Below are 57,671 nucleotides of genomic sequence, written 5' to 3' on the forward strand. Positions count from 1 at the left end.
TGATCATCTATTTAATCGGGTTGGCATTAGATTAAGGCGGTAACAGGAAATCCTACCCATGTTGGCCAAACTGCATCGTTATCTTGCCGGCATTCTTGCCATTCCCCTGCTGCTGGTGATCTTCTCCGGCTTACTGCTGGCCGTTGTGCCGCTATTAACTCCCACCAATCCGTCGGCGTTTACCCCAGCGCAGATGCAACACACCATGGAGCGATTAGAGCAAGATGGGATGGTGAAATTTGCCTATGCCCTTCCTGACCACAATCTGATTATGGTGGCCTTTGAGGGCCTGCGCGGTCGACAGTTCCGCGATCTGTATACGGGCGAGCGAGGAGAGAAAACCTGGCAGATGAAACTCTCTGGTTTTGCCAAGGGGATGCACAAAGGCCTGCTTGTGGATGCCGGCTGGCTGGTGGAGATCTCCACTTGGGCGATGCTTATCATCACCATTGTCGGCTTTGTTCTATCGCGGCCGCGCTGGTCAAACACCAATATGGGGTGGCACAACAGCGTTGGCTGGGTAAGCGGTCCCTTAAGCTTGCTGGTAACCATCACAGCCTTAATGATGCTATACCAAGGCCATGGGCCGCGAGCAGGCAAGCAGGAAGCTCAGCCCAGTATGACTCTGGAACAGAGTTTTGGTCAGCTGCAAAACTATACTGTCGCCAATATGCAGATGGTAAAAACCACTCCCAATGGCTATGAACTATCGTGGAAAGACAATCAGGGTCAAGCGTGGTCATGGCAACCGGACAGCCAGGCTACACCGCAAGAAAAGCCGGTTCGATGGGCACGAGTGCTTCACGATGGTACCTTCTTTGGTAATGTCGGATTGGTGGTTTATAGCTTGCTGTCGATGATGCTGCTGGCCATTCTGTTTACTGGTTACGCCAACTGGATCGCCCGCCTGCGCCGTGATCGCAAAGGCGCTAATGCGCTGGCCGCCGATCATCTCGTTACCTACGTGAGCCAGAGCGGTCAATCGGCCAAGCTGGCACAGCAGATTGCCACCGAACTCACCGAGAAAGGCGACAGCGTTCAATTGACTTCCGCAGCCAACATTAGCGCCAAAGATCTTGCCAGCTACGGCAAGGTACATCTGCTGGTTGCCACCTGTGGTGAAGGGGAAGTGCCGGACTCAGGCAAGGCTTTGCTGGCATCCTTAGGGAGCGTTGATCTCAATGGTATTGAAGTGTCGCTATTGGGATTGGGTGATCGTCGTTTCAACCACTTCTGCGAAGCCGCTAACCAGTTCCACACCGCCCTAACCAATGCTGGAGCTACGCTACGCCATCCTCCGGTCTTGGTGGATGGCAAACCGAAAGAGCAGTGGCGAGAGTGGCTTCAAGCGAGCTTAAGCTAAGACAGCAAAAAGAAAACGCCCCAAACTCTGGGGCGTTTTTTTATACCAATTCAATTCAGGAGATGATCAACTTAGTGCGCCGAGCAAATTGTCTCAATCTAGATACTCAGTGCCATTGCTAGTGATCCTAACAGCACATTGAGCAACGAAGTGTGGCGCAATTTAAACAAGCTGTAATGACTGGATCTTTAGCTGAATAGGTACTACTGCTTCGGCCTCAATTGTCTCGCCCAGATGGCAAAGGCACGGTGCCAATCGGGAGCCGCATAAAGGTGCGCTTGATGCCAAGCAATCACCTCGATTCTCCGATCCCAAGGGGCCAAATCCACCCAGTCATAGCCCACCGCCGCCTGCTCAAACTTATCGGAGATGCCGCTGCCATCAACGCCGTAACTGAACATCGCAGGGCCGTGATACAGCTTTTCTGTTAAGGCTCTCGCCATGCACTCAAGTTCAGGGGTTAAGTCCAGCAGTTGCCTTTGATGAGCGAGCAGCACGAACCCCACATCCAGATGACCATGATTGAGGTCTTCCGGCTTTTCATAGCTTGGGCCCTTGGGCTCAAAGGCGTAGCTCCAGCTGCAATGGCCCTGCTCATGATGCTGTAAATTCTCAATAAAGAACTGCAATAACTCTGTGGCTTTCTGCTTCAGATCCTGAGCACTGGCATCATGGCGCTCCGCCAGCAGCATCGCCGTTGCCATCACCAAATTGTGGTTAAAGGGTAAGGGTTTGGTAAATAGGCCATTGTCACCAATGACGTCGTTCTTGTAGTTCACATAGTGGTAGGAACCGGCAATCGCAGCATTTTTGGTATTAGAGTAGGAGCTGTCATGACTACGTAGAATCACCAAGCTTTGCTGGAGATAGCTTTGAGCCCGCTGCTGATATTCACTCTTACCGGCAGTGAATATGTAGTCCACCACCATTAAGATACCTGAGACGATCATGCCATCATTCAATGGCTCTGAGCGCCAACCTTTGTAGCTACGGCGCCACCCTGGCACCGGAGAGCCTGGCTGATTTAAGTAGGGTTTGGGTGCCAACTGATAGGGCTGAGCCTCAATATCCAGCTCGCCCCGAGCCACACGAGCTTTATCGGTGTAGGCCAGCATGTGGTCGATAAGCTCTATCGCATAATCTAAGTAAGCATCGTCATCAAAGTTACGAGCCATCTCAACATAGGCTCGTAGCCAGTAATGCCCCTCCCAGGCAAAACGGTTGTCATCATTACCGTTAGTCACCTCTAGCAGCGGCCTTTGAATCGGATACATGCCCATAAACGCCGCATCCCACTCCAGCTTGTTGGCCAGTTGCGCCTTAGGCAGAGCAATATTGCCTCTCACCTCTAGCCAATCCGATGGCGCCACATTAACCAGCGATAAATCGGCAGCCTCTTCAGAAAGCGTCACCACCTGCCCACCTTGGAATCGGTAGTTACGTGAATTGGCTTTGTTATAGCCATCGAACAAGGTGATGCCCTGCAGGGCCCCGTCGCTGTATTGCTGCTGGTAGCGGTAGAGGCGATTCCATTGATGAGTTTTCGGCTCAATAACCTCAGCCAACCACTCAACCTGATGTAGACCGTCGGAGGCCAGCACTCGCCAAGGCTCCACTTTGATGTCCAATAACTGGGTTTGATTGAAGTCAAAACCCGTCAGTTCAAAACTCTGCCCATCCAATCGACCGCTAACACTGGTATGACTGAACCCTAAGTAATCGCTGTGACCATCATGACTAAGGAGATAGCTTATCTCTTGTGGCTGAGTCGGTAACTGATGCAACCAAGCCGTGATTCGATAACCACCGTCAGGAGCCCAGTTTTCCAACTCTCCAAAAGCATCTATGCCGTTAAAGCGAACCGCATTGGCTCCAATGCCCAATAACAGGTTACTTACCGGTTCAGGTTCGGGTTCGGGTTCGGGTTCGGGTTCGGGTTCGGGTTCGGGTTCGGGTTCGGGTTCGGGTTCGGGTTCGGGTTCGGGTTCGGGTTCGGGTTCGGGTTCGGGTTCGGGTTCGGGTTCGGGTTCGGGCAGTGTGCTGGAGCCAAAGTCTGCCTGCCAAGCTAAGATATCAAACTGCTGGGGAGATGGGTTATCTGGGCGAGCGTCTGCCGCAACAAACGCCGGCTCAGCCATGCCAAAGAGTTGCCCCTCATACCCCGACTGCCAGCGCCATATTCCCTGCGGTTCGAAACTGTAAACCCGCGAGTTATTGGCGTTGGTTTCATCAATCAACGCCAGCAGCTGAATGGCCGCTTGAGAGAAATCACTATAACCACGGCGAAATAGCCAATCGTAGCGAACCTTAAGCGGATCGATATGACTGGATGCTACCTGGTGACTCACCACTCCGTCGCTCGCTTCCAGAAGCCCTAAGGAAATTCGTAAACTTAAGAAGCCAGATTGCTCAAAATCAAACTTGCCATAGATTCCAGGGTACTTGCCGCCCCAACGCCCCTGAATCGTATCGTGAGTAAAACTTAGAAATTCGGAACTGCTGGATGAGCTCAGCAAGATAGTGCGCTCACTGGGCTTATCCGCCAGCTGAGTCAGGTAAGCCACCACTTTAAAGCTACCTGTCGGCTGCCAAGGGGGAATCTGCCCATATTGGCTAACGCCATCGAAACGGAGTGCCTGCAATGCCAATACCGATGGCGATTCTGGTGCAGGCGTTGGCTCTGGCTCTGGCTCTGGCTCTGGCTCTGGCTCTGGCTCTGGCTCTGGCTCTGGCTCTGGCTCTGGCTCTGGCTCTGGCTCTGGCTCTGGCTCTGGCAAAGTATCCTCCCCAAACCAAGCTTGCCAATCCGTTTCATTAAAGTGAGACGTATCTGGGTTGGTTGGCTGAGTCTGGGTCGGCCGCCACTGAAAACCACGAAACGAAGTTGGGGTACCGCCAAGCTCCACCATGCCAAGCTCATCATCAAAGCCGTAGGCGCGGGAGTTGTTTGGCGCGCCGAGATCCATCAATAAAACGGCAACGATCACCCCTTCGGCGTAATCGTTGTAGCCGCGACGGAACAGCCAGTCATAGGAGATAGAAAGGGGGTCGATGGCACTGTCAAACACGCTGGCGCGACGCTCACCATCGGATGCCGACAATATGCCATCGGCAACATGCAGCTCAACAAAGCCAGTCTGGTCAAAATGAAACTTACCATAGATGCCAGGGTAGCGACCGCCCCAGCGCCCTTGAACACTGGTGTGGGTATAGGATAGGAACTCATTGCTACCAGAAGCATTCAATATCACCGTGCGATCATTGGCATCGGCAGCGATACCATCAAACCACACCAATACTTTAAATTCGCCACTAGGTTGCCACGAAGGGATCTCAGCATACGCAGAACGACCATCAAGCATGACGGCATCGAAAGCATGGACTTCGGCAACGCAGAGCCAAAGGCTCACGACAAACTGGCTACACCACAACACCATCGATTTAAGCATCTACGACAGCCCTACTCTCAGGTTTAGGCGTCCTGCCGTGACAATTCCTTTATCCCAAAATGAATACCACAAAGAGTAAAAAGTGTAGAAGGGGCTGATACCACCGCCAGCCTGAGGCGAAAAAAAGCCAAAAAAAATCCCCTGACCAGCAGGGGATTGTTCAAAACCGTTTTCGATTACAGCGAGTTGGCCACTTCAACCACGTTCTTAGTGGTGAAGCCAAACATCTCAAACAGCTGATCTGCAGGGGCAGACTCACCGAAGGTGGTCATGCCAACGATCTTGCCGTTCAGGCCAACGTACTTGTACCAGTAGTCAGCAATACCCGCTTCGATAGCGACGCGCTTAGTCACAGCGGCTGGCAATACCGACTCTTTGTACTCTGCGCTTTGGGCTTCGAATACATCAGTAGCAGGCATGGAAACCACGCGAACCGCTTTGCCCTGTGCTTCCAACTCAGCCGCAGCGCCCATTGCCAGCTCAACTTCGGAGCCAGTGGCGATCAGAACCAGCTCTGGAGTACCTGCGCTGTCTTTCAGTACATAACCGCCTTTGGCAACGTTAGCCAACTGCTCCGCATCACGAGCCATTGGCGCTAGGCCTTGGCGAGAGAAGATCAGAGAAGTTGGGCCATCTTTACGCTCAACCGCGTGCTTCCACGCGTAGGCAGACTCAACGGAGTCACATGGACGCCAAGTGCTCATGTTTGGCGTCATACGCAAAGATGCAATCTGCTCAACCGGCTGGTGAGTCGGGCCATCTTCACCCAGACCGATAGAGTCGTGAGTATAAACAAAGATAGAAGGCTGCTTCATCAGCGATGCCATGCGTACGGCATTGCGGGCGTATTCCATGAACATCAGGAAGGTCGCGCCGTATGGCTTAAAGCCGCCGTGCAGAGTCACGCCATTCATGATAGCGCTCATACCAAACTCACGCACACCGTAGTGAACGTAGTTGCCAGAAGCATCTTCTGGAGTAATGGACTTAGAGCCACTCCAGATGGTCAGGTTAGATGGCGCCAAATCAGCAGAGCCACCTAGGAATTCTGGCAGCATCGGGCCGAACGTGTTCAGGCAGTTCTGAGACGCTTTACGAGTCGCAACCTTGGTGGAGTTCGCTTGCAGATCAGCAATGTACTCAGTCACCTTAGCGTCCCAGTCTGCAGGCATGTCGCCAGCCAGACGACGCTTCAGCTCTGCAGCCAGCTCTGGGTGAGCAGCGGCGTAGGCGTCAAAACGGGTGTTCCAGTCTGCTTCTTTGGCAGCGCCAGCTTCGTTACCGTCCCACGCTTGCTTAACGTCAGCTGGGATCTCAAACGGCGCGTGTGGCCAACCCAGGAATTCACGGGCAGCAGCAATTTCATCGTGACCAAGAGGGGCACCGTGGCAGTCGTGAGAGCCAGATTTGTTTGGAGAACCAAAACCAATTACGGTGCGGGTACACAGCAGAGTAGGCTTGTCGCTTTCCGCTTTTGCCGCTTCAATGGCTGCTTTGATGGCGTCAGCATCGTGACCGTCGATGTCACGGATAACGTGCCAACCGTAAGACTCAAAACGAGCTGGGGTGTCATCGCTAAACCAACCTTCCACTTCACCGTCGATGGAGATGCCGTTGTCATCCCAGAACGCGATCAGTTTGCCCAGCTTCAAAGTGCCCGCCAGAGAGCAAGCTTCGTGAGAGATGCCTTCCATCAAGCAGCCGTCACCCATAAATACATAGGTGTGGTGATCAACGATGTCGTGGCCATCACGGTTAAACTGAGACGCCAGCACTTTTTCAGCCAGTGCCATACCTACGCCATTGGTGATGCCCTGACCCAAAGGACCAGTGGTGGTTTCAACACCAGGGGCGTAACCATATTCTGGGTGACCCGGAGTGCGAGAGTGCAGCTGACGGAAATTTTTCAGATCGTCGATAGACAGATCATAACCGCTAAGATGCAGCAGAGAATACAACAGCATGGAGCCGTGGCCGTTAGACAGAATAAAGCGGTCACGGTCAGCCCATTCTGGGTTGCCAGGGTTGTGCTTTAGGAAATCACGCCACAGGACTTCGGCGATGTCGGCCATCCCCATTGGGGCACCAGGGTGGCCAGAATTGGCCTGTTGAACAGCATCCATGGATAGGGCACGGATAGCGTTGGCAAGCTCTTTGCGAGAAGACATTTTGGCTCCAGCTTATCTCTAGTGGTTATAGTCTAAATAAGAGGGTGCATATTTTCGCCGTTTGCACCGCCCGACGCAAATCATTACCGGAAAAAAACCTAACTCACAGAAAATTAGTTCGATTTTAGAGCGAAGTTCTGTCGCTCTATCAGTTTGGATGCCCAAAAACACCGAGATTGGTGGTGATTCGCTAACGCTTAAATGGGCTTTCTAGCCTAAATTAGGGCTAACCAATTCGGCTTACAGCAAAAAATATGCTCTGCTTCACTGGATTTTGCATCGCAAATACATAAAATAGCCGTCTAGATGTAGATGCGTCTACTTGTTAACAACTGCAAGTAGTCACCCTATTCCCAAATTTAATGTGAGAGTTGATTGCCATGGCACGTCACCTATTTACCTCAGAGTCTGTCTCTGAAGGCCATCCGGATAAAATCGCGGATCAGATCTCTGATGCCGTATTGGATGCCATTCTGGCTCAAGATGCCAAAGCTCGCGTAGCCTGCGAAACCTATGTTAAAACCGGCATGGTCATGGTGGGTGGCGAGATCACCACTTCCGCTTGGGTTGATATCGAAGAAGTAACCCGTCAAACCATCCGTGATATCGGTTACACCCACTCTGACATGGGTTTTGACGCCAACTCCTGTGCGGTTCTGTCTGCCATCGGTAAGCAGTCTCCAGACATCAACCAAGGTGTAGATAAAGCTGACCCTCGCGAGCAAGGTGCTGGTGACCAAGGTCTGATGTTTGGCTACGCCAGCAACGAAACTGACGTACTGATGCCTGCGCCTATCACCTACTCTCACCGTTTGGTAAAGCGTCAAGCAGAAGTTCGTAAGAACGGCACTCTGCCTTGGCTGCGCCCAGATGCCAAGTCTCAGGTAACCTTCGCCTACAATGCCGATGGCACCGTTGCCGGCATCGATGCGGTAGTACTGTCTACTCAGCACTGCGACAGCGTTTCCACTGCGGATCTGCGTGACGGCGTGATGGACACCATCATCAAGCCGGTACTGCCTACCGAGTGGATCACTAAAGACACCAAGTTCCACATCAACCCTACCGGTCGTTTCGTTATCGGTGGCCCAATGGGTGACTGTGGCCTGACTGGTCGTAAGATCATCGTTGATACCTACGGCGGCATGGCACGTCACGGTGGCGGTGCTTTCTCCGGTAAAGATCCATCGAAAGTAGACCGTTCTGCAGCCTACGCCACTCGCTACGTTGCCAAGAACATCGTTGCCGCTGGCCTAGCCGATCGCTGCGAAATTCAGGTTTCCTACGCCATCGGTGTCGCAGAGCCAACCTCCATCAGCATCGAAACCTTCGGCACCGGCAAACTGCCAGAAGAGAAGCTGATCGAACTGGTACGTCGTCACTTCGACCTGCGCCCATACGGCCTGATCGAAATGCTGAAGCTGGAGCGTCCAATCTACGCGCCGACTGCAGCGTACGGTCACTTCGGTCGCGTTGAATTCCCTTGGGAGCAAACCGACAAAGCCGAAGCGCTGCGCGCCGACGCTGGCCTATAAGGTCTGACAGAATCGAAACTAAGCCCTGGCTCACGCCGGGGCTTTTTCGTTTTAGACTCTGTTCGAAATAAACCACAGCGTCCAATCTACGCAACATCACCCAACAGCGCAGCGTACAGTCACTTTAGCCGCGCCCCGTTCCCTTGGGAGCAAACCGACAAAGCCGAAGCGCTGCGCGCCGACGCTGGCCTATAAGGTCTGACAGAATCGAGACAAAGCCCTGGCTCACGCCGGGGCTTTTTCGTTTTAGAGCAATCCGTTAAGCTTGAGGCCATAACAACAGTCAAAAATCATAACTTTGGAGATCCCATGCGGTTGTCGCCTCTCGTTAGCCTATTCGTTGGCCTTATCACACTGTCCTGCACTAGCCTTGGCAACGCTCAACCTCGTCAGGCTTTGGGTCTTGATGCCGAAGAACTCCGAGTTCCTCAAATTAAGCAGCAGTTGCCCCACCTGTTGCATCCGTTTACCACCGAACGCATTGATGCCCTCTCCGCCATCAACTCCAGCATGAATGAACAGGCGTATTTGGCTCACGCAGACGCCGAAGGCAATCGCCTATGGAAAGAGGCTGTGACTTGGGTCCAGCAGCAACACTGGGACGACCGCCCTCTTTATTGGAGCCGTCTCGCCCTTCGTGGTGAACTAAAGCAGCAATCGCCTCAATTTAGAGCTTCGCCGATACAAAGACGCATGGCGCTAAACGCCTTTGAACTGAGCTCTCGAGGCATCAGCGATCTGGCCTTTACGCAACACACCGATTTTAAGATTTTGCTCACCGGCTTTGACCCCTTCCTGCTCGACCGACACATCGACCAATCCAACCCTTCAGGACTGGCTGCATTGGCACTGGATGGCAAAGTGATCGAGCTCAACGGCAAGACCGCTGAAATTCAGACGGTGATGATTCCGGTACGATTCGAGGATTTCGACGATGGTCTTATCGAGTCCATATTAAGCCCTTATCTCAGTACCAATTCGGTGGACCTTATCACCACCGTATCCATGGGACGCAGCGATTTCGACCTTGAGCGCTTTCCTGGACTAAACCGCAGTGCCACCGCCCCAGGAAACCGTAATATCCTCACCGGCGCCAATGCCCAAAACCCAATCACGCCACAACTGGAAAGCAAGCCACTGCAAGGGCCTGAGTTTGTGGAGTTTTCATTGCCTGTGGAGGCGATGCAGCGCGTCATTGGCCGCTGGGAGATCAATGATAACCATCAGGTACAAACGCTAGAACAAGGCAAATTTGCCGCCAATAACCTATTGGAACTGCAAGGGCAGACCTCCGTACAGGGCTCAGGCGGCGGCTACCTCTCCAACGAAATTAGCTACCGCAGTATTCGCTTGGCCAATCTGCTGGGCTCAACGGTGCCTCTGGGCCACATCCACACCCCTCGCATCGCCCAGTATGAAGCGGACACCGCTAGAGATATTGTGGCCCAAATTGAAGCCATGCTGGCTCAAGCCATCACCGCCCTTTGAGTTTGAAACGAGACTAAGCCCATGCAATACAACAGCGTAAAAGAGTGGATTTTTGACGTTATTTTCGGCACTGACACGCCAAACGGTAAACGATTTGATCTGCTCCTGCTTGGGCTTATTGTCATCAGCGTCATCGTAGTAATGCTGGACTCCATCGAGCCTTTGAAGGCGGACTATGGCGATATCTTCTTCGCCATTGAGTGGGGCTTTACCATACTGTTCAGCATCGAATATCTGGTAAGGCTTTGGGTTTCACCAAAACCACTGCACTACGCCAAAAGCTTCTATGGCATCGTCGACCTGCTGGCCATTTTGCCCACCTACTTAGCCCTACTGATTCCCGGCAGCCAATATCTGCTGGCGCTCAGATTGGTGCGCGTAATGCGGGTATTTCGGATCGTTAAGGCGATGCGCTACTTGGCGGAAGCCAACATGTTATGGCGCTCCATCAAAGGCTCACTGCGCAAGATCACCGTGTTCTTTGTGTTTGTACTGCTGCTGGCCTGCATCATGGGCTCCATCATGTACGCCATCGAAGGGCCGAAAAACGGCTTTACCAGCATCCCAACCGGCATCTATTGGGCCATTGTCACCATCACTACCGTGGGTTATGGTGACATCAGTCCCCATACCGTTTTAGGGCAATTCGTAGCGGCATTCACCATGATCATCGGTTATTCGGTTATTGCGGTGCCAACCGGTATTTTTACCGCGCAAATTCACCAGGAAATGAACTTGCGCCGCGACCTCCGACGCTGCGAAAATTGCGATCGAACCGGGCACGACCACGACGCCCACTTCTGTAATCATTGCGGTACCGAATTAGAACACCTCGTATGACCCAAACCCAAGTCCAGCGGAAAGTCGAAGCCTGTTATCAGCTGGCAGAATCGCAACTACAACGCGCCTTTCCACGGCCAGAGATTAGCTTTGCTCTTCGGGGACAAAGCGCTGGCGCCGCGCACCTGCAACAAAACAAGCTGCGTTTTAATCCGGTACTGCTAGAGCAAAACCTTGAGGCGTTCATCAACGAAGTGGTTCCCCACGAAGTGGCTCACCTGCTGACTTGGCAGCTTTATGGTCGCGTTCGCCCCCATGGCCGCGAGTGGCAGGGGATCATGTGGCAGATCTTTCAGGTCGAGCCCAAAACCAAACACCAGTTTGACGTCAGCTCAGTGCAGCAGCGCCAGTTTGCCTATCGCTGTGGCTGTCAATCTCACAATTTGAGCATTCGCCGCCACAACAAGGTGCGACGAGGCCAAGTTCAGTATCAATGTCGACGCTGCGGTGACACCCTGATGGCCGTTGCCGACTAACACCACACATTCTAAAAAATCGCTATAACAACAACCGAGAACACCATGAAACTTTGGGTTTGGCTAGTTAGCCTGTCATTGAGTGCTGCCGCAGTGGCAACACCAATCTCCTTCAATAACGCCAAAAAGCAGTTGCGCGAGATCTACAAAGAGTTGCCGCAGACCAGCTTCTATTGCGGCTGTGATTTTACCTATTCCGGTAAAAAGTTGATTCCGGATCTCAATAGCTGTGGCTATGAAGTTCGAAAGCAGCCAAAGCGGGCTCAGCGCATCGAGTGGGAGCACGTCGTGCCCGCTTGGAATTTTGGCCACCAACTGCAATGTTGGCAGCAGGGTGGTCGCAAGAACTGCCGCAAGGATCCACAATTTAAAAAGATGGAATCGGACATGCACAATCTGGTGCCCGCCATCGGTGAGGTCAATGGCGACCGCAGCAACTTCCGTTTTACCGACATTGGACTGAAGCCATTCCAGTATGGTCAATGCCAGATGCTGGTGGACTTTAAAGGCCGCCAAGTACAGCCTCCGCAAGCCAGTCGGGGCCAAATAGCCCGCACCTACCTCTATATGCAGCAGCAATATCAGGTTAAGCTATCTGGATCTCAATTAAAGCTGATGCAAAGTTGGAATCGGCTCTATCCCGCTACCGAGCAGGAGTGTCAAAGACACAAGCTGGTTGAAAAACGGCAAGGATGGCCCAATCCTTTTGTAGCCTCACAGTGTTAATAAGCGGAGCCTCATGCGAGTCCCTAGAATTTATCAGCCCGGCGACCTGATCGTCGGCAGCCAACGACTTCTCGATGAAGACGGCGCTAACCACGTTGGCCGAGTACTGCGTATGCAGGAGGGTCAAGCGCTGGAGTTGTTCAACGGCGACGGCAATCAATACCCCGCCGAGATCATCAGTGCCAGCAAAAAACAGGTCGAAGTCAAAGTGCTAGACCAACAACGCGTCGACAACGAATCGCCGCTGGATCTGCACCTAGGTCAGGTGATCTCCCGCGGTGATAAGATGGAATTCACCATCCAAAAATCGGTGGAGCTTGGGGTTAATACCATCACCCCACTGTGGTCTGAGCGCTGTGGCGTCAAACTGCAGGGTGATCGCTTGGATAAAAAACTGGCTCAGTGGCAGAAGATTGCCATCGCCGCCTGTGAACAGTGCGGCCGCAATCGAGTCCCACTGATCCGCCCGGTGATGAAACTTCAGCAGTGGATGACAGAAGCAACCGACGCCACCAAGTTGAATCTGCACCCAAGGGCGCACTACAGCATCCAAACTCTGCCTGAACCCATGACCAAAGCTCGGCTACTCATCGGTCCCGAGGGTGGACTAAGCCCGGAAGAGATTCAAGCAGGCCGTGACGCAGAGTTCGTCGACATATTATTAGGCCCTCGAGTACTGCGTACCGAGACCGCCTCCCTGACCGCCATTACGGCCCTACAGACCCGCTTTGGCGATCTGGGCTAAAGGAGAACCGAGATGATCAAACTTGGCATAGTGATGGACCCCATTGCGGACATCAACATCAAGAAAGACAGCAGTTTTGCCATGCTGATGGCGGCTCAAAGCCGTGGATACGAACTGTATTATATGGAGATGAACGATCTCTATATGGAACAGGGACAAGCCAAGGCTCGCATGCAGAGCCTGAGCGTGCAAAACGAGTTGGGCAACCACTATCAATTAAGTGACAAAAAGGAACGCCCACTGGCGGATCTTGACGTCATTCTGATGCGCAAAGATCCACCGTTCGACACCGAGTTCATCTACGCCACCTACATGCTGGAGCGCGCAGAAGAGCAAGGAACGCTGATCGTCAACAAGCCTCAAAGCCTGCGTGATTGCAACGAGAAGCTGTTTACCGCTTGGTTCAGCGATTACACCGCCGATACGCTGGTGACTCGTCGTAGCGATAAGATTCGAGAGTTTCACGACAAGCACGGCGACATCATCATCAAGCCTCTTGATGGCATGGGCGGCGCCTCCATCTTTCGCGTTAAACCGGAAGGAGATAACCTCGGCGTTATTATTGAAACCCTGACCAACCTCGGCACTCAATACACCATGGTGCAGAACTACCTGCCTGCAATCAAAGATGGCGACAAGCGCATTTTGATCATCGATGGTGAACCGGTTCCTTACTGCCTAGCCCGAATTCCTCAAGGAAAAGAGACTCGCGGCAACCTGGCCGCCGGTGGTCGTGGTGAAGCCCGCCCACTGACTGACAGCGACTGGGCCATCGCCCGCGCCATCGGCCCTGAGCTGAAACGTCGCGGCCTGATTTTTGTAGGTCTGGATGTGATCGGCGATCGCGTTACCGAGATCAACGTCACCAGCCCAACCTGCATCCGCGAAATTGAAGCGGCCTTCGATGTGGACATCACCAAGATGCTGTTCGACGCCGTGGAAGCCCGCCTGAAAGGCTAATCACGCCTTTAAGTTCATAAAAAAGCCGCCACTGATTGCGAAACCAGTGGCGGCTTTCTATTTGGACCGGCTTTAGCTGCGGTTGCCACTTAAAGGGTGAAAGATAGACTGGATCGATTCAATGCGAGCCCAGTTGAGATCGGGGCCAAGTTGCCTAATCAATTCAACCGCCTGCTGCTCATCCAATGCCGGCGAATACACATAGCCCTGGGCATAATCACAGCCGGCTTTCAGCAGATACTGCAATTGATCATGGCTCTCTACCCCTTCGGCGATGACACTACGATTGAGGTTATGAGCCAGATCGATCACCGAATTCACGATATTGCGGTCAACATCAGAGCTGTCTAAATCACGCACAAAACTGCGGTCAATCTTCAGAATGTCGAAGGGCAGCTGCTTGAGATAACTCAACGAAGAGTAGCCGGTGCCAAAATCATCAATGGCCACTTTTACGCCCATGCCTTTTAAACGCTCCATGGTCGACAGCGCCTGATCCAGATTCTTAATCAGGCTCTCTTCAGTTAACTCCAGCAACAATCGGCTGGGAGGGACTTGCAGATCATTCAATAAAGATTCAATGCGTTCCCCAAGCCCACTGTGCAGATACTGATGGGGAGATAGGTTCACCGCCACATAGAAATCCTGAGTGCCGGAGATCTTAGTCAGCTTCTGCATCAAATTCAGACTCTTCTTGAGCACCCAATCACTTAGAGTCAGCAGCTCATTGCTCCCCTCGAGGTCACGAATGAACTCCGTTGGCATCAGCAAACCACGGCTCGGATGATACCAACGCACCAAAGACTCAAAGCCAACCACTTTTTGATCTTTGATGGAAACAATGGGCTGCAGACTCACGGATATTTGGCCCTCCTCCAGTGCCACCCGCAGATCCGCTTCTAACATCAACTTTCTGCTGGCCAGCTCCAACATCTGCTCATCGAACACCCGATAATTAGAACGGCCCGCCTGCTTGGCTTGATACATAGCCAAATCCGCTCGCTTCAGCAGCTCCTCCGGACGCAGCATTGGGTTATCACAGAACACCACTCCGATGCTGGTGGTAACAATCAGAGTGTGGCGGCCAAGCTGAACCGGCTGCTGCAGCGAAACAAAGATCTGATGGATGATTCGATGGATATTCGAGCCTTCCCCAAGGCCACGAACAATCACGGTAAATTCATCCCCGCCCAAGCGGCACACGGTATCCATGGAGCGCACGCTTTTCTTAAGGCGATTGGCCACGGTTTTCAGCAGCTCATCCCCTACATCGTGGCCTAGAGTGTCGTTAATGCGCTTAAACTCATCCAGGTCAAGAAACAGCAACGCGATCTTCTCATCAGTTCGCCCAAGGCTACTCAGAGACTTACTCAACTCATGATGCATCATGGTGCGATTTGGCAACCCGGTCAGAGTGTCCATCATCGCCAACCGCTCCAGCTCATGGGTATAGCGGTCCACCTCTTCATGGAGTTTTTGCAGCTGCTTCACCGTACTCTCAGTCGCCCATTCCAGCTTATCAACCTCGTCCACAAAGCCCCATCGAGGCTTGTGAATCTTGTCGATGATCTGCCCATACTCACCCCGAGCCATCAATGGCAACAGTTTTTGCAGTTGCTGCACCCGAGCCAGTGGCGGCCAAAACAGCAAACTGAAAATGAAGGTGGTGCCGAGCACACTGACCAAGGTAAACAACACCAGATCATTGAAATAGACCCGCTGGTTTTCTTCCATGCCGCTGCTGTCGAAAAACAGCAGCAGCTGATGAAAGTCATCCAAAGGCCAACTGAAAAAACTCCAGTTGTTCGTCCCAAGCGCCAGTTGAGCCGGCGATTCGGAGAACTGTTCGAAACTGGAGTTACGGGATGCGGCAATCAAGGTGCGGTAGTTGGTATCACGGTTGGTAAGGCTCAGTATGGTGCGCCCCCAAGGATTCAGAGTGCTTGGATGAGCCTGTCCCAGCACCGCCAGCTCAACATTATGATTTTGGTTTAGGGTCGATAGCACCTCCATTAACGGAGCGACCAGCACCAACAGATAAGGTTGCGATTCGATACGAACCGTTGTCGCAAGATCCATTACACAAGCCTGGCGACAACGCTGACGCCATAGGTGCTGTCCCTCGGTCTGCAGCTGCGCTAACCAATTATCTGCAGGCAGAGGATGCGCCCCTAAGCGAAACGCAATATTTCCCTGAACGTCATACAGGGACAGCCCCACAAGACCCCAATCTTGTTGCGAGTCACGCCAATGCTGCTCTATTTGAGTTTGAATGGAGGCATCCGCTGACACTGAATGGGTGTGAGACAACTCCGAGGCGATCACCAGCAATCGGCGCTCCACGTGGGCCAGCGTCTGCTGGTAATCTTGGCGAATAAACGCCACTTTTTGCTCCAGCATGATCGCCCGCTGCTGCTCAAACCGATCCAACGCAAGACGGCCTAATAAGACAGAAAGCACCGTCATCATCACGATCAACGCGATAACAAATTTCCACTTAAGGCTAACAAAAGGCAGCGTTCTTGCGGGCTTTCCATCCATCATTCTCCCTGCCTCCCTTTACCTTCCATTGAGTCGCTCCGTCGCAACTTATGCATCCCCAGCCCCTCACACCAACTCCTCATTGGGTATCAATTCAAGTGTAGAACAGCAATTTTCTGAGTCAGGCAGGATTTGATATAATTTTCAGATGACTCAACACTCTGTGGCTAAGTTCGGTGGATTATTAATGCCATTTCCACGAGCACCATCCACCATGGTCGGTCCACAATCCATCAATCAGGTACTTTTCCCATCTTATGAATCTATTGAATCCCAGCCGTTTGCTCGACAAACATCGCGACGAACTTGGTCGAAATCTACTGATTGTTAACCCAATGGCCGACTCATTGGCTTCGGTGTTAAACCAGGATGGGAAACAGCTGACTCTGGTCAGTCACGACTTTTTGATTAGCCGGCAACTGACTCAGTCGGGCTTCGAGGTTCATTTCGGCTGTCAGCCACAGCTTGACAAGCTTGCTGCCATCGATGCTGCCGTGCTCTATCTGCCGTCAACCAAACCTCTGGCAAAACAGCTCATGCAGTGGTTAGCCAGTGTGCTGCCACAACACACCCCCACCTACATTGTTGGCGACAATAAAGGTGGCATTAAAAGTGCGCTGAAGCAGATGGGCGAGTTTTATGAAAACGCCAGTAAATACGCCAGTGGTGCCCACTGCCAACTGCTGTTTGGACTGAGCCAGCGTATTTCCACCCCGGCACTGGCCGCCTCCTCGACCACCATCAGCACACCTCAAGGCTCTCTGAATCTCGCCGGTCTTCCGGGCGTATTCAGTGAAGGCAGCCTGGATCATGGCACCCGATTACTGCTTGAACATCTGCCGCCTCTCTCCGGTCGCATACTCGATTTTGGCTGCGGCGCAGGGATTATCGGTGCCAGCATCAAACAAGCCCATCCAGACACCGATGTGGAAATGCTCGACATCAACGCCTTCGCCCTTGAGTGCAGCCAAGCTACTCTGCAGGCAAATGGCTTACAGGCTAAGGTCTATGCTTCCGACGGTTTCAGTGAGGTTGAGGGGAAATTCGACTTTATTATCTCCAACCCGCCTTTCCATCACGTAGGTAAGCAGACGCTTGATACCACCGAGCGCTTTATTGCCAATGCCAAGCTGCACCTAAAGCCTGGAGGCACACTGCTGTTTGTCGCTAACCACCACCTGCCTTACGGTGAAGCCATGAACAAGGCCTTTGGCCGAGTAAACCTATTGGCTCAGGACAACAAATTTAAGTTGTATTTCGATCAAAACCGAAGCTGATGGCCGTTGGCGCAACCAATTGAATTAAAAATCACCAAAAACAGAAGAATCCTCCTCACAGTGGATGATTTTTTGGACTGTCGCAAAATGTTTTGAACATTGCAGTTGACGGGAAACGGAATCTCTCTATAATGCGCCTCCGTACCGATGAGTATTTGCAGAGCAGAAGTGGCGGAATTGGTAGACGCGCTAGCTTCAGGTGCTAGTGTCCGCAAGGACGTGAGAGTTCAAGTCTCTCCTTCTGCACCACTCATCGATACAGCTTAAGTGCAGATGTGGCGGAATTGGTAGACGCGCTAGCTTCAGGTGCTAGTGTCCGCAAGGACGTGAGAGTTCAAGTCTCTCCATCTGCACCACTCTATGCGGGAGTGGCGGAATTGGTAGACGCGCTAGATTTAGGTTCTAGTATCGCAAGGTGTGAGAGTTCAAGTCTCTCCTCCCGCACCATATTAAAAAATCATTCGCAGATGTGGCGGAATTGGTAGACGCGCTAGCTTCAGGTGCTAGTGTTCGAAAGGACGTGAGAGTTCAAGTCTCTCCATCTGCACCAAGATTTTGAAAACCTCGACCTTAGGTCGAGGTTTTTTTTCGTCTTGAATTTGCTTCTACTTGGCAGCCCTCCCGCATTGACAAGACCAATCGCATTCGAAAAAAACCACTCGACGAGTGCATAAAATATCTCTCATCACAAATTCAGCATTTTCCTCCAACTTAAGCAGAAGAAATCATTAACTATTTAATCTTAAAGCAATTAAGATATACTCATTGTTCGCCATTTAAACAATAAGCAAGGCGCAATGTTAGATTTCGAGCTGCTCTATTTTGATAAGGAAAATCAAAAGTTATGCATTGATTTGATCCCAGAACACCATGTAGAGGTGACCCTAGATCAGATCAAAGAGCTATTGGTTCGCTCCCCATACCGGCAATTCGCTTTCCTCGAACATGAGGTCATGAAAGCGCTGCAGCTATTAAAGCGCCAAGCAGGTGGTGCCAATAAGGGCCAAACCCAACGTATTCCCATTGCCGAACAAGTTGATGGCTCATGCAGCTTGAAACTGTCCACGGACAAAATGCAGGTGGAAGCGATCATCACCGCGCCTCAAGGTGGCAAGCGTTCTGGTTTTTCTGAACTCGTTGAACAGCTGCAACAGCTCTCGATCAATAATGGCTTGCTTAAAAACAACATCCAACAGCTATTAGACGCCGCCAAAGCCATTCAAGACGGCAAAGAAATTAAAGCCGTCATCGCCAAGGGACGACCACCTCAGCACGGTAGAAACGCGCAACTAGAACGTTTGGTAAAACTCAACCGCGAACGGCTATTGCAACCCAAAATCCTCGAAAACGGCAAAGTAGACATGCGCGATCTGGGGGAGATCCCCATGGTACACGCTGGGGATGAAGTTCTGCGTCGTCACGATCCTGAGCCCGGTCTTGATGGCTACAACGTCATTGGCGAAGTGCTCAAAGCCAAAGCGGGCAAAGACAAAAAACTGAAAGTTGGCAAAGGCACGGAAACCAGCAAGCATGATCCAAACTTACTGCTCGCCAGCATTGATGGCCAACCAAAAGAGACCAAATCCGGCATCGACATCGTCGAAGTACTAACCCTGCAAGACGTTAACGTGGGCACTGGCCACATCAATTATCACGGCAACGTCATTGTTCAGGGCAACGTCGAAGAGGACATGAAAGTTCACGCCGAAGGTGACATCACCGTTAACGGTTTTGTCGACAATGCCGAATTGCGTGCAGGGGGCGACATCGTCGTCGCTAAAGGGGTCATCGGACGCCAAAAAACAGACGCAAGCCTAAGCACCAAACTGCATGCAGATGGCGAAATTCATCTGAGCTTCGCCCAATATGCGCAGATCAGTGCCAAGGGCAACATCGACATTCAAACCCAACTGATCCACTGCCAAGTGGTCTGCGGCCAAGACCTCAAAGTTGGCATTGATGGCGGTAAAAAAGGCGATCTGGTTGGGGGGCATGTCCAAGTTCAAGGTGCCCTAACCGCTCTGAACATCGGTGCTCGAGCCGCCACCCAAAGCCATCTCAAGGTGGGACTCGGCATTGCCAAGCTCCGACAGGATGCCAAGGAATACCATCAAAAAACTCAGGATCTCCTGAAGCAGAGTTACAACCTGCGCACCGCCATCAGTCGAGTACCAACCATGGCGGATAAAACCGAGCAGCAGCGCGAAGCCCTTGTAAAACAGTTTAAAACCGCACAGGAGCAAAACAGCGCCAAACTCAGTGAAGCACAGCTATTGCTCGCCGAGACGGAGCAACAGATTGAGCACTATTTTGAGCACGTCTGCGTCAAAGCTCTGCACAGTTTGTTTCCACAGGTTCACATTGAGATGGGCACCCAATCTCTCACCACTGAGCGAGAGTTCGGCCCCTCCAAGGTCAGCGCTGAAAATGGTATCAGTGTCACAGCCTTAGAAGCTGGAGAGAGCTAACGCACCATTGGTGGTGTTAGCTTGGTACTAAACCTGCATATAATTGCGGTTAACTCCTTTAGCGCCAACAACCTGACACGAGAACTGACTGATGAATCGCTGGCATTTCCCGCTGAATCTTTTCAAGCAAGCCACCACTCTACATAAACTGGTGCTGTGGCTGCTGGTCACAAGTCTGGCTTTGCTGATGCTGCCACTCAGGATGGCACAGTCGCTGTTTCTGCAACAATGGATTGAACAGCATGCCGCCTCGATTGGCCTAGTGGCCATGGCTTGTGTGGGGTATTTACTCTCTTTAGGCATCAGGCTAGGTCTTAGCAAAATGCTGGAAGAGCGCCAGCAGGGAACGATGAAACAGCGCATTCAGGAGAAAATTGGCGCCTTGGATCATGGCGAGCGAGCCGTACTCAGAGAGTTTATCCTGCAGGGAAAAAGCAGCATCCGCATGCCAATCCATCACCACAGCGTCGCCGATCTTCTGGATCATGGCATCCTAGCTCAGGCGGGTGCCAGCGAAGAGTACGCCATCGAAGGCACGGTAGCACCAGTCAAGATTGCCGCCCTGGCGCGACGTCATATCACCCGTAAAGTCCTACGACTGCCGGAAGAGCAGCTAACAGAGCAGCAACGAGAACACCTGCTGGCCAGCCGACCTGAGTTTGCAGCCAACTTGAACCGTAGTGGTCGGCACGCAGCCTAATATTGAAAAGAGTATGAAGAGGGGGAAGTGCCCAAGGGCGCGAGGCCAAGCCTCAACTCCCTTGAGAGTAAGATGGGTAAAAGCCTAGAGGCTAATGCCCAATTCGTGCTCTTGCTCAAGCACTTGCAGTTGCTGCTCAACTAAGCTGAAAATTCGCTGCTGTGAGTCGGTGGTCAGTGGGTGCTTCCAGTTCAAACTGCTGATCACCATCGACAAACTCTGATACAGAGTCTGCGAGTCATCGATATTCAAACGAGTTCCCATTAGCGGATTGCCAATCATGGTCATGGCACCACGCTGGCACGCAACCAAAGTCAGATGCGCCACTTGCACCTCGGCATCGGTAATGGTCAGTTCACTTTCAATGCGAGCTGATTCCATCACTCGTTTAGAGGTTGAGTGAGTCTGTTCAATAAACATCTGCATCTCTTGCAGGCGATAGTCACTGACACGTTCAATGATGCCATCAACGCCAGCCAAGGCGTTAAAGCCCAAGCTCCAGCAGCTGTGCTTCATCGCCAGTGCGCCATAAAGGTGCAAGGCCAATAGACGCTCCGCATGACTCAACTCTGCGCTGATAAGCTCAGGTTGACGCTCAGTAAGAAGCTCTATGTGTTTCGCAAAGATGGCCACAAGCAGGTCTTCTTTACAGTTGAAATGCTTGTATAGCGTACCTGCGCTACACCCAGCCCGTGGTGCCAATTCCGAGAAGCGGAACGAAACCAAGCCCTGTTCCTTAACTAACGCTTCCCCTAATTTCAGTAGCGCTTGGTCGCGCTGACGGAACCGGGCGTGAACAGGCGATGTCCAGTGACTGGATCTCAGTGCCGAGTCGGCGTGCTGATCCATAACAAAAACTCCCAAATTTATGATCAACTTTACTCTACGCCCGAATAACTGAAACGAATGTTACCTGTCCCACGTTTATGACTAACTACCTACCCATTTTTTGGTAAAAATACAATTTAGCTCAAACTTTTATTTATAAACCTCGACTGAGTATCTTCGCATCTTAAAATCCGGTTGAAACCTACAGAACACGGTCAACCACCGTCAGATTAGAGCAAAAACTCAATTCAAAGTTTTGTAATGAATCAAGGTAATAAACCACTCATTCAAGGGCAAAATAGGTCAAAAAACAGATGTGATAAATTTGTGACAAACTCGTGATCGCCAGTGGATATTCCCTCTCTAAACTGCAAAGACTTCAAAAAAGGAGATGGCACATCATGAACTTAAAACCTCTGGCACTGGCAACCCTACTTGCCGCCCCAATGATCCAGGCACAAACCGTCACCATCGAGATGACAAACCTAACTCAAGGCATCTATTTCACGCCTCTGCTGATGACGGCCCACAGCAGCGATTACCACCTGTTTCAATCAGGGCAGGCCGCCTCTCCGGAGCTTCAAACCATGGCAGAAGGCGGTGACATTTCTGGCCTAATGACCATTGCCAACTCCATCAACGCGGTATCAGCCGCCAACCCAGCTGAAGGGCTACTGGCACCAGCTGCCAGCACCAGCGCGGTACTTGAAAACGTAGAGATGGGCTCGGTACTGTCGATTACTGCAATGATTCTGCCCAGTAACGATGGCTTTGTCGGCGTGGACAGCTGGCCAATCCCAGAAGCCGCAGGAACTTACACCATCAACTTGAATGCCTACGACGCGGGTACCGAAGTCAACGACGAGCTACTGGTTGCTGGTGCCGGTGGCGCACCGGGTACCCCAGGTATGCCAGCCATTCCTGGTACAGGCGGTGGCACTGGCGGTACGGGCGCAGCCACTACCGAGCCAAACCAGATGGTGCACATTCACCGAGGCAACCTAGGTGATACCAATGCGACCGGTGGCATGAGTGACGTCGACAGCCGCATCCATCGCTGGTTAAACCCGGTAGCCCGCGTCACCATCACCGTAGAATAAGGGGGCCATCATGAAAGCACATTACGCTCTTATCGGTCTCACGGCCTTGATGCTCGCAGGTTGTGACGACGATGACGACAATAGCCCAGCTCCCAACCCTGAGCCAAGGGCCACAGCAGAGTTTACTGTTACCATCAGCAACCTCACGGCAGCCCAGCCACTCTCGCCTCTGGCCGCTTACCTCCATGATGGCAGCGCTTCTGGATGGAGCTTTGGCCAAGCCGCCAGCGTTGGCTTAGAGCAGCTGGCTGAAGCTGGCAATGGCAGTGAATGGCTGGCAATGGCCAAGTCCCAAGGTGCCTACTACTCAGCCAGTGGCGATGGCATTGTTGGTCCTGGTGCTAGCGATAGCGTCACACTCACGGTGTATGCCGACCAGTTGAGTGACATTAAGCTCACCGGCGCCGGTATGCTGGTCAACACCAATGACGCCTTTGCAGGCATCAATAATCTGGATCTGTCCGGTTTAGCCGTCGGCGATAGCCTAACCATCAACCTGCCTGTTTATGATGCTGGTACTGAAGGTAACAGCGAGTTGGCGGCAACCATTCCTGGGCCTGCAGGCGGTGGCGCAGGGTTTGATGCCATGCGTGATGACGTTGACTACGTAGCCAGACACCCAGGTGTGGTGGGCAATCAAGATGGCTATGGGGAGTCCGCTCTGGACGGTACCCATAAATTTGACGCCCCTGTAGCAAGATTGTCTGTAATACGTCAGCAGTAAGCTCGGTCTACTCAGCATTGTCAGTAAAAAAATGCTGAGAGGAAGAGCGATGGCCACACTATTAGTGATTGAAGACGATGCCGACATCAACGCCTTGGTATCGATGCAACTGGAAGCCAACAACCACCAGGTGCGTCGATGCCGAGACGGTCGGCAGGGTTATCAACTGGCCAAAACCGGCCAATTTGATCTGATCGTTCTGGATCTAATGCTGCCCAGTATGGATGGCCTCAGTATCTGCCAATCCCTGCGGCAGGAGGGCTGCATTACGCCCATATTGATGCTGACGGCGCGCACCTCTGAGATCGATCGTGTGGTGGGGCTGGAATCTGGCGCCGATGACTACATGACCAAACCCTTTAGTGTTCGAGAGCTGCAGGCCAGAGTAAAGTCACACCTGAGGCGATCGCAACTGCTGGCACAGCCGGTCGATACCCAAAGTGTGCAATTAGGTCCGCTGCGCCTTGATCCTGAAAAACGTTCAACCCAGCTCAATGGTGACCACATCGACCTGACCTCAACCGAGTTCGATCTGCTGTGGTATCTGGCTCAGCGACCAGGGCGTGTGTTTAAGCGCGAACAACTGCTTGAGGCCGTTTGGGGCTATCAACATAACGGCTATCAGCACACGGTAAACTCACACATCAACCGCTTACGGGCCAAATTGGAACGGGACCCCGCCAATCCAAAACTGGTGCTGACGGTGTGGGGCGTAGGGTATAAATTCAATGACAAAATTTAACTCACTGTTCTCAAGGCTGGCACTGGTTCAGCTGTTAAGCTTCCTGACGCTCGCCGTGATCCTAGTGTGGGCCAGCGGTCAATTGCACCATGAATTTGAAGATGAGGTCACCCAAAGACTGCACTTCTCCTTGGCCGAGCACATCGTTCATGAAGGGCCACTGTTTAAGGCCGGTGAACCGGATCCAGCCGCCGTTGAACGCGCCTTTCACAATATGATGATTCTGGGAAAAGGGTTTGAATTCTACCTGCTCTCCCCAGATGGCGCCCTACTTAACTACTCAGCCCCCGCAGACAAAATAAAGCGCTTGAGAATTCCCCTAACCGCCATTCACGAAGCGCTATCCCAACCGGGAAAACTGCCCCTGAAAGGCCCGGATCCGCGCTCACTCGATCGCACCAAGATCTTCTCCGTGGCACCGGTAATACTCGATGGCAATCTGCAGGGCTACCTCTACATCATCATTAACGGTGAAATCTACGATTCGATGTTAGCGCAAGTGAATGACCACTCTTGGCTAACGTGGGCCACCTTAGTTATTGCTGCCACCGCAGGGTTTCTGCTGCTCACCAGCCTCGGACTGTTCTCTTGGTTAACACGACCATTGCAGCGCTTAGCTGGGGACATTGAACACAGGCAAACTCAGGGGTTCTCAGGCCAGTTACCACTGAAAGATTCCGCCTACAGCAGCGCCACCGAAATTCATCAGATTCACACCGCCTTTGATGCCCTGTCGCTCAAACTGCAACAGCAGTATCAAAAGGTGAAATCGGTGGATGAGATGCGCCGCGAATTGCTGGCCCACGTGAGCCACGACATTCGCACACCTCTGGCCTCCCTTCAGGGCTACTTGGAAACCTGGTTGCTGCAACACAAACAGGGGCAACAGCCAGATCCAGCCTACGTTGAGATCGCCCATCAAAACGCAGGAAAAATTCACAAAATGGTGGAACAGCTGATGGAGTTAGCTCGGCTCGAGAGCGCTCAAGTACCACTGCAGATTGAGCTAGTGAACATCGCCGAGCTGGTTCAGGATGTACTGCAAAAATATCAGCCGGCCGCCAGTGATAAACAGGTGCTGCTGGATCTGCACCCAAAAAATGGCTCCATGATGGTGATGGCCGACATCGAAAAGCTGGAGCGGGTATTTACCAACCTCGTCGACAATGCTCTGCGCCACTGCGATGCCGGTGACAGCATCTGCATTCGCTTCAATGCCGTAGAGCAAGGGCTGGAGGTTTCGGTCGCAGACAGTGGCATCGGCATTCCCGCCGCAGACCTGCCCCACATCTTCGACGCCCACTTCAAAGCCGCCAACAGCATTCGCGGTGACAGTGCGCACTCTGGTTTAGGGCTTGCCATCACCAAACGATTGCTCGAACTTCACAAGGCCGTCATCGAAGTTCGCAGCCAAGTGCAACAGGGAACCGAGTTCCGCTTTACTTTGCCCCAGCAGGCCTAAGGGTTGCTTATCGTTGGCGAGAAAATCCAAACCACAGCAACCCAGTTCCAGCACAAAAATGAGTACGAAAGGTCAACCGCCCCGAACTAGCGGCACCAAGCGGTGCCTAGGGGCTTGGCTAGCTCTTCGGCCAACAGCTGCTCTCGCAGCGACTGAGACTGCCCCTGTGTCAGCAACTCCCCACTGGCTTGATAGCCGCCGCCACTGCCTGCAGTCACTTCTATCAGTTGCCACTGCTGCTGCCCTAACCAAAACTGCAAGGCACGCACGGCATTCTTCTCGTCATTACAGGCACCAGGACTGGCGGGAAGAGCCAGTCCGCGAATGGTCACCGGTGTCACTTTGCCCCCGGCTAACTTAAGCAACAATCGTCCTTGGGCATCCACCCCCATCAAGGTTTCTACTTCCACCTTTGGAATGAAGATCGGTGCCTTACTCAGCCGCTCAGGCTTTGGCATGGCATCACCCTGAGCCAGCTTCTGCTCACTCTTTGCTGGTACGGTTTGGGTGGCCACCGTTGGCTCCTCGGTCGCGTAAGGTTTATTGAATGTGGTATTCACATTACAGCCACTTAACAACAGTGCCGCTGAAATCACAGCCAAACGAATCATCACCCTCTCCCTGTATTGACGTAAAAATCTACAATAAAACAAAGCGGCTCCTGTTACCAACCAGCGCCTTATTTCAGTAAATTCAACTACTAGTAAAAGTCATAACGGCTATATAACTAAAAAGAATATAAGGAATATCGATTGGATATATAGAGATCAGCGCCTTTGCTCCCATAATCCTCCTAATTCTGAGATTTCTAGGAGCATAGGTATGTTGTCCATGCTAACCAAGGCAGCGGTAATCACTGCCACCCTATCCATGTTTGCCACATTCGCCCAAGCAGCCCAAGAGGTCAAAGTGGGCATGAGTGGTCGCTATTTTCCATTCACGTTTTCTAAAAACGATCAGCTGCAAGGCTTCGAAGTGGACGTATGGAATGAGATCGCCAAGCGCAATGATTACGAAGTAAAGTTCGTTACTGCCTCCTTTTCTGGCCTGTTTGGCATGCTGGAGACCGGCCGCGTCGACACCATCTCTAACCAGATCACCATCAGCCCAGAGCGTCTGGCCAAATACGCATTCAGCCAGCCTTATGTCTACGACGGTGCTCAGATCGTAGTGCGTCGCGGTAATGACAGCATTCAAAAGATGGCGGATCTTTCTGGTAAGAAAGTGGCGGTAAATCTGGGCTCTAACTTTGAGCAGATTTTGCGTCAACAACCCAATGCCGATGCGATCACCATCGTCACCTACGACACCAACATCGAACAAGACGTGGCGCTCGGTCGCATGGACGCCTTTGTTATGGATCGAGTTTCCTCCGCTCAGCTAATTAAGGAATCGCCACTGCCACTTCAACTGGCTGGCGATCCCATCGACACCATCGAGAATGCCATGCCGTTCTTAAACACCCCACAGCAAGTCAAACTGCGTGATGAGGTGGACGTAGCCCTGAGTGCCATGAAAGCCGACGGCACCTTGGCAGCCATCTCACAGAAATGGTTCGACGCTGACATCACCCAACCATAACGCCCCGCCAAGGGCGACTGCCTGACGCGCTTACTCTTTTGGGTTGTTTACCCACCTTTGTATGCCAAAGGTGGGTTACCTTTATTTACATCGATTCACTGTTTGCTGGGAGATCACCATGGATCTGGATTGGAACTACACCCTAGATCTGCTGCCCATTTTGCTGAAATATCTTGGCACCACCATGGAGATGGCCTTAATTGGCTTCGTGCTAGCCCTAGGGCTGTCCCTCGCCTTGGCGCTGACCCGCGTGTTTACCATTCCAGTACTCGATTGGGTGGCCCGGTTGTTCATCTCGTTTTTCCGAGGAACACCACTGTTAGTGCAGCTGTTCTTGCTCTACTACGGTTTGCCTCAGGTGATCCCAGCGCTATCAGGCATCGATGCATTCACCGCCGCCATCGCCGGTCTGTCATTGCACTTTGCTGCTTACATGGCGGAATCGATTCGCGCCGCCATTAACGGCATCGCCAGCCACCAAACTGAAGCGGCGATGGCCATCGGCATGACCCGACTTCAAGCCATGCGCCGCATTATTTTGCCTCAGGCATCCCGCATCGCTCTGCCGTCGCTAATGAACTACTTCATCGACATGATCAAAAGCACCTCACTGGCGTTTACCCTAGGGGTGACTGAAATCATGGCCAAAGCTCAAATGGAAGCCTCATCCAGCTTTCGTTTCTTTGAGAGTTTCATGGCCGTCGCCCTGATCTACTGGGTGGTGGTGGTGATGTTCACCTTTGTGCAAACCAAACTGGAACAGCGTCTCAACGCCGCTTACTGAGGAACTTCCCATGCTCGCTATCTCCAACCTCACCAAGCGTTTCGGCGACAACACCGTGCTGGAGGGCATCGACCTGTCTCTCGCAGAAGGTGAAATTGTCGCCATTATCGGCCCATCTGGGACCGGCAAGTCGACCCTGCTTCGCTGCATCAACTTTTTAGAAACGCCCACCGAAGGCCAAATCGAGATCGATGGCCACCGGGTGAACGCCGACTCAAGCAATCAAAAAGCGATCATCGAGCTGAGAAAACGAGCCGCATTTGTGTTTCAAAACTACGCTCTGTTTGCCAATAAAACCGCCCAAGAGAACATCGCTGAGGGCCTGATTACGGTATGGAAGCAGCCAAAATCAGAAGCGATGGCCACTGCTGCCTCGATACTCACCGACATTGGCCTGATCGATCGCAAAGACGCCTACCCTTCGTCACTGTCAGGTGGCCAACAGCAACGCATCGGCATCGGCCGAGCCATGGCAGCTCACTCTAAGGTAATTCTGTTTGATGAGCCCACTTCCGCCCTGGATCCAGAATGGGTCGATGAGGTGCTGGGCCTGATTAAAACCCTCGCCGAACGCAAACAAACCATGATCATCGTTACTCACGAAATGCAGTTTGCCCGAGAGATTGCCGACCGAGTGGTGTTTATGGAGGGTGGCCGAATCGTTGAACAGGGGCCACCAAGTCAACTGTTTGAAACCCCTCAAGATCCCAGAACCAAGCAGTTTCTGGCTAGAGCATTAAAAGCCTAAGCCGATAAAAATGGCGCTCATCAACGGGCGCCAGCTCCCCCCTATTTTCCCACCAACTCACTAGAGTACGCCCAGTCATTTCTGGCGCTCTCTTTTAAAACCCAATATTGCCGACAAAGATGCTCACGCCATTCGCGTTATCGCTCCGTCGGGTAACATCTCCATCTACGGGGGCACCAATGCGTACGGTTTTAATGGTGACCAATTGCCACCACAGCAAACTCAACTGGCGATTCCAAACGGAATTTGGATATCCAAGGACAACTATCTATATTCTCGACCCTGCCAACAACCGAGTTCGACACGTCACGACTGACGGTAAAGTATCAACGCTATTTGAAGCTCCCGATGGCCTAAAGAGCGGTCGAAGGCCCTAGGTCAGCGATGACCATCAACAAGCCTACTATGCCAATCACCACAGTTTGCGCCTTTGGCAACGAGGAAAAGGGATCGCCATTGTCGCCGATGGTTTTGTGGAGCTAGGAAAGTAACTCAGGTCAAAAGCCATCGGATCGCCTCCTCTAAAGCGCAAGGGACCTTACTCTATATCCGCGCCTTAGGTGACATTCAAATTGTCAGCCAGTAATTTGCAGATACAAAAACGGCTTCCCTAGGGAAGCCGTTTTTCGTTTAAGCGTCGAAATTACAGCTCGGCTTTGATCCACACCAGACGGTGATCGGAGCTGACGTTTTTACCCACACCAGGGTTCCAAGTATCGATGCGAGTCAAACGGGCGTCTTTCATCAGCTTGCTGCCATCTTCGAAAGAGGCTGGCCAAAATACGCCGGAGTCCACGACGTTCAGTTCAGCGGATGGAATCACGTGATCCAGACGCAAACCCGACACAGAAGTCACCATCTCTGGGTACTTAAGGTCGGTTTCACGGCAATCGCCAATGGCTACGCACTCAGGGCCGCCCAGAGACTTAGGCGCATACACACCAAAGGTCGCCAACTGGTTTACCTTGTCGTGGGTCATCAGGTCGTTGATCGCAGTCAGATCGCCGTCACCAGACAGGGGATCCGCGTTCAAATCGCCCATCACCACGAACATTTCACCGTTTGCTAGGCCACCGGTCACGCCAGCGTCATCGTAGATGTAATCCGCACCGTCGATGTAATCTACCCAGAAATCGATCTCAGCACGGTTGTGCATCTTGTTGTAAGGGGCTTCTTCGCCCTTATCGAAGATTGGCGGAGTTGGGTGAGACAGCAGCAAGTGCACAGACTTAGTTTCGCCATCGGCAGTCGGTACCTTAACCACGGCATCTACGTGGTTCTTGGAAGACAAGCGCAAGATATCCCACTCGGCTTGGGTGTACCAAGTCTCATCAGCACACCAATCTGCGGTGTTCCCTTCGGCGCAGTTCACTGGCACGTTGGTCTCACCAGGCATGTCTTTCCACAAGAACTTCTGGAACGTACGGCTGTTAGCCGTATCGATTTCAAACTGAGACAGCAGCGCAAAAGCATATTGACCGTGGAAGTTACCAAAGCCATGGGCATCACCCGGAAGGCCAATGGTGCCGTTGTTATCGATATCAGAGTCGATGGCCAAACCGGTATTGGTGGCATAGCTTTCCGCGTACGGATATTGGATAGGCTGCAACTGCTCGCCTTCGAAGGTCTGAGGCACACCCAGGTAGTTCAGGCGGAAGCCACGCAGAACCGAGATATCTTCACCTGTGCCATCGTTGTTGAACTCTTTCATCAGCAGTACTGCTGGACGAGTTTTCTGAATGATGGTGGCGTTATTGCGGATCTGAATCACTTTTTCAGCACGCTTAAGCTCGGCTTCGTCGGTGATGCTGCCATCTTCCCAACCGGCAATCAGCGTATCTTGCTCCGCAGGAGTCAAAGCCATCAGGCTGCCCAGCTCTGCGAAATCAGAGTGGTCAAAGGAAAGGTTGAAAGACGCAATATTCACTTCGGTCGCTGCCACAGGTGGCTCGGGAGTGATTACGTTGGTAGTGTCATCGTTGCAACCAGCCAAAAGTGCAACAGAGATGGCCGCAGCCAACAGGGATTTAGTTTTCATCAGATTACCTCGAATGTGGGCAAGCAACTCAAGTTACTGCTCCATGGGCTTTTTTTAGTAGAACGAAAACAGCGGATTCAATTTTTCTAAAATTAATATTTAAATCAATAGAATAGCTAATTTCGTCCCTCTATTTTGCTCGGCATTATAGAGAAGCAACCTGGCAATTCCACGTGATCAAGATCACAGTTACATAGGTGTTCACAACACCGATCATAACCCTTCCATCACCGTTACAGCCGTGGATTATTTTCAAATCAAAAATAGAGAGGTCGGAGGACAGAACAATCCCGAAGTGAATTCAAATATTCTCTGGTTTAACAAAGTATTAATAAGAAGTTGGCGCTTACTTTGTCTCGCGAAGGGATAACATTAGATAAATCTAATGAAAATAACTGGTTAAACACCTGTTAAATCCAACAGTCATCAACAACAAGCCGAAAGGCTGGAAATGGGAAAAGCCAAAAAGCAAAGGCCCCGACTTTCGTCAGGGCCTTTGCTCTGTATTTGGTACCGAGAGAGGGACTTGAACCCTCAAGGTGTCACCACCGGTGGATTTTGAATCCACTGCGTCTACCAATTCCGCCACCTCGGCTTTGATGCAGTGCATTATAGAGATGTTCTTGATGAGTGCAAGCCTAAACAGATTCAACTGCATACAAATCCAGCAAGCACGGCAAAATCCGGCACTAAATGCCCAGTTCCCCTTCACGATGACTGTTTTCAAGACAGCAAACTCATTACACTGAACCAAAATATGGGCATCAAGGAGAGAGAGATGCACCCCCACGCCAATGCCCCCCGGGCGCCCCTAAAACGCCGCCTCGCTACCTTGGTCTACGATGGCTTAGTCGGCTTAGCCGTATACATGGCGGTGGGCGCGCTGTTCTTTGCCATCTTTGGCGGCTTAGTTAGCAATGGCATCTTGCCAGATCTTGGCCATGAACACGCCATCGATACCCTTCAAGCCAGCCCGGTCTACACCATCATCAATGAGCTATTTAAGTTAGCTGGCGTACTGCTGTTCTTCTGCTATTTCTGGCAAAAAAGCGGCCAGACTCTCGGCATGCGCGCTTGGCGTATTAAAGTACAAAATATCGATGGCAGCCTCATCAGCTGGCGCCAAGGAATCATTCGGGCCATCACCTCTTGCTTTGGCTTGATGAACATCACCTTATTGTTCGGCGGCACTCAGGTTGCACTTCATGACACTTGGAGCCGCAGCGAAGTAGTGGAACTGACACTGGAGCAAAATCGCGCCCGCCTAGGGGAGTAGCACGGCACAAGTTCGATAAGCGTCTATCCTTTAGTGACCTTTTAGTCACTTAGGAGTAGCCATGGGGTTCTTAACTTGGATTCTATTAGGACTGGTGGTGGGCATTTTGGCCAAGTGGATCATGCCCGGTAAAGATGGCGGCGGTTTCTTCATGACCATTCTGCTGGGTATTGGCGGTGCCTTCGTCGGCGGCTACCTCTCCACTCTACTGGGCTTTGGTGATGTTACTGGCTTTAATCTCAACAGCTTGGTGATCGCCACCCTAGGCGCTCTGTTGGTCCTGTTTATCTACAACAAGATGCGCGCATAACCGCCCCCAAAACCATCAAAAAAGGAGCCACCGGCTCCTTTCTATTTTGGCTGCACATTGCGCTTAGCTAGCGCTTCTGCAGGAGGAATATCGCCACGGCGGCAAAAATCATCGATGGGATGAAGGCCCCGAGGAACGGCGGCAGATTGGCCACCAGACTCATGGGGCCAAAGATCTCACTGGCCAGATAGAAACCAAAACCGGTTACCACCCCCAGCAAAATTCGCGCTCCCATGGTCACGCTGCGAAGCGGCCCAAAGATGAAAGAGAGCGCCAGCAGCATCATCACCATCACTGTCACCGGTTGGCCTATCTTGCGCCACAGCGCCAACTCATAGCGGGTAGGATCCTGATTATTGACCTTCAGATAATCCAGATAATCCAGCAAACCACTAATGGATAGCGATTCCGGATCCACAGTCACCACCTGCAATTTGTCTGGCGTCAGGGTCGACTTCCAGCGCCCCTGCTCTCGCTCCGATACGCTAACTTGCTTGGCCGACATGTCGGTATCGGTGATGTCGATAATGCGCCAAGCATCACCGTCGAACACCGCCTGCTTGGCAAAGGTAACTTTATCCAGCTGCTTTTCTTTGTCGAAGTGGTAGATGGTGACGTTTTGCAGGTGACCGGTGTCCTGCACCGCTCCGATATTCACAAAGCTATCGCCATCTTTGGCCCAAGAGCCCTTCGCGCCGCCAATGAGGTTACCCCCAGACACTTTCTGCGCCTTCATCTCTCGTGCCGTGGCTTCAGAAACCGGCGCCACATACTCACCCACCAACATGATGGTCAACATCAATGGGATGGCGGTTTTCATCACCGACATGGTGATCTGAAACTTAGACATCCCCGCTGCCTGCATCACCACCAGCTCTGAGCTCGAAGCCAACATGCCGATGCCGATCAAAGCCCCCAACATGGCGGCAATGGGGAAGAACATCTCGATATCACGGGGAACCAAAAACAGCACGTACAAACCAACATCGAAGATATCGAAGGTACCGCGACCCACGTATCGCAGCTGATCCACAAATTTAATCAGCCCAGATAGCCCCGCCAGCACCAGCAAGCAGATTGCTGAGGTACTGATAATAGTGCGGCCGATGTAGAGGTCCAGTAGCTTAATCATCGCTTCGCCCCTCCCAGCTTGGCCACCAATCGCTTCCCAACCGGTCGGCTGCGTCCAATGAGCACCACGCCAATGATCAACGCCGCCAAGTGGATGCCCCACATCCCCAGCGCCGCTGGAATCACTTCATCTTCAATGGCTTTACGACCCGCCATCATCAAAGCGAAATAGCCTAGATACATCAAAATGGCCGGCATCATCTTGGCAAACTTACCTTGGCGAACGTTAGTACGCGCCATCGGCACCGCAATCAGAGTTAACAGAGGGATGGCAATAGGAATGGCCAGACGCCAATGGATCTCCGCCCAGGCATCGGGGGTATTCTCTTCAAACAGTCGCTCCATGGAGTAGGCCGATAACTTACGACGTTTCTTGTCGACCTCCTGCTCTTTGATCTCCATCTGATAGCGATCAAAGCCAATAAGGTTAGTTTCTGGAGTACCGGAGAGCATGTTGTATCGAGTGCCGCTGGTCAGCTGCAGACGCTGAGAGCCATCGCGCTGCTCAACGATGCCACCACCATCGGCAATCACAATGGAGGTTTTGCCATCTAGGCTGTCGTTATCAGGCAGCATGGCCACGAATACGTTTTCCAGCTTACCTTTGGACAGCCCTTCAACGTAGATCACCGCCTTGCCGTTGGCCGCTTGTTGGAATCGCCCTTGAACCAATGCGGCCAAACCAGCCTCCGACTCCGCCTTTTCAAGAACCTGATATTCGGTCTCTTTGGCCCAGGGGGCAACATTAATGGAGATGAAGCCGGCAACGAGTGCCATCACCAGTGCCAGCACCATGGTGACCCGAGTAACGTACCATTCCGACACCCCAACGGCGTGGAACACCGTCATCTCACTGTCGGCATACAATCGGCCATGGGCCAACAAAATCCCCAAAAACAGTGACAAAGGCAAAATCAACGCCAGCAAATCCGGCATATTCAAGGCAACCAGTGTGGCGATCAACTTACCAGGAAGGCTGCCTTCGGCAGCATCGGCAAGGATCCGAACAAACTGTTGACTGACAAAAATGGAAACCAATACGGCCAGCACAGCGATCTGGGCTCTAAAGGCTTCCTTAAGCAAGTAGCGAAAGATAATCAACGGCGAAACTCAGCTTGCAAACTTGTAATTTCTCTGGAAACGAGAAGTTATTTAAGTAAACTGGTTACTTTCAAACGTTTTGTAACCAGCCTAGGCCTTCTACCCTAAGATAAAAAGGGAATAGCAACAACGCAGTCCAGTTTAGCAAAACCGGCATTGCCTTGACGCTATCGAGGCCGATAAAGGGATCATTATCTAACAATTAACACGCTTTGTCTTTACGAAACCGGGAGATGGCATGGAGTTCAGTGTAAAAAGCGGCAGCCCTGAGAAGCAACGTAGCGCCTGCATTGTAGTAGGTGTATTCGAACCGCGACGTTTATCCGCCATTGGCGAGCAACTAGACCGCATCAGTGACGGCTACATCAGCAACCTATTACGCCGAGGCGACCTTGAAGGAAAGCCGGGCCAGATGCTGCTATTGCATCATGTACCAAACGTGCTGTCTGAGCGCGTACTACTGGTTGGCTGCGGCAAAGAGCGTGAACTGGACGAGCGCCAGTACAAGCAGATTATCGCCAAAACTATCAACACCTTGAATGAAACCGGTTCAATGGAAGCGGTGTGTTTCCTGACCGAGTTGCACGTAAAAGGTCGCGACACCTACTGGAAAGTCCGCCAGGCGATTGAAACCACTCAAGCCAGCCTTTACACCTTCGACGCCCTAAAGAGCAAAAAAGACGAAACTCGTCGCCCTCTGCGCAAGATGGTGTTCAACGTACCGACTCGCCGTGAACTGACCATTGGCGAAAAAGCCATTGCTCACGGCTTGGGTGTAGCCGCCGGCAGCAAGATGTGCCGCGACGTGGCCAACATGCCACCAAACATCTGCAACCCCGCCTATCTGGCCAGCCAATCTCGTCAACTTGCCGAGAAGTACAGCAAACTCAACGTCGAAGTGATCGGCGAAGAGAAGATGGAAGAGCTGGGCATGAACAGCTACCTAGCCGTTGGTCGTGGTAGTGAAAACGAATCCATGATGACCGTGGCCAAGTACATGGGGGCCGACGATGCCGAGCAACGTCCAATCGTACTGGTAGGTAAAGGCCTAACCTTCGATTCCGGCGGCATCAGCCTCAAGCCTGGCGAAGGCATGGACGAGATGAAGTACGACATGGGCGGCGCCGCTGGCGTTCTGGGAACCATGCGTGCCGTGTGTGAGCTGGATCTTAAGCTCAACATCATCTTCGTACTGGCCGGTTGTGAAAACATGCCTGATGGCAAGAGCTACCGCCCAGGCGACATCCTTACCACCATGTCTGGCCAAACCGTTGAGGTGCTAAACACCGACGCCGAAGGCCGTCTGGTTCTGTGTGACGCCCTGACCTACGTGGAACGTTTCGACCCTGAGCTGGTGATCGACACCGCCACCCTAACCGGTGCCTGTGTCATTGCTCTGGGCAAGCACGCCTCTGGCCTGTTGTCGAACCAAAACTCTCTGGCCCACGACCTGCAACACGCCGGTGAGCAAGCTGGCGACCGCTGCTGGCGTCTGCCACTGTGGGAAGATTACCAAGAGCAGCTGAAGAGCCCGTTTGCCGACATGACCAACCTAGGTGGTCGTCCGGCAGGCACCATCACTGCCGCCGCCTTCCTGTCTCGCTTTGCCAAGAAGTACAGCTGGGCCCACCTGGACATCGCTGGTACCGCTTGGGAATCCGGCGCCAACAAAGGTTCTACCGGTCGTCCGGTACCGCTGCTGACCCAATTCCTATTGGCCAAAGCCGGTGAGATGGAGATCGAGTAAACTCGAGCTGCTATTTCAGAGATAATCCAAATCAATCCCTCGCCTCGGCGGGGGATTTTTTTTATGCACTTCGCCATCCCCATCCCCTGTATCTTGGAGTTACAAGGGTATACAATGCACCGTTATGCCAAATTTGATGTGATTGGACTGATTCATGGCGATCGCCACTTTCTATCTGTTAACTGACGACCGCCAACAGCAACTGGCATGCTGGTTGGCATCAGAATGCTATCGCAAAGGTCAGCAGCTGTATCTGCACTGCGAAGATGAGGCACAAGCCCATCAGGTCGACGAGCTTCTGTGGCAGTTTGACCCAGAGCGTTTCGTACCCCACAACCTAGTAGGTGAAGGGCCTCGAGGCGGCGCTCCAGTGGAGATCGGCTATGGCAACCAATCCAGCTCAAAAAAACGCCTGGTTTTAATTAACCTAGCCGCCAAAGTGCCCAATTTTGCGGTAAACTTTGGCCAAATTTTTGATTTTGTACCGGTTGCTACCGAGGCAAAGACCGTGGCTCGCGAACGTTATCGTGCCTATCGCCAACTTGGCATAGAACTGGCCACCCACGACCTCGCCAAGCAACCGCTTTCATTTTAATTTACTTCGGATCCCCCCATGGATAAGACCTACAATCCTAACTCGATTGAACAGCGCCATTATCAGCGTTGGGAAGAAGCTGGTTACTTCAAGCCACACGGCGACACCAGCAAAGACGCCTACAGCATCATGATCCCGCCGCCGAACGTCACCGGCAGCCTGCACATGGGCCACGCGTTCCAAGACACCATCATGGACACCATGATCCGCTACCAGCGCATGCAGGGTAAAAACACCCTATGGCAGGTGGGTACCGACCACGCCGGTATCGCCACCCAGATGGTGGTTGAGCGCAAACTGGCGGCTCAAGGCATCACCCGTCAGGAACTGGGTCGTGAAACCTTCATCGACAAGGTATGGGAATGGAAAGCCGAGTCCGGCGGTACCATCACCCAACAGCTGCGTCGTTTGGGTGCGTCCGTAGACTGGGATCGTGAGCGTTTCACCATGGACGAAGGTCTGTCCAAGGCGGTTCAGGAAGTGTTTGTACGCCTGTACGAAGATGACCTGATCTACCGTGGTAAGCGTCTGGTTAACTGGGATCCAAAACTGCACACCGCCATCTCTGACCTTGAAGTAGAAAACAAGGAAAAGAAAGGCTTCATGTGGCACTTCCGCTACCCGCTCGCGGATGGCGTGAAAACCGCCGACGGCAAAGACTACATCGTCGTGGCCACCACCCGTCCAGAAACCATGCTGGGGGATACCGGTGTTGCGGTAAACCCAGAAGATCCTCGCTACAAGGATCTGATCGGTAAAGAGCTGCTGCTGCCAATCGTAGGACGTCGTATCCCTATCGTTGCCGACGAGCACGCCGATATGGAGAAGGGCACCGGTTGTGTGAAGATCACCCCGGCCCACGACTTCAACGATTACGAAGTGGGTAAGCGCAACAAGCTGCCGATGATCAACATCCTGACCTTCAACGGCGACATCCGTGACGCCGCCGAAGTGTTCGACTTCAACGGTGAAGCGTCCGACGTCTACAGCACCGACCTACCTGAGAAATACCAAGGCCTCGAGCGCTTCAAAGCCCGTAAAGCCGTGGTTGCCGAGTTCGAAGAGCTGGGTCTACTGGAAGAGATCAAAGACCACGTCCTGCAGGTGCCTTACGGCGACCGTGGTGGCGTAGTGATCGAACCGATGCTGACCGACCAATGGTACGTACGTGCGGCGCCTCTGGCGAAAACCGCCACCGAAGCCGTAGAAAATGGCGACATCAAATTTGTGCCTCAGCAGTACGAAAACATGTACTTCAGCTGGATGCGTGACATCCAAGACTGGTGTATCTCTCGTCAGCTGTGGTGGGGTCACCGCATCCCAGCTTGGTATGACGAGTCCGGCAAAGTATACGTAGGCCGCACTGAAGCGGAAGTTCGTGCCGCCAACGGTCTGGCCGACGACGTCACTCTGCGCCAAGACGACGACGTACTGGATACCTGGTTCTCCTCCGCCCTGTGGACCTTCTCCACCCTAGGTTGGCCGGATAACTTGGAAGACCTAAAAACCTTCCACCCAACCGACGTTCTGGTTACCGGTTTCGACATCATCTTCTTCTGGGTAGCCCGGATGATCATGATGACCATGCACTTCATCAAAGATGAAGACGGCAAGCCACAGGTTCCGTTTAAGACCGTATACGTGACCGGCCTAATCCGTGATGAGAACGGCGACAAGATGTCCAAGTCCAAAGGTAACGTATTGGACCCATTGGATATGATCGACGGCATCGATCTGGAATCTCTGGTTGAGAAGCGCACCGGCAACATGATGCAGCCGCAGCTGGCCGCCAAGATTGAAAAATCCACTCGCAAGCAGTTCCCGGATGGCATCGCCCCACACGGCACCGACGCCCTGCGTTTCACCCTAGCCGCCATGGCCTCCACTGGTCGTGACATCAACTGGGACATGAATCGTCTGGAAGGTTACCGTAACTTCGCCAACAAGCTGTGGAACGCCAGCCGTTTCGTACTGATGAACACCGAAGAGCACGATTGTGGCTTCGGCGGTGGCGACATGGAGCTGTCTCTGGCGGATCGCTGGATTCTGGCTCAGTACAACGACACCGTGAAAAACATCCGTGAAGCGATGGAAGGCTACCGTTTCGATATGGCCGCCAACATCGCCTACGAGTTCACCTGGAACCAGTTCTGTGACTGGTACCTAGAGCTGACCAAGCCGGTACTGCAATCTGGCAGTGAAGCACAGCAACGCGGCACTCGCCACACCCTGATGACCGTGCTGGAAGGGATGCTGCGCATGCTGCACCCACTGATGCCATACATCACCGAAGAGATCTGGTTAACCGTATCTAAGATGATGGGCATCGAAGCCGACACCATCATGCTGCGTGAATTCCCAAGCTTCGATGAAGCGCTGGTGAATGAGGAAGCCCATGCGGATCTGGAGTGGGTGAAGCAGTTCATCGTTGCGGTACGTAACATCCGTGGTGAGCTTAACGTAGCGCCTTCTAAGCCGCTGAACGTACTGCTGAAAAACGCCTCTGCTCAGGACTTGGCTCGCATCGAGACCAACTCTACCTTCCTGACTAAGCTGGCGAATCTGGAGTCCATCACCGAGCTGTCTGGCGACGCGCCAATGTGCACCACCCAGCTGATCGGCGAAATGGAACTGTTGATCCCAATGGCAGGCCTGATTGACGTTGAAGCCGAAGTGGCTCGTATCGACAAGCAGATCGCCAAGTTGGCTCAAGACGCCGAGCGCGTTGAGAAGAAGCTCTCCAACCAAGGCTTCCTAGCCAAGGCGCCTGAGGCCGTTGTCGCCAAAGAGCAAGCCAAGCTGGACGAAGCCAAGCGTGACATCGCCAAGCTGGAAGAGCAGAAGCAGCAACTCGCCGCCCTGTAACCTCCCCCTAGCTTAAACAAAGCCACCGCCTGAAAAGGTCGGTGGCTTTTTATTATTCAGATTTTTCAATGCCTTGAAAAACGACCTACCACTTAGCTCATAAAAAAGCGTTTTTTAACCCACTTTGGCTAAAGAGATGACGTAAGATTGTCGCCTTAGCCCACTCGTGGGCTTTTTTTAATTCAGGATGCACCGATGTCAACCACCCAAGTGAAATTTGCCATTGATGATGGCTCCACCAACGTCAAAATCAGCTGGATCGACAATGGCGTAATACGCAGCGTTACTTCGCCCAACTCCTTTAGAAAAGATTGGAAAAGCGCCGCACTGCTAAGCGACAAAAAAGTCTTTAACTACCAGATTGGCACCACCAAATACACCTACGATGCCACCTCTGATAAAGCGCTATCAACCACCCACGTGGCGTTCCAGTACGACGACTTAAATCTGTTGTCCGTACATCATGCCCTGCTGCAAACCGGCATCAAGCCCGGTCCGGTGAGCATTCTGGTTACCCTGCCGATAACCGAATACTACAACGCCGACGATTGCCAAAAGAACGAAGAAAACATCGCCCGCAAGAAAGCCAACCTGATGCGTAAGATCAGTTTGAATAAGGGTGACGTATTCGAGATCGTTGACGTAGAAGTGCTGCCAGAAAGCCTGCCGGCCGTGCTCACAACGTTGGTCGATTCCGGCGTGAACGAATACACCAAGTCGCTGGTGATCGACTGCGGTGGCACCACCTTAGACATGGGCGTCATTGTCGGTGAGTTTGAAGACGTGTCTGGCGTGTACGGCAACGCCGAAATCGGCGTCTCCATGGTCACCAATGCCGCTCGTAAAGCACTGGCTGCCGCCGACAGTGACGCCAGTTACCTGGTTGCCAACGAGCTTATCAAGCGTCGCCACGACCGTGAGTTCGTTAGCGAAGTGATCAACGACCTAAGCAAGCTTGATTGGGTACTCGAGCGCATCGAAAACAAGATTGACGAACTGGGCGCTGCAGTGGCCTATGAAGCCAAAACCTTCACCCGTAACCCAAATCGCATCTATCTGGTTGGCGGCGGCGCCATGCTGATTGAGTCGGCCATCCGCGAAGCCTACCCAAGCCTTGGTGACAAGATTGTACTGGTGAAATCACCGCAGGAAGCGCTGTCTCGCGAGATCTGCTGCTATCACGCGGCAGAACCCGTGACCAACCCGCAGGTGCATGAGGCGGATCCTACCCCCGCCTCTGTCTCAGCGTAACGGTTAATATCATGCGCATCCGATGCAGTTTTATTCTGGAGCCCCAACGGCACACTCACCACGAGTTCGCCGTTGGCCACCTTCGCAGCTGGCGCGAGCGGGAGAAGCTGCGGCAGGACGCAACCGAAGTTCAGCAGCAACGCAGCAGCGACTACCACCGTGATATCTACCTAACCGGTTTGTACATGGAGAAGCTGTCACCACAGCTGCCTGGCCTGATTGCACAGTCCTTCAATGGTGACAGCATCACCCTAACCAGACTGCAGCAGCTGCTGCAACAAGTTGGGGTGAGCGACGCCGATGAGAGCGGACTGTCTGAGGCGCAGTGGCAAAAGCTAACGTCCATGCTGAAGATCGCCATGGCCGCGCCAAAGAGCGAAGCCAACGTTGATCTTGGTGGCATTGAGCAGCAACTCAAGCAGCTATCACTGCCGGATGCCTCTCCTCAACTGGAGCAGATACTTGCCACCCAGCAACAGTTACTCGAGCGCTTAAGCGCACAGCCACAACCGGCAGCAACAGGCTACCCTGCTGAGCTGGAGCGGGATCTGGCCAATCTGCGCCAAGGCCAGGAGAAACTGTTGGCTCAACTGAAAAACCTGAAGGTTCAGGTGGCAACCGCCTCACCAAATGCAGCGCCAGCAGAACCGGAGGAGAGCATGGACACTCAGATGGAAAAAGCCCGTCGCATCAAAGCTAAAGGCTTGTGGTAAGCCTTTAGCCTGACTAACAAGCTGAGCCGCTGTAATCCCAGTGGCTCAGTTGTTTTAAACTCTGCTCATTGCCCCAGCACCACCCAGAACTTGCCTTTGTCGGCGTCCATAACCAATCGATTTCGCCCCTGACTCTTCGCCCGATAAAGCGCATTGTCAGCGCGCTTTAGCACCTCATCAATGCTCTCTTGGGCAGTAAATTGCTGTGCCAGTCCGAGGCTGATGGTCAGGCCTTCTCGGTGGGGCTCGTTATCACCTTGGCTCCGAATCATAAAGGGATAATCGGCGATGCGGCGTCGAAGCTGAGACAAGGCTTTGCCGCAGGCTTCCGGTTTAATACTCGGAAACAGCAGCACAAACTCCTCCCCTCCAAGTCGAAATGCCTGCGCCCCTAGGCCATGATTTCGGATCAACATGGCAATGGTCCTCAATACTTCATCGCCAACATCATGACCATAGCGATCATTGAAGCGCTTGAAGTAATCGATATCGATGATCGCCAGATGGTAGCCCTCAGGGCAGTTATTAATGGCCAGATACAGACTGCGCCTGTTTTTAAGTTCCGTGAGCGCATCGTAAAACGCCAAATAATGGCTATGACTCATCAGCCCCGCAATCACCAAGGTGGCAACCAACAATGCCATCACCTGAAAGTGGTAAAGCGAGGGCTCAAACACCAAACAGAGCATAAGGTGCAGTGCCAACATTACCCCAACGGCTTGGGTTAACTTAAGTTGTTTCCAGAAGCTGACGATGGCCATCAACAGAACCGCCGTGATAATGGCCATTGGTGCCATAGCCAAAGACACCGGCTGCAGATGAGGAAGCACAATGGTCAAAGGGTGCCCGAACTGAGGCAGCGTCAACAGTAGATGGGTAGCCAAAACCACCAGAAACAGAATTGAATAGCACTGCCAATTGCGTGATAGCCCCGCCATTCGCTCTGGAATCCATAAAAAAATCAGTACCAGCACCGACACCGCCACTAAGATGATCTCCCGAGCCCCCGCCCTGAGGGTTAGTTCTGGTAGCCACTGCCACAGGCTGACAAAGCCAGCAAACACCAGCAGTAAAAAGCTCAATTTTGACTGTTGATAGACTCGGCTCAGGCCCCAGCCCAACGTCAACAACGCCACGGGCAGATATTCCAAGGCCACCTGAAGCCATGGAGCCGACGCAATAGGCAGCCACTGAGCCGTGACGGCCGTAATGAGAAAAATGAAAGGTAATACGACTGGCAGGTGTTTACCGAGCACAGCCACCGTCCTTAGTGGAAGATATCAGCGTCAGATAATAACTAACTATAGTGTAAGCAATTGTCCTTCGCCGAACATTAATGGCTCTAATACAGGGCTAATTCAGACTGAATGGGAATGCTTGCCGTGCAGTGCTGCTCAGGCGGCGCGTCGGCGTTGGGGACGCTTCGGAGGTTGATCCACACGAATGCAGTTTCGGCCCGATTGTTTGGCTTGATACAGGGCTTCATCGGCACGCTTGATCACCTGCTCCGACGTTTCCGCACCCTGACGCCACTGTGCCATGCCGATGGACAGAGTAATCCGCTGAGGGCTGCCCTCCTCCTGACCTCGAATCATAAACGGATATTGGGCAATGGATTGGCGCACCTCTTCCAGCGCCTCAATGCAGGCGTGGCGATTTAAAGAGCGAAAGATGATGGTGAACTCCTCACCACCATAGCGAAAGACCTTGCCACCATGGCCTACGGTCTCCAACTGCTGAGCCACCAAACGCAGCACATCGTCACCAACGTCATGACCAAAACGATCGTTGAATGCTTTGAAGTGGTCGATGTCCATCATCGCCACGATGCCCCGTTGCCCCATGCGCTGTAAGGAGGCCTCAAGGCTGCGTCGATTACGTACCTGAGTCAGTTGATCGCAAAATGCCAAGTTGTAACTGTGTTGGGCCAGCAGAAACAGGCAAACGCCCCCAAGGGCCGTGTAGATGGTGGCAGACATGGCCGGCACGTCAAAGCAGGCCAAGCTGAATAACACCGCCACGAGGCTGGGCAGAATCAACGAATCGCCCCCTTGGCGGCGGCGATAATGCAGCAACATCGATAACCCCAACAGCAGTGCCGTCCACAGGGTTAACACCCAAGGTTGAGGATACCCTCCGATGACGGTGACCCACTGGTTGAGCCAGAGGTGCAGCGGCTCACCATGGACAATGACGCCCCACTCCAAACCGCCAACAATGACCGCCAGCAGTGCCGCCCCATGGCTGAAACGGAAGCGCTCAGATTCGGGCCATAAATCAGCCAGAAACAGCAGCAGCGGAGTAACGATGCCGAGCACCCAGTACTGCAACTCGATGTCAGGATTGGATAGAGGTGCCTGCAGCCTCAGTTGAATCACGCCATAACTCAACAGGCAGATTAGCACCATGAGGCTGTTTTTATTTAGGCGATAGACGCGACTGTCCAACCAAGCTACCGGTAACAGCAGCCAAGGCAGCCAACTCAACATCCACATCACTCGAGGACTGGCATCCACCAGCCACTGTGAAGCGATGCCACCAACGACAGCCAGCGCACCAGCTAACAATGGTTGATGATGTCGATTGAGCATCTATTCCCCTTACCCTAAACAATCCACGACGTAGACTAAGCGACCATGGCGCTTAGCCACTTAAACCAATAATGACTCGGCGATAATCGTCCAAGATCGCATCAGAATCAACCTCAACGCAGACTTGCTGCTCCCGATAATCGGACCAACCATCGTGATGGAAGCGGCCAGGCTCGGTTTTTTGGATGGTCATGCCCGCCGCAGGGCCGTCGGTCACTACCCGCACTGGACCCAACCTAGTGGTAAACCACTCAGGATTTGCCGCGTAAGCCACCGCTGAAGGATCGTGCACATGGCAGCCCTGTAGCCCCAACTTACGGGAATAGAAGTCCAAATAGTAGCGGCTGACTTGCCAGATAAACTCACCAGCTTCACCGGCGGATTCTCTTAATTCATCGAGGTAGGTATCTGAAAAGAAAGTTTGATGGGTAACATCCAGACCCACGATGGCCACCGGCCAGTCGGCAGTGAACACCTGATCGGCCGCATGGGGATCATCATGAATATTGGCTTCCGCCACTGGAGACACGTTGCCACGGCGACCATCACCGCCAAAGGCGGCGCCCATGATCACCACCTGCTTCACCAACTTGGTGATCTCAGGGTCATGTTTGAGTGCCAATGCCAAGTTGGTCAGCGGGCCAACGGCCACCAAGGTGATCTCACCTGGCTCAGCACGAACGCGCTCGCAAATGTACTGATAGGCTGGGCGGGCATCGATGTCGACCGCCTGATCTTGCGGCGCCAGTACGGTTCCCATGCCCTCTTCGCCATGAACAATCACCGTCGGACCAACTGGGTCACGCTCTAACGGCCCCTCGGCGCCTTTGGCAATCGTCGCACCGATATTGAAACGCTCATTCAAATAACAAGCATTGCGGGTGGCATTGTCGATGGTGGCATTGCCATACACCGTGGTAATCGCAGTAAGGTCGATGTTGGGGTGGCCATGGGCATACAAGATCGCCATGGCGTCATCAATGCCAGGATCCGTATCAAAAATAATCTTAGAGGTCATAAGTGTTCCAGTTTGGTCTTTTTGTCAGCCGATTATGGCCAAAATTTTTCGCGAAATCTGCGTTCTCTAACGCGATTCTTAAATCCATGTCACCCCGTTCAAAGTTAAGATTTCATTGATAATTTCAATTTCTCTCATCGCCCTATTAAGAGTAAGGTAAATCGAGTTTTCCTGTAGATTGATCCTATGTCGGCTTTAAGCGGGCGCCAATATACCTTGGCCCTATCTGTTCTTATCTTTTCTGCCATGGTGGTGTTCTGTAACCTCTATGTGGCTCAGCCTATGCTGCCACTGCTTGCTCAGCAGTTCGGACTCGACAGTGCCCACGCCAACTGGATGCACGCCGCTACGCCTCTGGCGCTGGCCATTGCTTTGATCCCTTGGGCCATGTTGTCAGACAGTTGGGGGCGCCGACCCATCATGCTGCTGTCTTTGGCCAGCTTACCGGTGATCAACCTACTGCTGATCCACAGCCAATCCGCCCAATGGTTTATCGGCTTGCGTCTGATTCATGGGGTAATGTTGGCTGGCTTTGTAGCCGTAGCGGCAGCTTGGATCTCAGAAGAGGTGGGCATTTCCCGCCTTGCGAGCGCCATGGGCACCTACGTGGCCGCCAATGCCATTGGCGGTTTGGGAGGCCGGCTGATTGGCGGTGCCTCCAGCCTCTTTGGCCACTGGCAGGCCCCGTTTTGGATCTTGATCGCCATCAGCATTGCCGCCGGAATTGCCCTATGGCTGCTGCTGCCCAAACAGCGCAACTTCACTCCAACTGCACCGAATCTTAGGCTCGCCATTCAAGGGCTAAAGCACCACCTGAGCAACCCACTACTGCGCGGGGCTTATCTCATTGGTGGCATCACCTTTGGCCTATTTGTAAACCTCTATACCGTATTAGGATTTCAATTGGCCCAGGCCCCTTGGTCATTGACCGCCGCCCAACTGTCGCTGCTGTTTCTCACCTATCTGGCAGGCAGTGTTTCGGCTCAATTTTCTGGCCGCTGGCTGCGCTACTTTTCTGCCCCCGCGGGGCTGCAAACCGGTGCCCTGTTTCTGATTTTCGGCACGGTCATCACCTTGGCCGACAGCATTGAAGTGATCATTCTAGGCCTGCTGTTGTGCTCTATCGGCTTTTTCCAAGTGCACAGTCTGGCCTATAGCTGGGTGGGGCAACACGCTCAGTTTGAACGAGCCAAAGCCAGCTCCCTCTATCTGGTGCATTACTACTTGGGTGCCAGCCTAGGTGGGTTTGTGCTATTGCCAATCTGGAGCTGGGGCGGCTGGCCTATGGTGGTGGTCAGTTGCCTACTAGGCTACGGGCTCATCATTGTTCTAGCGCACTACATTCATCGTCACGCCTTTACCCAGCGCACCCATGCCTGAGGTCATCGCTTCAGCCAAATAAAGCGCGCAAATTCAAACGGTAGTTTTACTAAAATATAAATTTAGCCACAGTACAGTATTTTCTTTGTACTATGCGCTCATGGAAAACCCTAAAGAATTTACTTTTTCACAATCAAAGAGTTCCAGCGCATGGCGGGATGAAGCGTTTAAGCGAGCCTGTCTGGCGGTTGCGAGCTGCGCTTTTCTGTTGGCGATCTTTAACTTTAGCTATCGTGCAGACTCGTTGTTTATCCTCGCCGACAGTGGTTTGTTTATTCTGGCACTGACCATGACGTACCGCCTGCACCACAATATTCCGGTATCCATGGCCTTCAGGGTAGCCAGCGTGGTGATGGGAACCCTCTTCATCAACATCGTTACTTTCCAATACACCGCCTCTTCCGGATTGATCGTCTGGAACGCCCTGCTCCCCCTTCTTTACTACCTCAGCTTTGGCAAACGCTTTGGGTTTCAGCTGTGCATCATGCTGGCGATACTGGTTACGCTGATCACCACATTACGGCAGTTCATTCCTGGCCATGAGATGCCCATGGCGATGATCGTCAACAGTATTTTTGCCTATGTGCTGGTGTGGGTGATCGCCCATATCTATGAGTCCTCAAGGGAGAAGCAAGCTCTGCAGCTAGAGGAAATGGCACTGACCGACAGCCTGACTCAGGCCTTCAATCGTCAGGCGCTTAGACTTAAGGCATCGGCCTTCTGCCCCAAGACCGAAGCCTCCATGTGGCTGTGGCTGGTGGACGTGGATGATTTTAAACAGATCAACGATCGCTACGGCCATGAATCCGGTGACAAGGTACTGGTGGAGCTGGTGAGTCTCTTAAAAGCTTCATTTGGTGCCAACAACGTCTTTCGCCTTGGCGGAGAAGAGTTCGCCCTACTCAGCGAACACACGCCCGCAGAACAGGTGTTGCAACAAGCCAACGCGCTGTGCCACAGGGTTCGACAGCACCCCATTGAAATTGATGACACCCAACTGACAATCAGTTTGAGCATTGGCTTGGCCAGCAATGGCAATAACGCACCGCTGAGTAAAATCTTAAAGCGAGCGGACTTGGCCCTATACGACGCCAAAGCGGCGGGAAAAAACCAAGCCTGCCTGAGTCGTTGCCGCCTGTCGTCCGCCAGCTAACTGACCAGCTGCAACTCAGCGAAATCGCGATACAAGGCGCTGCTCTCCAGCAACTCATGATGGGTGCCGATGGCTTGTATCTGGCCTTTGTCCACCACCACAATGCGGTCGGCGTCGATTACCGTCGCCAAGCGATGGGCAATGATTAAACAGGTTCGATTGGCCATCAACCGCTCCAGCGCCTGCTGAACCAGCAGCTCACTGCGAGCATCTAGCGCACTGGTCGCCTCATCCAACAATAAGATAGGCCGGTCAGCCAACAGGGCTCTCGCGATAGCAATGCGCTGTTTCTGACCACCAGAGAGGCGCACGCCTCGCTCTCCAAGTTGAGTCTGATAGCCCTGCTCAAAACCCTGAATGAACTCATCGGCACAGGCTGCCACTGCCGCTGCTTGCACCTGAGCCTCGCTGGCATCTGAGCGGCCATACCGGATGTTCCCCAGCACCGTATCCGCAAAAATGGTGGGCTCTTGAGGAACAAGGGCGAACTGGCAACGAAGCTTGGCAAGATCCAGCTGGCTGATGTCGACCCCATCCAGCGCAATGCGGCCTTGCTGTGGCTCATAAAATCGCTGCAGCAGCTGCAACAGTGTCGATTTACCCGCTCCACTTGGCCCCACCAAAGCCACCCGCTCTCCGGGCTCAACTTCCAGAGTGAATCGAGACAAAATCGGCTGCTCTGGCACACTGGGGTAGGCAAACTCCACCTCTTGAATACTCAAGCAGCCACGACATGGCGTTGGCAGAGCAAGCGGAGACTGGGGCGACACAATCGCTGGCTCCACATGAAGCAGCTCCAGCAAACGCTCACCGGCGCCGGAAGCACGCTGAATTTCCCCCAAAACCTCACTGATGGTGGCCACCGCCCCTGCCGTAACCACGGCATAAAACATGAAAGCCGACAGCTCACCGGCAGACAAGCTGCCCTCGACAACTTGCAACACCCCCATCCAGGCCACCGCCGTAATGGCGCAAACGCTCAAGGCCATCACGCTAGCAATCAACAAGGCTCGATAGCGAATGCGGCTGCTCGCCGCCACCAACACCTCATCGATGCGCTCACCAAAGCGGTGCTTATCCTGCTGTTCATGGGCATAAGATTGCACCGTATGAATGGAATGCAGGCTCTCATCCACATAGGCACCAATGTCAGCAACTCTATCTTGGCTGGCCCGGGCAAAATGGCGCACCTTTGTTCCTAATACTTTGATGGGCACCAACACCACCGGCACCGCCACCAAGACGTACAGGGTTAGCTGCCAGCTGGAGACCAACATCAACACCATGCCTCCCACTAAGGTGACGCTGGAGCGCAGCGCCATGGAGAGGCTCATGCCGATGGCGTTCTGCAGCACCGTGGTGTCACTGGTAAAGCGGGAGATCACCTCGCCGGTTTTGGTGGACTCATAAAACTGCGGCGACAATGACAGCAAGTGGTGATACACCCGGCGGCGCATCTCGGCACTGACCCGCTCTCCAAGCCAGGTCATAAAATAAAATCGGAAATAGGCCGCCACCCCGCTCAACAGCCCTAGGGATAACATGATGGTCATCGCTTGATTCAAGGCACTGCTGTCGCTGGTGCTAAAACCCTCATCCACAAGGGCTTTAATCGCCTGACCTATGGCCAGCCAACTCAATGAGCCCACCAACAGAGCCAAGCTGGCAAAAACCACCTGACGTTTATACGGAACCAACATCGACACGACCCATTTAAGAACCGAGGTTGGCTTTGCTACTTTAGAATTCATCAATAGTCTCAATTGTTGGAGCGATTGATCAGAAGTGGGTGACACCACAGTTTCGCCGAGTGGCGACACCAAGCAAAAACTAAGTTAATAGACCACTTTCACAGAAAACGAGAGAGGAAGAAAGGAAGACTTTGCCAGCCCCGGCTGAAATGGAGCCGGCAAAGTCGAAAGGTGATGCCACCTAAGTTAGGCGGAGATGCGGTGGCCGTGGCCTTTGCCCTCGCCGGTCATCCAGTTTACGTCGGTCAATTCACTGCCGGTTAACTGAAATGCTTGGCCAAAGCCCTTCACAAACAAACCACGAGATGGCGTCAGCTTATACATGTTGAAGTCCGACAAGCCAGAGAGGTTTTCGGCCATCTCACCAAAGCGTTCAATCAATGCCGCACGGCCTTTGGCAAACTCGTCGTTATCGCGAGATATCGGCTCAGCCTGCACCTCAAAAGTCAGGCGCTTACGGGCGAATATTGACTTAGCCTCGGTCTCATCCTGGACCAGCATCACCGACAGCCCTTGCTGCTGCTTAAGGTTTTTACCGTGCTTAGCAAGATCGCTAATCAAGATGTAAAAACCACCATTAGCTAAGGCAAACGGAGCATAGCTCACATTAGGGTTATGCACAGCATCGGTACTTGCTAGAAGCAGGGTTTGACGGCTCTGCTTAAACTCTTCAATCTCAGGCAACAATCGCTCTTTTAATCGCTGCTGTTTTTCGTCTGTCATCTGTTTTCCTCCTTGAACTGCGGGTTACGAAAACTGGTTTCGCAATGCAGTAAAGCGCTCTACCTGATCCGCCAGCAGCACACGCTTACGATCACGGCCAAGGTAGATTTTAAATACGATGGCGCCATCGCCATCAAAGAACTGAATGCTGTGACTTTCAGAGCCCATAAACGGCTTACTGACCAAGGCCACTTCGGCCACGTTGTCCAGCTTTAGGTGACCGTGTAGGCCATCCCCTTTGGTCACTAGGTTGTAATAGCCGTGGCCAACCTTGCCCATTGGGAAGCTGCCTTTAAACTCAAAGATGCTGCCAGCAACCGAGACAATGGTGGTCATATTGCCCCACTCCGGCAGCTCGGCCATCAGGTTGTCCAGCTCAGCACGGGGCATCACGGTCACCATCTCTTGCGGTAAGTTAGCCACCACATCGAACTCGGTCACGCCGAGCTCTGCGGCAATTTGACCCGGCATCTGGCTTGGGTTAGCTGCAATAATTTCAGCAACTTGGGCGCGTAAAGAACTCATGCGCATCTCTCCATATTGGGTTTAGAACCGCCTTCAAGCGGATTGGCTTCAAAAAACTTAAGCAGGCCGTTACACATATTCACCTGCCAAAAACGACCCGCCAGAGTGAAATGCACTCCGTGGTCATCAAATTCGGCTAAGCCACGCTTCTGCCACTCGGCAAACAGCGGCTTAGCACGCTCAAATAGGTCATCACCAATGACGTAGCGAGCAATGCCACCTTGATCGCACAGCCCCACCAACTTGGCTTTAATTGGGCTCTCCGCTTTTGGCATCAGCATCGCCGAAGGCCACTGATTGTTATCGATAAAGTCTTGGTATTGCTCCAGATCTCGAGGCTGCATGCTGGCATAGCCGCCAAAATTGCCGCCGGCACCGGCGCCCACTGGCAAAATTTCGCATCCGTGTTTCACCATGGAGTTATACAAACTGCGCTCACGCTCATCTCGAGCCCAGTGGCTACAGCTCAGTTGGCGATAGCGATGTTTCGCCATAAAGGCATCGCCCATGCGATACAGACCGGATTTAAACTCAGTTGTGGCAGGCGCTGGGGCAACGCCCTGCTCGGTCTGCCGCAGCATCGGCGTGCCTTTAAGATCGATAAGCTGGTACAGATCGGCTCCCGCCACCCCTGACTCCAACATGTCATCGAGATCTTGCTGCCAGATCTCCTTGGTCTGGTACGGCAGACCAAACAACAGGTCAATCACAATGGGGGCCAAATCCGCTTGGTTGAGCTCTTTCAAGCGAGACATCACGTAGTCACGGTCGTCCAAACGCTTAGCCGCTTTGCGCACTGTGGTATTGAAGCTCTGCACCCCAAAAGAGAAGCGATTAATGCCACCCTCAATGGCGGCCTCAAATTTGGCATCGTCGAAGCGATTCAAACGCCCCTCAAGGGTGAACTCACAATCGGTTGCCAGAGGGAAACAGCGGCGAATGGTTTGCCCCAGAATGCGCAACTGCTCTGCACTTAAGTCGGTAGGCGTACCGCCACCAATGTACACCGCATTAAACGGCGCGCTCTGAGCGTAGGCTGTGGCACCTTTGCGCTCGATCTCCTGCAGCAGTAACTCGAAGTAGTTATCAACTAACTTACGACTGGATGCATATTGAAAGAAGCTGCAGAAGGTACAGCGAACCCGGCAAAACGGGATGTGAAGGTAGAGGGCGCGACGCTTTTCTGGTGTGGCGCCTGTGGCAAGTAACTCATTGAGTTTCAGCTGTACCTGCTCTGGGTCTAACGGCGGTCTTCCCATGCCACCGGCGTGGGCACCACGCTTTTGATCAAAGGCGAATTTCAATGGATCCGGGCTCATACGGCCGGTCATTGACTCGTCCATCTGACATTCACTGTTCATCACAACTCCATACCGCTGAGCAGCGTTCAACGGTTTCTGCTAGCTCGAAAAATTCAACATCTAGCGGAATCTATCTCAAAAATTTCTGAGCGAAAGCTAAGGTACTCGAAACCTTGAACTTGATCAAACGATAATTGTTTTCATTTGCATTCGATCTATCATTGAGAATACCATTACTGGAGAATTTGATAATAAGACCTAAAATATCGTGACTCCTAAACGCTATCTCTGCTCGGCTATTGCTGCCCTTACGCTGCAAGGGTGCGTTCTCGCTTCTCTGCCTTCTAAGGCGGAATTTTTGCAAGCTTCAGGACAAGTCACCTCTCAAGTTAGCCTGTCACTATCAACGGCAACCTTGGCGCCAAAACCTGAGCCGACGCCAAAGCCCCAATCCGAGCCTAAGCCAGAACCCAAACCCGAGCCTAAGCCGGACCCCAAGCCAAAGCCAAAACCCAAGCCAAAACCTGAGCCTAAGCCGGACCCCAAACCCGAGCCTAAGCCGGAATCTGAGACTGAGCCCAAACCGGAACCCAAGCCCGAGCCAACGCCGGCTCCTGAGCCCACCACCGTTGCTAAAGCCGCCAAACAGGGCACCAAACAGCTGCCGGAGCTCGTGGAAAAACCCAGCTTCCTTAAGCCGCCGAAGCCACCGAAATACCCCAAGATGGCTCGCAAACGTGGCCAGCAGGGAATCAGCCTGATCGAAGTATGGCTGGACGAAGATGGGGAACAAGTTAAGCGCCTGTTGGTGCAAAGCAGCGGCCACAGCAGCTTAGATAAAGCCGCGTTGGCGGCGGTTTCAGACTGGGCCTTTGCTCCCCTGAGTCAGGGTGGTCAAGGGCAAGCTTCAAGAATTCAAGTACCTGTTCGGTTTCAATTGAACTGATTTCTACCTAACACTGCAGATATGCGGAGCTCTACCAATGGCGTTGTTTAACCAATATCTCGAACTGCTTGGCATCATGGCTTGGCCATTGCTGTTATGCCTTACCCTGTCACTGATCATCCTCATTGAGCGCAGTGTCACCGTTGTTCTAAATGCCCCCAGAAAAGAGGTCTGGCTGAAAACTCTCAGCTGCGAAGACCCCCTCGATTGCGAAAACCTAGAGTCGGAATTGGCGGAGCGGCGCAGCCTGTTGGCACGGGGAGCCCACATGTTGATCCGTCACGCCAACCAAGAAAAGAACATTCGTGAAGAGATTGCTGCGGTGTGGATTCTCAAACAACGCCGCCAGCTTACTACCGGCCTTAAGCTATTGATGGTTATCGGCATCATCAGCCCGATGATGGGCCTGCTTGGCACCGTACTTGGCCTTATCACTATGTTTGAGTCCATCGGCGCCAACGACGGCCCCATCAGCCCGGCACTGTTGGCGGAAGGGCTGGGTCTAGCAATGTACACCACCGCCGCCGGTCTGATGATCGCCCTACCGGCGATCGCCGGAGCACACCTACTTAACCTATGGGCTGACCGCCAGCTCAACCGTTTAGAGCACGTCATGAATCACCTAAACCTCTGGCTTGAAGGCATTGCGCCAAGCTCACCAGCGGAGATCAAGGCATGATTCGCTCAACCGACTCAGATCCTGGGCTCAGTCAAGGGGTCGATCTGACCCCGCTCATCGACATCATCTTTATTGTGCTGGTGTTCCTGCTGCTCACCGCCAACGTACAGCTGTTGACCCTGCCTGTTGATGTGCCCGAGCAAAACGATGCCCAGATGAACTCACTGCAAGATCCAAAATCGATCGCCATCAGCATTGTGGCCCAAGAGCCCTACTACGCCCTAGACCAACAGAAATTCGAGCAGTGGGACAGCTTTAAGGCAGCCTTTCTGGCCCGTCACCAAAACCTGCCTGAAGCGGCGGTCATCGTGGCAGCGGATCAGGATGCCCCCATTCAGCCCCTAATGAAATTACTGGCGCTACTGCAAGCACAGCAGATAGACCAAACCCAAATTGTGATGGAGGAAACCCAATGAAGCCATTTATGAAACTCGCCGGTTTGAGCCTGTGTGTCAGCCTAAGCTTTGCCAGCAGCGCCGCCGAGCGTGTTATCAGCGCCGGCTCCGGCATTACCGAACTGATTGTTGCCATGGACGCCACCAAGAAACTGGTTGCCGTGGACATGAGCAGCATGGTTCCAGAGTCTGAAAAGCTGGAGAAATTGGGTTATCACCGCACGCTGTCAGCAGAAGGACTGTTGTCTGTGGAGCCGGATCTGATCATCGGCAGCCCAGAGATGGGCCCCAAAGCGGCACTGGATATTGTGCGCCAAGCCGACGTTGACGTTGAAGTGTTGCCTCAGGCCACCGATCCCGAGCAGCTTTTGAAAAACGTCGATACACTGGCCAGCCTACTGGACACCGACAGCCAAGTCAGTGATCAGCTGAAACAGCAGATCAACGAGCAACTCAAACGCATCGATGAACTCAAAGGCCAACTGAAGCGCCAGCCAAAAGTGCTGTTTGTGCTGATGCGCGGCGACCGCGCTCCGAAACTTGGCGGCGGCGGCACCCCAGCGGATCGCATCATTACCTTAGCCGGTGGTAGCAACGGTGCCGGATTTGATGGCTACAAAACCGCATCAGAAGAAACCTTGTTGTCGATGAATCCGGATCTGATTCTGGTCAACAAACCCACCATGGAAAATGCCGATGCAGCCAAAATGCTGGTTGAAAAGCTGCCGCTGCTGAAGTTCACCCCCGCAGGCAAACAGGATCGCATCGTCAACCTGCCAACGGCGGCGCTGTTAGGAGGCCTTGGACCATCGGCACTCAACAGCAGTGAAGATCTGGCGAAGCAGTTGGTGGAGATCCAGTAATGCACTCCTCTGTCCGTCTGTTGTGGCCGCCACTCATCGCCTCGTTGATGATCGCCAGCCTAATGTCAATTACGACGGGACCGCTTGCCATCGCGCCTTTAGACAGCCTAAAGGCGCTGATCGCCACGATCACTCAATCGCCCATCACCAGCCTGCAGCCCCACGAGCAACTGGTGATCGCCAATGTGCGTTTGCCCCGCACCTTGCTGGCACTGGTGATTGGTGCGCTGATGGCTCAGTGCGGCGCAGTTATGCAGGGGCTGTTTCGTAACCCTCTGGCTGACCCCGGCATTGTTGGCGTCTCCTCAGGAGCAGCGTTAGGCGCGTCCATCTGCATCGTGCTGCTGCCCGCAGCTGGGGACTACCTTGTGCCCTTCGCCGCCTTCGGCGGTGGCCTAATCACCACTTTGGCGGTGTACCGTTTAGCCCATTCTCGAAACGGCACGTCAGTCACCATGTTACTGCTCGCTGGGGTGGCCATTTCCGCACTCACCGGTGCTGGCATTGGTCTTTTGACCTACATCGCCGACGACCGAGCTCTTCGAGATCTGACCCTATGGGGCATGGGATCATTGGCTTCTGCTCAGTGGCACAGTATCGCCATCTGCGGTGCGGTGATGGCCATTCTGATGTGGCAGTTCCAAAAGCAGTCACAAGCACTGAACGCGCTGCTACTGGGAGAAGCGGAAGCTCGCCACCTCGGTATTGAGGTCGAGCGGCTGAAAATCAAACTCATCATGCTCACCGCCATGGGAGTGGGCGTGGCGGTGTCTGCCGCCGGGATGATCGGCTTTGTTGGCTTAGTGGTGCCGCACCTGGTGCGCATGGCCATTGGCCCAGATCATCGCACCCTGCTGCCATTAAGCGCCGCACTGGGTGCCGCCCTGCTGCTGCTGGCTGATTTAGGGGCTCGAACCTGGATGGCTCCCGCCGAGATGCCTGTGGGCTTAGTCACCGCCATCTTGGGCGCGCCGTTCTTCTTGAGCCTCCTGCTCAATCAACGTAACCGTTTGGGGTAACCGATGGCCTTTCTCTCCGTAAACAATTTAGACGTGGCCATCGGTAACAAGCCGTTACTGCACGACATCAACTTAACGATCCAGCCCGGTAAGATCACTGCCCTGCTGGGCCCCAATGGCGCGGGGAAAAGTACTCTGCTTAAAGCCATTTGCGGCGAGATGCCCATCGCTGCCGGGCATGTGGAGTTCTACGGCAAATCGATGGCGCAGTGGCAGCGGATTGAACTTGCTCGCCACATGGGAGTGTTGCCTCAACACAACAGCTTGAGCTTTCCGTTTAAGGTTCGAGAAGTAGTGGAAATGGGGCTGTTTCCACTGGAAGCCAGCCAGGCACAAGCCAGAGTCATCGTCGACCATGCCTTGGAACAAGTGGACGTGTGCCACCTCGCGGATCGCCGCTACCCAACCCTTTCAGGCGGTGAAAAACAGCGAGTACAACTGGCGCGGGTACTAACCCAGCTTTCTCAGGCCAAACAACCACCTTTGCTGCTACTGGATGAGCCCACATCGGCACTGGATCTGGCTCAGCAGCATCGTGTACTGAACCTGGCTAAAGAGCTGGCACACGAACAGGGCGTGGGTGTCATTGCGGTTCTGCACGACCTAAACCAAGCCGCTCGCTACGCCGATGAATTGGTGGTGCTGCACGATGGCACCATCCGCAGCCAAGGGGCGCCGAACAAGGTACTGACCGACGATGAGATCGAAACCGTGTGGCATTACCGCCCCACATTGGTGACCGATCCCAACCACGGCACACCGGTGATTCTCTAATAAAGAAATCACGTTCGAGTATGACTGAATCTTTACAAAAATAACTGGGAACACCTATTGATCTAAATGCGAATCGTTTTTAATATCATGCGCATTCAAATAGAGCCCGACTAACTCAAAATTGAGAAGTATCTAAATTAAGGGAAGTTACCGATGATGAAACCTGCACCTATTGCCGCCGCCGTGTTGGCCGTGCTTGCCAGCCAAGCCGTGGCCGAACAGCAGCCGAAGACAACCGTTTTCGATGATGTGGTTGTGTCCGCCAGCCGTACCTCCACCCAAAAAGCCGAAGACGTGGCCGCCGCCATGACCGTGGTTAACGCCGAGCAGATTGACGATGAGCTGATCACCGACATCTCACAACTGGTTCGCTATGAGCCAGGAGTCGAGGCCAGTGGCCGTGGCCGTTTTGGTCTGCAGGATTTCAATATTCGAGGCATCAGCGGTAACCGAGTCAAGATCATGGTCGATGGCGTTGACCAAATTAACGCATACGACTCAGGTACGGAGTTCATGCGCTCCAGCCGTAACTTCGTTGATCTGGATACCCTCAAGCAGGTTGAGATCACCAAGACCCCAGCCTCAAGCCTTTATGGCAGTGACTCCATCGGTGGTGTTGTGGCTTACACCACCAAGGATCCTGCCGATTACCTAGAAGCGGGCGATAACAGCGCAGGTTCAGTGAAAGTGGGCTACGACGGTGCCGACAACACCTTCTCTGAAACCTTGGTATTCGCCAACCGTACCGGCAGCTGGGAATCATTGCTGCAGTACACCCGCCGCGATGGTGACGAAACCGAAACCTCAGGCGATGTAGGCGG

49 protein-coding genes and 5 tRNA genes (1 of these 54 only partly in view) are annotated in these 57,671 nt (G+C 53.0%); 38 read left to right on the forward strand and 16 right to left on the reverse strand.

Annotation, left to right across the window (positions count from 1 at the left end; all coding sequences use genetic code 11):
• Positions 1-58: 58 nt before the first annotated feature.
• A complete protein-coding gene (locus tag FCL42_RS15210) occupies positions 59-1,363 on the forward strand; it encodes a PepSY domain-containing protein (RefSeq protein WP_136864281.1) in 1,305 nt (434 codons plus the stop codon).
• A gap of 203 nt (positions 1,364-1,566) precedes the next feature.
• Here the strand turns inward: FCL42_RS15210 and FCL42_RS21835 are convergent, their stop codons facing one another.
• Positions 1,567-4,812, reverse strand: coding sequence for a hypothetical protein (locus tag FCL42_RS21835; protein ID WP_136864282.1), 3,246 nt, complete (start codon positions 4,810-4,812; stop codon positions 1,567-1,569).
• 176 nt (positions 4,813-4,988) lie between these two features.
• Entirely contained in the window at positions 4,989-6,980 is a 1,992-nt protein-coding gene (gene tkt / locus FCL42_RS15220; protein ID WP_136864283.1) for a transketolase, read from the reverse strand.
• Between the two features lie 380 nt (positions 6,981-7,360).
• On the opposite strand from tkt, the gene metK reads away from it, so the two are divergent.
• The 7 genes from metK to gshB all read left to right on the forward strand — a co-directional run bounded on the left by metK (position 7,361) and on the right by gshB (position 13,750).
• The gene (metK, locus tag FCL42_RS15225; protein WP_028114310.1) at positions 7,361-8,515 is read left to right on the forward strand and encodes a methionine adenosyltransferase; all 1,155 of its coding nucleotides are present in this window, start codon (positions 7,361-7,363) and stop codon (positions 8,513-8,515) included.
• 309 nt (positions 8,516-8,824) lie between these two features.
• A complete protein-coding gene (locus tag FCL42_RS15230; protein ID WP_136864284.1) occupies positions 8,825-10,003 on the forward strand; it encodes a hypothetical protein in 1,179 nt (392 codons plus the stop codon).
• 21 nt (positions 10,004-10,024) lie between these two features.
• On the forward strand, positions 10,025-10,843 hold the full coding sequence (locus tag FCL42_RS15235; RefSeq protein ID WP_136864285.1) for an ion transporter: 819 nt from the start codon (positions 10,025-10,027) through the stop codon (positions 10,841-10,843).
• On the forward strand, positions 10,840-11,319 hold the full coding sequence (locus FCL42_RS15240) for a SprT family zinc-dependent metalloprotease (protein WP_136864286.1): 480 nt from the start codon (positions 10,840-10,842) through the stop codon (positions 11,317-11,319). Before FCL42_RS15235 ends, FCL42_RS15240 begins: the two co-directional genes overlap by 4 nt.
• A gap of 45 nt (positions 11,320-11,364) precedes the next feature.
• Positions 11,365-12,045: an endonuclease gene (locus FCL42_RS15245; RefSeq protein WP_136864287.1), complete on the forward strand. Its 681-nt coding sequence runs from the start codon at positions 11,365-11,367 to the stop codon at positions 12,043-12,045.
• A 13-nt stretch (positions 12,046-12,058) separates the two neighbouring features.
• A complete protein-coding gene (gene rsmE / locus FCL42_RS15250; protein WP_136864288.1) occupies positions 12,059-12,790 on the forward strand; it encodes a 16S rRNA (uracil(1498)-N(3))-methyltransferase in 732 nt (243 codons plus the stop codon).
• A 12-nt stretch (positions 12,791-12,802) separates the two neighbouring features.
• A complete protein-coding gene (gshB, locus tag FCL42_RS15255) occupies positions 12,803-13,750 on the forward strand; it encodes a glutathione synthase (protein WP_136864289.1) in 948 nt (315 codons plus the stop codon).
• 72 nt (positions 13,751-13,822) lie between these two features.
• Here the strand turns inward: gshB and FCL42_RS15260 are convergent, their stop codons facing one another.
• Positions 13,823-16,294: a putative bifunctional diguanylate cyclase/phosphodiesterase gene (locus FCL42_RS15260; RefSeq protein ID WP_136864290.1), complete on the reverse strand. Its 2,472-nt coding sequence runs from the start codon at positions 16,292-16,294 to the stop codon at positions 13,823-13,825.
• A 254-nt stretch (positions 16,295-16,548) separates the two neighbouring features.
• Here FCL42_RS15260 and FCL42_RS15265 point away from each other — a divergent pair, with 254 nt between their 5' ends.
• The 7 genes from FCL42_RS15265 to FCL42_RS15295 all read left to right on the forward strand — a co-directional run bounded on the left by FCL42_RS15265 (position 16,549) and on the right by FCL42_RS15295 (position 20,736).
• On the forward strand, positions 16,549-17,568 hold the full coding sequence (locus FCL42_RS15265) for a methyltransferase (RefSeq protein WP_136864291.1): 1,020 nt from the start codon (positions 16,549-16,551) through the stop codon (positions 17,566-17,568).
• A gap of 162 nt (positions 17,569-17,730) precedes the next feature.
• Positions 17,731-17,817: transfer RNA gene (locus FCL42_RS15270), tRNA-Leu, on the forward strand.
• 20 nt (positions 17,818-17,837) lie between these two features.
• Positions 17,838-17,924: transfer RNA gene (locus FCL42_RS15275), tRNA-Leu, on the forward strand.
• A gap of 6 nt (positions 17,925-17,930) precedes the next feature.
• A tRNA-Leu gene (locus FCL42_RS15280) sits at positions 17,931-18,015 on the forward strand.
• Positions 18,016-18,031: 16 nt separating this feature from the next.
• A tRNA-Leu gene (locus FCL42_RS15285) sits at positions 18,032-18,118 on the forward strand.
• A 247-nt stretch (positions 18,119-18,365) separates the two neighbouring features.
• Entirely contained in the window at positions 18,366-20,036 is a 1,671-nt protein-coding gene (locus tag FCL42_RS15290) for a DUF342 domain-containing protein (protein WP_136864292.1), read from the forward strand.
• A 91-nt stretch (positions 20,037-20,127) separates the two neighbouring features.
• Positions 20,128-20,736, forward strand: a complete 609-nt coding sequence (locus FCL42_RS15295) for a superinfection exclusion B family protein (RefSeq protein WP_136864293.1) — start codon at positions 20,128-20,130, stop codon at positions 20,734-20,736.
• A gap of 84 nt (positions 20,737-20,820) precedes the next feature.
• On the opposite strand, the gene FCL42_RS15300 is transcribed toward FCL42_RS15295, so the two are convergent.
• The gene (locus FCL42_RS15300; RefSeq protein WP_136864294.1) at positions 20,821-21,585 is read right to left on the reverse strand and encodes a TetR/AcrR family transcriptional regulator; all 765 of its coding nucleotides are present in this window, start codon (positions 21,583-21,585) and stop codon (positions 20,821-20,823) included.
• Between the two features lie 380 nt (positions 21,586-21,965).
• Here FCL42_RS15300 and FCL42_RS15305 point away from each other — a divergent pair, with 380 nt between their 5' ends.
• Genes FCL42_RS15305 through FCL42_RS15320 form a run of 4 tightly spaced genes read left to right on the forward strand, consistent with a single transcriptional unit; the run spans position 21,966 to position 25,592 of the window.
• Complete coding sequence (locus FCL42_RS15305) at positions 21,966-22,664, forward strand: spondin domain-containing protein (protein ID WP_136864295.1); 699 nt, start codon at positions 21,966-21,968, stop codon at positions 22,662-22,664.
• A gap of 10 nt (positions 22,665-22,674) precedes the next feature.
• Positions 22,675-23,388, forward strand: coding sequence for a spondin domain-containing protein (locus tag FCL42_RS15310; protein ID WP_136864296.1), 714 nt, complete (start codon positions 22,675-22,677; stop codon positions 23,386-23,388).
• A gap of 49 nt (positions 23,389-23,437) precedes the next feature.
• A complete protein-coding gene (locus FCL42_RS15315) occupies positions 23,438-24,130 on the forward strand; it encodes a response regulator transcription factor (protein ID WP_136864297.1) in 693 nt (230 codons plus the stop codon).
• A complete protein-coding gene (locus FCL42_RS15320; protein ID WP_136864298.1) occupies positions 24,117-25,592 on the forward strand; it encodes a sensor histidine kinase in 1,476 nt (491 codons plus the stop codon). Before FCL42_RS15315 ends, FCL42_RS15320 begins: the two co-directional genes overlap by 14 nt.
• A gap of 86 nt (positions 25,593-25,678) precedes the next feature.
• Here FCL42_RS15320 and FCL42_RS15325 read toward each other — a convergent pair whose 3' ends face one another.
• Positions 25,679-26,203 (reverse strand): hypothetical protein, encoded by a 525-nt coding sequence (locus FCL42_RS15325; protein ID WP_136864299.1) that lies wholly within the window; start codon positions 26,201-26,203, stop codon positions 25,679-25,681.
• A 211-nt stretch (positions 26,204-26,414) separates the two neighbouring features.
• On the opposite strand from FCL42_RS15325, the gene FCL42_RS15330 reads away from it, so the two are divergent.
• The 3 genes from FCL42_RS15330 (at position 26,415) to FCL42_RS15340 (ending at position 28,705) form a co-directional block, all read left to right on the forward strand.
• The gene (locus FCL42_RS15330) at positions 26,415-27,173 is read left to right on the forward strand and encodes an amino acid ABC transporter substrate-binding protein (protein WP_205729277.1); all 759 of its coding nucleotides are present in this window, start codon (positions 26,415-26,417) and stop codon (positions 27,171-27,173) included.
• A 118-nt stretch (positions 27,174-27,291) separates the two neighbouring features.
• On the forward strand, positions 27,292-27,957 hold the full coding sequence (locus FCL42_RS15335; RefSeq protein WP_136864300.1) for an amino acid ABC transporter permease: 666 nt from the start codon (positions 27,292-27,294) through the stop codon (positions 27,955-27,957).
• Positions 27,958-27,967: 10 nt separating this feature from the next.
• The gene (locus tag FCL42_RS15340; protein WP_136864301.1) at positions 27,968-28,705 is read left to right on the forward strand and encodes an amino acid ABC transporter ATP-binding protein; all 738 of its coding nucleotides are present in this window, start codon (positions 27,968-27,970) and stop codon (positions 28,703-28,705) included.
• A 643-nt stretch (positions 28,706-29,348) separates the two neighbouring features.
• On the opposite strand, the gene FCL42_RS15345 is transcribed toward FCL42_RS15340, so the two are convergent.
• Positions 29,349-30,743 carry an endonuclease/exonuclease/phosphatase family protein gene (locus tag FCL42_RS15345; RefSeq protein ID WP_136864302.1) on the reverse strand — a complete coding sequence of 465 codons (1,395 nt, stop codon included), beginning with the start codon at positions 30,741-30,743 and terminating at the stop codon, positions 29,349-29,351.
• Positions 30,744-31,251: 508 nt separating this feature from the next.
• A tRNA-Leu gene (locus FCL42_RS15350) sits at positions 31,252-31,338 on the reverse strand.
• A 183-nt stretch (positions 31,339-31,521) separates the two neighbouring features.
• Between FCL42_RS15350 and FCL42_RS15355 the strand changes: the two genes are divergently transcribed.
• Together FCL42_RS15355 and FCL42_RS15360 are read left to right on the forward strand one after the other, a co-directional pair.
• Complete coding sequence (locus FCL42_RS15355; RefSeq protein ID WP_169308411.1) at positions 31,522-32,019, forward strand: RDD family protein; 498 nt, start codon at positions 31,522-31,524, stop codon at positions 32,017-32,019.
• Positions 32,020-32,080: 61 nt separating this feature from the next.
• Positions 32,081-32,329, forward strand: coding sequence for a GlsB/YeaQ/YmgE family stress response membrane protein (locus FCL42_RS15360; protein ID WP_136864304.1), 249 nt, complete (start codon positions 32,081-32,083; stop codon positions 32,327-32,329).
• 67 nt (positions 32,330-32,396) lie between these two features.
• Here FCL42_RS15360 and lptG read toward each other — a convergent pair whose 3' ends face one another.
• The gene (gene lptG / locus FCL42_RS15365; protein WP_136864346.1) at positions 32,397-33,458 is read right to left on the reverse strand and encodes an LPS export ABC transporter permease LptG; all 1,062 of its coding nucleotides are present in this window, start codon (positions 33,456-33,458) and stop codon (positions 32,397-32,399) included.
• On the reverse strand, positions 33,458-34,561 hold the full coding sequence (gene lptF, locus FCL42_RS15370) for an LPS export ABC transporter permease LptF (RefSeq protein WP_136864305.1): 1,104 nt from the start codon (positions 34,559-34,561) through the stop codon (positions 33,458-33,460). Before lptF ends, lptG begins: the two co-directional genes overlap by 1 nt.
• A gap of 238 nt (positions 34,562-34,799) precedes the next feature.
• On the opposite strand from lptF, the gene pepA reads away from it, so the two are divergent.
• The 5 genes from pepA to FCL42_RS15395 all read left to right on the forward strand — a co-directional run bounded on the left by pepA (position 34,800) and on the right by FCL42_RS15395 (position 41,732).
• Positions 34,800-36,308 (forward strand): leucyl aminopeptidase, encoded by a 1,509-nt coding sequence (pepA, locus tag FCL42_RS15375; RefSeq protein ID WP_136864306.1) that lies wholly within the window; start codon positions 34,800-34,802, stop codon positions 36,306-36,308.
• A gap of 154 nt (positions 36,309-36,462) precedes the next feature.
• Complete coding sequence (locus FCL42_RS15380; RefSeq protein ID WP_136864307.1) at positions 36,463-36,903, forward strand: DNA polymerase III subunit chi; 441 nt, start codon at positions 36,463-36,465, stop codon at positions 36,901-36,903.
• An 18-nt stretch (positions 36,904-36,921) separates the two neighbouring features.
• Entirely contained in the window at positions 36,922-39,768 is a 2,847-nt protein-coding gene (locus tag FCL42_RS15385; protein ID WP_136864308.1) for a valine--tRNA ligase, read from the forward strand.
• A gap of 195 nt (positions 39,769-39,963) precedes the next feature.
• Entirely contained in the window at positions 39,964-41,019 is a 1,056-nt protein-coding gene (parM, locus tag FCL42_RS15390; protein WP_136864309.1) for a plasmid segregation protein ParM domain-containing protein, read from the forward strand.
• Positions 41,020-41,030: 11 nt separating this feature from the next.
• On the forward strand, positions 41,031-41,732 hold the full coding sequence (locus FCL42_RS15395; protein ID WP_136864310.1) for a hypothetical protein: 702 nt from the start codon (positions 41,031-41,033) through the stop codon (positions 41,730-41,732).
• Between the two features lie 65 nt (positions 41,733-41,797).
• On the opposite strand, the gene FCL42_RS15400 is transcribed toward FCL42_RS15395, so the two are convergent.
• The 3 genes from FCL42_RS15400 to FCL42_RS15410 form a co-directional block, all read right to left on the reverse strand.
• Positions 41,798-42,988: a GGDEF domain-containing protein gene (locus FCL42_RS15400; protein WP_136864311.1), complete on the reverse strand. Its 1,191-nt coding sequence runs from the start codon at positions 42,986-42,988 to the stop codon at positions 41,798-41,800.
• Positions 42,989-43,126: 138 nt separating this feature from the next.
• On the reverse strand, positions 43,127-44,323 hold the full coding sequence (locus FCL42_RS15405; RefSeq protein WP_136864312.1) for a GGDEF domain-containing protein: 1,197 nt from the start codon (positions 44,321-44,323) through the stop codon (positions 43,127-43,129).
• A gap of 52 nt (positions 44,324-44,375) precedes the next feature.
• The gene (locus FCL42_RS15410; protein WP_136864313.1) at positions 44,376-45,341 is read right to left on the reverse strand and encodes a nucleoside hydrolase; all 966 of its coding nucleotides are present in this window, start codon (positions 45,339-45,341) and stop codon (positions 44,376-44,378) included.
• Positions 45,342-45,527: 186 nt separating this feature from the next.
• On the opposite strand from FCL42_RS15410, the gene FCL42_RS15415 reads away from it, so the two are divergent.
• Together FCL42_RS15415 and FCL42_RS15420 are read left to right on the forward strand one after the other, a co-directional pair.
• Positions 45,528-46,721 carry an MFS transporter gene (locus FCL42_RS15415; RefSeq protein WP_136864314.1) on the forward strand — a complete coding sequence of 398 codons (1,194 nt, stop codon included), beginning with the start codon at positions 45,528-45,530 and terminating at the stop codon, positions 46,719-46,721.
• Positions 46,722-46,821: 100 nt separating this feature from the next.
• The gene (locus tag FCL42_RS15420; RefSeq protein ID WP_136864315.1) at positions 46,822-47,874 is read left to right on the forward strand and encodes a GGDEF domain-containing protein; all 1,053 of its coding nucleotides are present in this window, start codon (positions 46,822-46,824) and stop codon (positions 47,872-47,874) included.
• Here FCL42_RS15420 and FCL42_RS15425 read toward each other — a convergent pair.
• From FCL42_RS15425 to hutW, 4 genes are all read right to left on the reverse strand, one after another.
• Positions 47,871-49,625: an ABC transporter transmembrane domain-containing protein gene (locus FCL42_RS15425; protein ID WP_136864316.1), complete on the reverse strand. Its 1,755-nt coding sequence runs from the start codon at positions 49,623-49,625 to the stop codon at positions 47,871-47,873. The genes FCL42_RS15420 and FCL42_RS15425 overlap by 4 nt on opposite strands.
• Positions 49,626-49,811: 186 nt before the next feature.
• Complete coding sequence (gene hutZ, locus FCL42_RS15430) at positions 49,812-50,348, reverse strand: heme utilization protein HutZ (protein WP_136864317.1); 537 nt, start codon at positions 50,346-50,348, stop codon at positions 49,812-49,814.
• A 24-nt stretch (positions 50,349-50,372) separates the two neighbouring features.
• On the reverse strand, positions 50,373-50,873 hold the full coding sequence (gene hutX, locus FCL42_RS15435; RefSeq protein ID WP_229359880.1) for a heme utilization cystosolic carrier protein HutX: 501 nt from the start codon (positions 50,871-50,873) through the stop codon (positions 50,373-50,375).
• Entirely contained in the window at positions 50,870-52,234 is a 1,365-nt protein-coding gene (gene hutW, locus FCL42_RS15440; protein ID WP_136864319.1) for a heme anaerobic degradation radical SAM methyltransferase ChuW/HutW, read from the reverse strand. The genes hutX and hutW overlap by 4 nt, the downstream gene beginning before the upstream one ends.
• Positions 52,235-52,442: 208 nt before the next feature.
• Between hutW and FCL42_RS15445 the strand changes: the two genes are divergently transcribed.
• The 7 genes from FCL42_RS15445 to FCL42_RS15475 form a co-directional block, all read left to right on the forward strand.
• Positions 52,443-53,120: an energy transducer TonB gene (locus FCL42_RS15445; RefSeq protein WP_205729278.1), complete on the forward strand. Its 678-nt coding sequence runs from the start codon at positions 52,443-52,445 to the stop codon at positions 53,118-53,120.
• 37 nt (positions 53,121-53,157) lie between these two features.
• A complete protein-coding gene (locus FCL42_RS15450) occupies positions 53,158-53,799 on the forward strand; it encodes a MotA/TolQ/ExbB proton channel family protein (protein ID WP_136864320.1) in 642 nt (213 codons plus the stop codon).
• Complete coding sequence (locus FCL42_RS15455; RefSeq protein ID WP_136864321.1) at positions 53,796-54,215, forward strand: ExbD/TolR family protein; 420 nt, start codon at positions 53,796-53,798, stop codon at positions 54,213-54,215. Before FCL42_RS15450 ends, FCL42_RS15455 begins: the two co-directional genes overlap by 4 nt.
• Entirely contained in the window at positions 54,212-55,057 is an 846-nt protein-coding gene (locus tag FCL42_RS15460; protein ID WP_136864322.1) for a heme/hemin ABC transporter substrate-binding protein, read from the forward strand. The genes FCL42_RS15455 and FCL42_RS15460 overlap by 4 nt, the downstream gene beginning before the upstream one ends.
• Positions 55,057-56,076: a FecCD family ABC transporter permease gene (locus tag FCL42_RS15465; protein WP_136864323.1), complete on the forward strand. Its 1,020-nt coding sequence runs from the start codon at positions 55,057-55,059 to the stop codon at positions 56,074-56,076. The genes FCL42_RS15460 and FCL42_RS15465 overlap by 1 nt, the downstream gene beginning before the upstream one ends.
• Positions 56,077-56,079: 3 nt before the next feature.
• Positions 56,080-56,850, forward strand: a complete 771-nt coding sequence (locus FCL42_RS15470; RefSeq protein ID WP_136864324.1) for a heme ABC transporter ATP-binding protein — start codon at positions 56,080-56,082, stop codon at positions 56,848-56,850.
• 153 nt (positions 56,851-57,003) lie between these two features.
• A protein-coding gene (locus FCL42_RS15475) for a TonB-dependent hemoglobin/transferrin/lactoferrin family receptor (protein ID WP_136864325.1) crosses the window boundary here: on the forward strand, positions 57,004-57,671 show its 5' portion. Its footprint extends 1,525 nt past the window's final position; only the first 668 of its 2,193 coding nucleotides appear in the window; the start codon lies at positions 57,004-57,006; its stop codon lies off the right edge, out of view.

It is taken from the genome of Ferrimonas aestuarii (genome assembly GCF_005116665.1).
In the GTDB taxonomy this organism is placed as follows: Bacteria; Pseudomonadota; Gammaproteobacteria; order Enterobacterales; family Shewanellaceae; genus Ferrimonas; species Ferrimonas aestuarii.

What these genes read in the sequence shown, in the direction of transcription:
- FCL42_RS15210 (WP_136864281.1), top strand. Translation starts at nt 59, where the DNA reads ATGTTGGCCAAACTGCATCGTTATCTTGCCGGCATTCTTGCCATTCCC.
- FCL42_RS21835 (WP_136864282.1), bottom strand. Translation starts at nt 4,812, where the DNA reads ATGCTTAAATCGATGGTGTTGTGGTGTAGCCAGTTTGTCGTGAGCCTT.
- tkt (WP_136864283.1), bottom strand. Translation starts at nt 6,980, where the DNA reads ATGTCTTCTCGCAAAGAGCTTGCCAACGCTATCCGTGCCCTATCCATG.
- metK (WP_028114310.1), top strand. Translation starts at nt 7,361, where the DNA reads ATGGCACGTCACCTATTTACCTCAGAGTCTGTCTCTGAAGGCCATCCG.
- FCL42_RS15230 (WP_136864284.1), top strand. Translation starts at nt 8,825, where the DNA reads ATGCGGTTGTCGCCTCTCGTTAGCCTATTCGTTGGCCTTATCACACTG.
- FCL42_RS15235 (WP_136864285.1), top strand. Translation starts at nt 10,025, where the DNA reads ATGCAATACAACAGCGTAAAAGAGTGGATTTTTGACGTTATTTTCGGC.
- FCL42_RS15240 (WP_136864286.1), top strand. Translation starts at nt 10,840, where the DNA reads ATGACCCAAACCCAAGTCCAGCGGAAAGTCGAAGCCTGTTATCAGCTG.
- FCL42_RS15245 (WP_136864287.1), top strand. Translation starts at nt 11,365, where the DNA reads ATGAAACTTTGGGTTTGGCTAGTTAGCCTGTCATTGAGTGCTGCCGCA.
- rsmE (WP_136864288.1), top strand. Translation starts at nt 12,059, where the DNA reads ATGCGAGTCCCTAGAATTTATCAGCCCGGCGACCTGATCGTCGGCAGC.
- gshB (WP_136864289.1), top strand. Translation starts at nt 12,803, where the DNA reads ATGATCAAACTTGGCATAGTGATGGACCCCATTGCGGACATCAACATC.
- FCL42_RS15260 (WP_136864290.1), bottom strand. Translation starts at nt 16,294, where the DNA reads ATGATGGATGGAAAGCCCGCAAGAACGCTGCCTTTTGTTAGCCTTAAG.
- FCL42_RS15265 (WP_136864291.1), top strand. Translation starts at nt 16,549, where the DNA reads ATGAATCTATTGAATCCCAGCCGTTTGCTCGACAAACATCGCGACGAA.
- FCL42_RS15290 (WP_136864292.1), top strand. Translation starts at nt 18,366, where the DNA reads ATGTTAGATTTCGAGCTGCTCTATTTTGATAAGGAAAATCAAAAGTTA.
- FCL42_RS15295 (WP_136864293.1), top strand. Translation starts at nt 20,128, where the DNA reads ATGAATCGCTGGCATTTCCCGCTGAATCTTTTCAAGCAAGCCACCACT.
- FCL42_RS15300 (WP_136864294.1), bottom strand. Translation starts at nt 21,585, where the DNA reads ATGGATCAGCACGCCGACTCGGCACTGAGATCCAGTCACTGGACATCG.
- FCL42_RS15305 (WP_136864295.1), top strand. Translation starts at nt 21,966, where the DNA reads ATGAACTTAAAACCTCTGGCACTGGCAACCCTACTTGCCGCCCCAATG.
- FCL42_RS15310 (WP_136864296.1), top strand. Translation starts at nt 22,675, where the DNA reads ATGAAAGCACATTACGCTCTTATCGGTCTCACGGCCTTGATGCTCGCA.
- FCL42_RS15315 (WP_136864297.1), top strand. Translation starts at nt 23,438, where the DNA reads ATGGCCACACTATTAGTGATTGAAGACGATGCCGACATCAACGCCTTG.
- FCL42_RS15320 (WP_136864298.1), top strand. Translation starts at nt 24,117, where the DNA reads ATGACAAAATTTAACTCACTGTTCTCAAGGCTGGCACTGGTTCAGCTG.
- FCL42_RS15325 (WP_136864299.1), bottom strand. Translation starts at nt 26,203, where the DNA reads ATGATTCGTTTGGCTGTGATTTCAGCGGCACTGTTGTTAAGTGGCTGT.
- FCL42_RS15330 (WP_205729277.1), top strand. Translation starts at nt 26,415, where the DNA reads ATGTTGTCCATGCTAACCAAGGCAGCGGTAATCACTGCCACCCTATCC.
- FCL42_RS15335 (WP_136864300.1), top strand. Translation starts at nt 27,292, where the DNA reads ATGGATCTGGATTGGAACTACACCCTAGATCTGCTGCCCATTTTGCTG.
- FCL42_RS15340 (WP_136864301.1), top strand. Translation starts at nt 27,968, where the DNA reads ATGCTCGCTATCTCCAACCTCACCAAGCGTTTCGGCGACAACACCGTG.
- FCL42_RS15345 (WP_136864302.1), bottom strand. Translation starts at nt 30,743, where the DNA reads ATGAAAACTAAATCCCTGTTGGCTGCGGCCATCTCTGTTGCACTTTTG.
- FCL42_RS15355 (WP_169308411.1), top strand. Translation starts at nt 31,522, where the DNA reads ATGCACCCCCACGCCAATGCCCCCCGGGCGCCCCTAAAACGCCGCCTC.
- FCL42_RS15360 (WP_136864304.1), top strand. Translation starts at nt 32,081, where the DNA reads ATGGGGTTCTTAACTTGGATTCTATTAGGACTGGTGGTGGGCATTTTG.
- pepA (WP_136864306.1), top strand. Translation starts at nt 34,800, where the DNA reads ATGGAGTTCAGTGTAAAAAGCGGCAGCCCTGAGAAGCAACGTAGCGCC.
- FCL42_RS15380 (WP_136864307.1), top strand. Translation starts at nt 36,463, where the DNA reads ATGGCGATCGCCACTTTCTATCTGTTAACTGACGACCGCCAACAGCAA.
- FCL42_RS15385 (WP_136864308.1), top strand. Translation starts at nt 36,922, where the DNA reads ATGGATAAGACCTACAATCCTAACTCGATTGAACAGCGCCATTATCAG.
- parM (WP_136864309.1), top strand. Translation starts at nt 39,964, where the DNA reads ATGTCAACCACCCAAGTGAAATTTGCCATTGATGATGGCTCCACCAAC.
- FCL42_RS15395 (WP_136864310.1), top strand. Translation starts at nt 41,031, where the DNA reads ATGCGCATCCGATGCAGTTTTATTCTGGAGCCCCAACGGCACACTCAC.
- FCL42_RS15405 (WP_136864312.1), bottom strand. Translation starts at nt 44,323, where the DNA reads ATGCTCAATCGACATCATCAACCATTGTTAGCTGGTGCGCTGGCTGTC.
- FCL42_RS15410 (WP_136864313.1), bottom strand. Translation starts at nt 45,341, where the DNA reads ATGACCTCTAAGATTATTTTTGATACGGATCCTGGCATTGATGACGCC.
- FCL42_RS15415 (WP_136864314.1), top strand. Translation starts at nt 45,528, where the DNA reads ATGTCGGCTTTAAGCGGGCGCCAATATACCTTGGCCCTATCTGTTCTT.
- FCL42_RS15420 (WP_136864315.1), top strand. Translation starts at nt 46,822, where the DNA reads ATGGAAAACCCTAAAGAATTTACTTTTTCACAATCAAAGAGTTCCAGC.
- FCL42_RS15425 (WP_136864316.1), bottom strand. Translation starts at nt 49,625, where the DNA reads ATGAATTCTAAAGTAGCAAAGCCAACCTCGGTTCTTAAATGGGTCGTG.
- hutZ (WP_136864317.1), bottom strand. Translation starts at nt 50,348, where the DNA reads ATGACAGACGAAAAACAGCAGCGATTAAAAGAGCGATTGTTGCCTGAG.
- hutX (WP_229359880.1), bottom strand. Translation starts at nt 50,873, where the DNA reads ATGAGTTCTTTACGCGCCCAAGTTGCTGAAATTATTGCAGCTAACCCA.
- hutW (WP_136864319.1), bottom strand. Translation starts at nt 52,234, where the DNA reads ATGAACAGTGAATGTCAGATGGACGAGTCAATGACCGGCCGTATGAGC.
- FCL42_RS15450 (WP_136864320.1), top strand. Translation starts at nt 53,158, where the DNA reads ATGGCGTTGTTTAACCAATATCTCGAACTGCTTGGCATCATGGCTTGG.
- FCL42_RS15455 (WP_136864321.1), top strand. Translation starts at nt 53,796, where the DNA reads ATGATTCGCTCAACCGACTCAGATCCTGGGCTCAGTCAAGGGGTCGAT.
- FCL42_RS15460 (WP_136864322.1), top strand. Translation starts at nt 54,212, where the DNA reads ATGAAGCCATTTATGAAACTCGCCGGTTTGAGCCTGTGTGTCAGCCTA.
- FCL42_RS15465 (WP_136864323.1), top strand. Translation starts at nt 55,057, where the DNA reads ATGCACTCCTCTGTCCGTCTGTTGTGGCCGCCACTCATCGCCTCGTTG.
- FCL42_RS15470 (WP_136864324.1), top strand. Translation starts at nt 56,080, where the DNA reads ATGGCCTTTCTCTCCGTAAACAATTTAGACGTGGCCATCGGTAACAAG.